47 protein-coding genes and 1 other annotated feature (2 of these 48 running past the window's edge) are annotated in these 57,671 nt (G+C 32.1%); of the genes, 7 read left to right on the top strand and 40 right to left on the bottom strand.

From position 1 onward, the window contains the following. Positions 1-234, top strand: the final stretch of a protein-coding gene (locus tag UF10_RS07800) for a ferritin (RefSeq protein WP_106777235.1). The gene continues 282 nt to the left of window position 1, outside the view; the window shows 234 of its 516 coding nt (coding positions 283-516); its start codon lies off the left edge, out of view; it ends in the stop codon at positions 232-234. Positions 235-367: 133 nt separating this feature from the next. Here UF10_RS07800 and UF10_RS07795 read toward each other — a convergent pair whose 3' ends face one another. Further along, complete coding sequence (locus UF10_RS07795; protein WP_106777234.1) at positions 368-1,828, bottom strand: hypothetical protein; 1,461 nt, start codon at positions 1,826-1,828, stop codon at positions 368-370. A gap of 286 nt (positions 1,829-2,114) precedes the next feature. Then, positions 2,115-2,684 carry a hydrolase gene (locus UF10_RS07790; RefSeq protein WP_106777233.1) on the bottom strand — a complete coding sequence of 190 codons (570 nt, stop codon included), beginning with the start codon at positions 2,682-2,684 and terminating at the stop codon, positions 2,115-2,117. Between the two features lie 693 nt (positions 2,685-3,377). Between UF10_RS07790 and cysK the strand changes: the two genes are divergently transcribed. Both cysK and cysE read left to right on the top strand, forming a co-directional pair. Then, entirely contained in the window at positions 3,378-4,265 is an 888-nt protein-coding gene (cysK, locus tag UF10_RS07785; RefSeq protein WP_106777232.1) for a cysteine synthase A, read from the top strand. Between the two features lie 21 nt (positions 4,266-4,286). Further along, on the top strand, positions 4,287-4,886 hold the full coding sequence (gene cysE / locus UF10_RS07780; RefSeq protein ID WP_106777231.1) for a serine O-acetyltransferase: 600 nt from the start codon (positions 4,287-4,289) through the stop codon (positions 4,884-4,886). A gap of 440 nt (positions 4,887-5,326) precedes the next feature. Here cysE and UF10_RS07775 read toward each other — a convergent pair whose 3' ends face one another. The 10 genes from UF10_RS07775 to UF10_RS07730 form a co-directional block, all read right to left on the bottom strand. Continuing rightward, the gene (locus UF10_RS07775) at positions 5,327-5,791 is read right to left on the bottom strand and encodes a pyridoxamine 5'-phosphate oxidase family protein (protein ID WP_106777230.1); all 465 of its coding nucleotides are present in this window, start codon (positions 5,789-5,791) and stop codon (positions 5,327-5,329) included. Between the two features lie 310 nt (positions 5,792-6,101). Continuing rightward, positions 6,102-9,317: a carbamoyl-phosphate synthase large subunit gene (gene carB, locus UF10_RS07770; RefSeq protein ID WP_106777229.1), complete on the bottom strand. Its 3,216-nt coding sequence runs from the start codon at positions 9,315-9,317 to the stop codon at positions 6,102-6,104. 53 nt (positions 9,318-9,370) lie between these two features. Further along, positions 9,371-10,420 (bottom strand): glutamine-hydrolyzing carbamoyl-phosphate synthase small subunit, encoded by a 1,050-nt coding sequence (carA, locus tag UF10_RS07765; RefSeq protein ID WP_106777228.1) that lies wholly within the window; start codon positions 10,418-10,420, stop codon positions 9,371-9,373. 44 nt (positions 10,421-10,464) lie between these two features. Continuing rightward, on the bottom strand, positions 10,465-11,187 hold the full coding sequence (gene pyrF / locus UF10_RS07760) for an orotidine-5'-phosphate decarboxylase (protein WP_106777227.1): 723 nt from the start codon (positions 11,185-11,187) through the stop codon (positions 10,465-10,467). A gap of 934 nt (positions 11,188-12,121) precedes the next feature. Further along, positions 12,122-13,342, bottom strand: coding sequence for an aspartate kinase (locus UF10_RS07755; protein WP_106777226.1), 1,221 nt, complete (start codon positions 13,340-13,342; stop codon positions 12,122-12,124). Between the two features lie 11 nt (positions 13,343-13,353). Then, positions 13,354-14,253, bottom strand: a complete 900-nt coding sequence (gene thrB, locus UF10_RS07750; RefSeq protein ID WP_106777225.1) for a homoserine kinase — start codon at positions 14,251-14,253, stop codon at positions 13,354-13,356. Positions 14,254-14,360: 107 nt separating this feature from the next. Beyond that, a complete protein-coding gene (gene thrC / locus UF10_RS07745; RefSeq protein ID WP_106777224.1) occupies positions 14,361-15,410 on the bottom strand; it encodes a threonine synthase in 1,050 nt (349 codons plus the stop codon). Between the two features lies 1 nt (position 15,411). Then, entirely contained in the window at positions 15,412-16,710 is a 1,299-nt protein-coding gene (locus UF10_RS07740) for a homoserine dehydrogenase (protein WP_106777223.1), read from the bottom strand. A 323-nt stretch (positions 16,711-17,033) separates the two neighbouring features. Then, positions 17,034-18,179 (bottom strand): Mbeg1-like protein, encoded by a 1,146-nt coding sequence (locus UF10_RS07735; protein ID WP_106777222.1) that lies wholly within the window; start codon positions 18,177-18,179, stop codon positions 17,034-17,036. Positions 18,180-18,329: 150 nt separating this feature from the next. Continuing rightward, positions 18,330-18,968 carry a hypothetical protein gene (locus tag UF10_RS07730; RefSeq protein ID WP_106777221.1) on the bottom strand — a complete coding sequence of 213 codons (639 nt, stop codon included), beginning with the start codon at positions 18,966-18,968 and terminating at the stop codon, positions 18,330-18,332. 346 nt (positions 18,969-19,314) lie between these two features. Between UF10_RS07730 and UF10_RS07725 the strand changes: the two genes are divergently transcribed. Continuing rightward, complete coding sequence (locus UF10_RS07725) at positions 19,315-20,064, top strand: rhodanese-like domain-containing protein (protein ID WP_106777220.1); 750 nt, start codon at positions 19,315-19,317, stop codon at positions 20,062-20,064. Between the two features lie 140 nt (positions 20,065-20,204). Here the strand turns inward: UF10_RS07725 and UF10_RS07720 are convergent, their stop codons facing one another. After that, positions 20,205-20,681: a GNAT family N-acetyltransferase gene (locus UF10_RS07720; RefSeq protein ID WP_106777219.1), complete on the bottom strand. Its 477-nt coding sequence runs from the start codon at positions 20,679-20,681 to the stop codon at positions 20,205-20,207. Positions 20,682-21,153: 472 nt separating this feature from the next. Next, the gene (locus UF10_RS09550; protein WP_408633962.1) at positions 21,154-21,264 is read right to left on the bottom strand and encodes a hypothetical protein; all 111 of its coding nucleotides are present in this window, start codon (positions 21,262-21,264) and stop codon (positions 21,154-21,156) included. 724 nt (positions 21,265-21,988) lie between these two features. Between UF10_RS09550 and UF10_RS07715 the strand changes: the two genes are divergently transcribed. Next, a complete protein-coding gene (locus UF10_RS07715) occupies positions 21,989-23,206 on the top strand; it encodes a cation:proton antiporter (RefSeq protein ID WP_106777218.1) in 1,218 nt (405 codons plus the stop codon). A 190-nt stretch (positions 23,207-23,396) separates the two neighbouring features. On the opposite strand, the gene rpoC is transcribed toward UF10_RS07715, so the two are convergent. The 6 genes from rpoC to UF10_RS07685 form a co-directional block, all read right to left on the bottom strand. Then, complete coding sequence (gene rpoC / locus UF10_RS07710; RefSeq protein WP_106777217.1) at positions 23,397-26,891, bottom strand: DNA-directed RNA polymerase subunit beta'; 3,495 nt, start codon at positions 26,889-26,891, stop codon at positions 23,397-23,399. 125 nt (positions 26,892-27,016) lie between these two features. Further along, positions 27,017-30,727 (bottom strand): DNA-directed RNA polymerase subunit beta, encoded by a 3,711-nt coding sequence (rpoB, locus tag UF10_RS07705; protein ID WP_106777262.1) that lies wholly within the window; start codon positions 30,725-30,727, stop codon positions 27,017-27,019. Positions 30,728-31,556: 829 nt separating this feature from the next. Continuing rightward, complete coding sequence (locus tag UF10_RS07700; RefSeq protein WP_106777216.1) at positions 31,557-33,272, bottom strand: DHHW family protein; 1,716 nt, start codon at positions 33,270-33,272, stop codon at positions 31,557-31,559. Positions 33,273-33,288: 16 nt separating this feature from the next. Beyond that, positions 33,289-34,704, bottom strand: coding sequence for an MBOAT family O-acyltransferase (locus UF10_RS07695; protein WP_278309095.1), 1,416 nt, complete (start codon positions 34,702-34,704; stop codon positions 33,289-33,291). Positions 34,705-34,710: 6 nt separating this feature from the next. Further along, entirely contained in the window at positions 34,711-35,373 is a 663-nt protein-coding gene (locus UF10_RS07690) for a DUF4358 domain-containing protein (protein WP_242969077.1), read from the bottom strand. A gap of 4 nt (positions 35,374-35,377) precedes the next feature. After that, positions 35,378-36,121, bottom strand: coding sequence for a GDSL-type esterase/lipase family protein (locus UF10_RS07685; RefSeq protein ID WP_106777213.1), 744 nt, complete (start codon positions 36,119-36,121; stop codon positions 35,378-35,380). Between the two features lie 421 nt (positions 36,122-36,542). Between UF10_RS07685 and UF10_RS07680 the strand changes: the two genes are divergently transcribed. Continuing rightward, positions 36,543-36,776: a hypothetical protein gene (locus UF10_RS07680; RefSeq protein ID WP_106777212.1), complete on the top strand. Its 234-nt coding sequence runs from the start codon at positions 36,543-36,545 to the stop codon at positions 36,774-36,776. Positions 36,777-36,851: 75 nt separating this feature from the next. Here UF10_RS07680 and UF10_RS07675 read toward each other — a convergent pair whose 3' ends face one another. The 13 genes from UF10_RS07675 to UF10_RS07615 all read right to left on the bottom strand — a co-directional run bounded on the left by UF10_RS07675 (position 36,852) and on the right by UF10_RS07615 (position 47,083). After that, positions 36,852-37,871: a lactonase family protein gene (locus UF10_RS07675; RefSeq protein ID WP_106777211.1), complete on the bottom strand. Its 1,020-nt coding sequence runs from the start codon at positions 37,869-37,871 to the stop codon at positions 36,852-36,854. A gap of 369 nt (positions 37,872-38,240) precedes the next feature. After that, complete coding sequence (locus tag UF10_RS07670; RefSeq protein ID WP_106777210.1) at positions 38,241-38,999, bottom strand: ABC transporter ATP-binding protein; 759 nt, start codon at positions 38,997-38,999, stop codon at positions 38,241-38,243. A 4-nt stretch (positions 39,000-39,003) separates the two neighbouring features. Then, positions 39,004-39,798, bottom strand: a complete 795-nt coding sequence (locus UF10_RS07665; protein WP_106777209.1) for an ABC transporter permease — start codon at positions 39,796-39,798, stop codon at positions 39,004-39,006. 11 nt (positions 39,799-39,809) lie between these two features. Next, positions 39,810-40,739: an ABC transporter substrate-binding protein gene (locus UF10_RS07660; RefSeq protein WP_106777208.1), complete on the bottom strand. Its 930-nt coding sequence runs from the start codon at positions 40,737-40,739 to the stop codon at positions 39,810-39,812. Positions 40,740-40,868: 129 nt separating this feature from the next. After that, on the bottom strand, positions 40,869-41,843 hold the full coding sequence (locus tag UF10_RS07655; protein WP_106777207.1) for a radical SAM protein: 975 nt from the start codon (positions 41,841-41,843) through the stop codon (positions 40,869-40,871). Positions 41,844-42,291: 448 nt separating this feature from the next. Further along, positions 42,292-42,657, bottom strand: coding sequence for a 50S ribosomal protein L7/L12 (rplL, locus tag UF10_RS07650; RefSeq protein ID WP_106777206.1), 366 nt, complete (start codon positions 42,655-42,657; stop codon positions 42,292-42,294). A 96-nt stretch (positions 42,658-42,753) separates the two neighbouring features. Further along, positions 42,754-43,272 carry a 50S ribosomal protein L10 gene (gene rplJ, locus UF10_RS07645; RefSeq protein WP_106777205.1) on the bottom strand — a complete coding sequence of 173 codons (519 nt, stop codon included), beginning with the start codon at positions 43,270-43,272 and terminating at the stop codon, positions 42,754-42,756. A 45-nt stretch (positions 43,273-43,317) separates the two neighbouring features. After that, positions 43,318-43,445: a sequence feature (ribosomal protein L10 leader region), on the bottom strand. 74 nt (positions 43,446-43,519) lie between these two features. Beyond that, complete coding sequence (gene rplA, locus UF10_RS07640; RefSeq protein WP_106777204.1) at positions 43,520-44,218, bottom strand: 50S ribosomal protein L1; 699 nt, start codon at positions 44,216-44,218, stop codon at positions 43,520-43,522. Positions 44,219-44,309: 91 nt separating this feature from the next. Next, positions 44,310-44,735: a 50S ribosomal protein L11 gene (gene rplK, locus UF10_RS07635; protein WP_106777203.1), complete on the bottom strand. Its 426-nt coding sequence runs from the start codon at positions 44,733-44,735 to the stop codon at positions 44,310-44,312. Positions 44,736-44,749: 14 nt separating this feature from the next. Then, positions 44,750-45,292 (bottom strand): transcription termination/antitermination protein NusG, encoded by a 543-nt coding sequence (gene nusG / locus UF10_RS07630; protein ID WP_106777202.1) that lies wholly within the window; start codon positions 45,290-45,292, stop codon positions 44,750-44,752. A 30-nt stretch (positions 45,293-45,322) separates the two neighbouring features. Next, positions 45,323-45,532 (bottom strand): preprotein translocase subunit SecE, encoded by a 210-nt coding sequence (secE, locus tag UF10_RS07625; protein WP_106777201.1) that lies wholly within the window; start codon positions 45,530-45,532, stop codon positions 45,323-45,325. A 48-nt stretch (positions 45,533-45,580) separates the two neighbouring features. Continuing rightward, on the bottom strand, positions 45,581-45,730 hold the full coding sequence (gene rpmG / locus UF10_RS07620; RefSeq protein ID WP_106777200.1) for a 50S ribosomal protein L33: 150 nt from the start codon (positions 45,728-45,730) through the stop codon (positions 45,581-45,583). Positions 45,731-46,000: 270 nt separating this feature from the next. After that, positions 46,001-47,083, bottom strand: a complete 1,083-nt coding sequence (locus UF10_RS07615) for a M24 family metallopeptidase (protein ID WP_106777199.1) — start codon at positions 47,081-47,083, stop codon at positions 46,001-46,003. A 346-nt stretch (positions 47,084-47,429) separates the two neighbouring features. Between UF10_RS07615 and pip the strand changes: the two genes are divergently transcribed. Further along, on the top strand, positions 47,430-48,389 hold the full coding sequence (pip, locus tag UF10_RS07610) for a prolyl aminopeptidase (RefSeq protein WP_106777198.1): 960 nt from the start codon (positions 47,430-47,432) through the stop codon (positions 48,387-48,389). Positions 48,390-48,894: 505 nt separating this feature from the next. Here pip and UF10_RS07605 read toward each other — a convergent pair. The 7 genes from UF10_RS07605 to UF10_RS07575 all read right to left on the bottom strand — a co-directional run. Continuing rightward, a complete protein-coding gene (locus UF10_RS07605) occupies positions 48,895-50,289 on the bottom strand; it encodes a peptide MFS transporter (protein ID WP_106777197.1) in 1,395 nt (464 codons plus the stop codon). A gap of 223 nt (positions 50,290-50,512) precedes the next feature. Further along, positions 50,513-52,339 carry a bifunctional homocysteine S-methyltransferase/methylenetetrahydrofolate reductase gene (locus tag UF10_RS07600; protein ID WP_106777196.1) on the bottom strand — a complete coding sequence of 609 codons (1,827 nt, stop codon included), beginning with the start codon at positions 52,337-52,339 and terminating at the stop codon, positions 50,513-50,515. Between the two features lie 10 nt (positions 52,340-52,349). Further along, entirely contained in the window at positions 52,350-54,773 is a 2,424-nt protein-coding gene (locus UF10_RS07595; RefSeq protein ID WP_106777195.1) for a homocysteine S-methyltransferase family protein, read from the bottom strand. 10 nt (positions 54,774-54,783) lie between these two features. After that, the gene (locus tag UF10_RS07590; RefSeq protein WP_106777194.1) at positions 54,784-55,473 is read right to left on the bottom strand and encodes a vitamin B12 dependent-methionine synthase activation domain-containing protein; all 690 of its coding nucleotides are present in this window, start codon (positions 55,471-55,473) and stop codon (positions 54,784-54,786) included. Between the two features lie 194 nt (positions 55,474-55,667). After that, positions 55,668-56,594 (bottom strand): homoserine O-succinyltransferase, encoded by a 927-nt coding sequence (locus tag UF10_RS07585; RefSeq protein ID WP_106777261.1) that lies wholly within the window; start codon positions 56,592-56,594, stop codon positions 55,668-55,670. A 241-nt stretch (positions 56,595-56,835) separates the two neighbouring features. Further along, a complete protein-coding gene (locus UF10_RS07580; protein WP_106777193.1) occupies positions 56,836-57,042 on the bottom strand; it encodes a pentapeptide repeat-containing protein in 207 nt (68 codons plus the stop codon). Positions 57,043-57,196: 154 nt separating this feature from the next. Then, positions 57,197-57,671: the final stretch of an O-acetylhomoserine aminocarboxypropyltransferase/cysteine synthase family protein gene (locus UF10_RS07575; protein WP_106777192.1), read on the bottom strand. Its footprint extends 803 nt past the window's final position; 475 of the gene's 1,278 nt are visible here — the last part of the coding sequence; its start codon lies beyond the right edge, outside the window — the gene reads right to left on this strand; it ends in the stop codon at positions 57,197-57,199.

Genomic DNA, 57,671 nt, shown 5'->3' with positions numbered 1-57,671 from the left:
CAAATGGTGACAAAGAGAATATATGAAATAGCTAATATCGCTCTTGATGAAAAAGAACATGCTACAATGAGCTTCCTAAGATGGTTCGTTGATGAACAGGTAGAAGAAGAAGAAAACTTCACTACTCTTGTAAAGAAAATTAAAAGATCTTGTAATGATCAGGCTAGTCTATATATGATTGATGATGAGTTGGCAAATAGAGTCTACGTACCATCAATTCCTAGCAATAACTAAACATAAAGTATTAATTTTGAAAAATAAAAGCCCTCTAGCAATTGCTAGAGGGCTTTTATTCATATATGAATCTTTTTTAACTTTTAATTGAGTATCTAGTTCAATAATATATATTAATTTTTATAAATTTAAATCATAAATTTCTAGAAAGTTCATTTAGATAATTTATTACAGATATTTTTTCTTTTCTTTTAGGAGGTACTTTTCTTATGCAGCGTTCAAAGGATATAGAGGCTGCATTGACCGTACTGACTTCATCGCTTATTCTAAGACCCTTTTTTCCCATCTGAACAATCCAAGTATTTTGTTTACACCAAAAATTCATATCAGGCATAGTAGGTAGAGCTATGTTATCTTTTTCAGAAAATAAAACTACCCTCATATTATCATTCAATTTAAGCTGATCTGTTAAGTGCTTCAAAGCTCTTGCAAACTGATCTTTACTCACTTTTATTTTCCTAGATGTAAGAATACTCAAACTACAACTTACAAACTCATCTTCTCTTAATCTTCTCTCCATCTGTTCTATTTGAAAAATCTCTACAATCCTCTCAGACACATCCTCTAGACCGTGAAGCTGAGTTTTTATCATGCTTTTCATTTTTTTATTAATATTTAAACACTCTAAAATAGTCTTGTCATCTACCTTGTTATCAAGTAATATCTCCTCTAGTAATTCTTCACTTGTAGAAATAAATGCTGGTGCTGGTAAATAAGAATATAAAGCTCCTCTTTTTCTTATTACACTTACAAAATCAACTACTTGCTCACACTCTTTTGCATCGAAATTTACAAATATCTTTTGGCAACTAGCAATCACTGATTCCGCCATTGACCAATGACTAATAATCGATGTACTATCATCAAATACCATAGTTGTAGAACTTCTTTTAGAAGCTGAAATACCAAGCAAGGATATGGATTTATCAACTATAAATTGGGAAAATCTAAAAACTCCTTCATCATAATATTCATAGTAATACCAGTCTATATTTTTATGAAATAAAAGCTCACTAAATAACTCAAAAAATTTCACAAAACTTTTCCTATAAGATGAAAAGTGTATCACAAATCTTGCCTTAAAGCCTCTTTCAAGCAACTTTAAAAACCTTTCCTTGAATGAAACAGCAAATAATTCATCTTCTAAAAGCCAGTCATACTCTTCAGAGTCTATAAATATTATATTACCTGGACTAGACATTGATTCAGCATATTTCAAAAGGTTCAAGATAGCTTTTCTTCTTCCCTTATTTTGCTCATAAGATCCCACCTTTATCGAATGTTGTAGATCATCATTTGCCAAAGCATTTTTATCAATATAGGATAGATCTTTGCTATCCAATAATCTTCTTATAAAAACTTCTGGATTATTTTGTTTTTTTATATTTTCGAGTGGATAAATCTGAGATAAAACATCATTCAATATTAAGTGTTCACTTTTTTCACTCTCTTCAAGAATAAAATCTACTATTTGATCAAAGTAAATTGAACTGCTGTTTATTTTTCTCGCCCCACTTTTCCACTTACTTACCAAGCTTGCATCCACGTGAAGCTCTCTTGCCAGAGAAGCAGACACTATATTTAAGCTTTCCATAGAGGAGAACTGATTGCAGAAAAAGGAAAGTTTGTTGGAAAAAGAGGAAAGGGTAAGTGGCAAAAATGCAAGCCTTATGCTCTTTGTTATGATTATTATAAAGAAAAAGCGCTGCCAAAGCACTAGCTTAAGCTTTAATTCACATAGCTTTAAGCACTCCCATTAAGAAGAAGAGACATCAAAGTGATGTCTCTTCTATTAGTTTTATTTATTTAGCTTTATTTATTTAGTTCTATTTGTTTAGTCTTATTTATTAAATTTATTAAAAAATATCTACTCTCTAGATTTATTTTATATATTGACTCTCTGTTGCTTTCATAGCGTCTAGTGTCATCTGAAGTAATTCATCTAAATCCCATCCAAGATTCTCTGCTCCTTGTCTTATTACATCTCTAGAACATCCTGCAGCAAACTTTTTGTCTTTGAATTTCTTTTTAACTGATTTTAATTCCATATCAGAAACACTTTTTGACGGCCTCATCAATGCAGCTGCTCCAATTATACCTGTTAGTTCATCACTTGCAAAAAGTACTTTCTCCATCATCTTTTCAGGCTTGGATACTGATCCTGTAAGTCCATATCCATGACTCGTAGTTGATACTATTATCGATTCATCTAAGCCCTCATCTTTCATTATATCCACTTGCTTTACACAGTGTTCTTCTGGATACATCTCAAAGTCTAGGTCGTGAAGAAGTCCTACAATCCTCCAAAATTCAACATTATCTGGATCATACTTTTCAGCAAACCATCCCATAACAGCTCCTACTGTCTCTCCATGTTGTATATGAAAATCTTCCTTATTGTACTTTTTTAATAATTCCAATCCCTCTTTATAACTAGGTATTTTCTCCATAATATCTACTCCTCCCATCTAAATAATAGAGTAATTATACAGTATAGAAATATAATTGTCCACACTTTTATAAATATTCTAAATATTTTTTTGAACTTGCATCAAATTTTGCATAAAGCTTCTCAGCTATTATACAACTATTAAAATCCTACAATTAAAAACTGTTTTTATAAGCTTATTTATGCCTTTATATTTTTTTAATATATATTTTCGCAATTATCAAAAATTTTTATCAAAAAAATCTCAATTAATATTGACAAATCAAGCTCTTTAATATATACTTTTTATTAATTCCTAGTAAATTAATCGGAATTAAAAATTTAAAGGAGATGTTAATATGAATGTTAGACAATTAAAGAAAATTATAACTACTGCATTTGGAGGAATCTCTTCTTGTTGTTGCTGTTGTAGCTAACTGCTTGCTGGGAAATTCTGGCAAACAGTATAAATTTTAATATTATTACACTTAAACTTTATTTGTATGATTTAGATCAATATAATATTTATGTGATTTTTACTATAAAGTATTTAGCGATTTATTAGAGCTTTTTTTAGCAAATACTCTTGAGTCTCAATTGAAAAATTTTGAGTTCATTTAATAATAAATATATAAATTCGCTAAGCAGAAATTTAATTCAAGACATAATAGCAGAATATACAACAATAACTTATAAATTAAAGGAGAAGAATAAAATGAAGAAGAATGTAATCGAATTGATTGGAAACACACCACTTGTTAATATCTCTAAGATAAATGAGAATATCTTTTTAAAGTTGGAGGGAAAGAATCCTGGAGGTTCTGTTAAAGATCGTGCTGTACTTGGTATGATTAACGGAATGGAAGAAAGAGGAGAACTAAAGCCTGGCGATAGAATAGTAGAGGCTACTAGCGGAAATACTGGTATCGCTCTTGCTATGATCGGTATGAACAAGGGTTACAAGGTAACTGTTATAATGCCAGAGTCTATGAGTCAGGAAAGAAGAAGTTTGATACGTGCATACGGTGCTGAGCTTATACTTACAGATGCAGCCAAGGGTATGCAGGGAACAATTGATAAGATGGATGAGCTTTTAAAGACAGAAAAGTATAAATCTTTAAAGCAGTTTGATAATCCAGATAATCCAAAATTCCACTATCAGACTACTGGTCCAGAAATATATTCAGAACTAAATGATGTTGATATATTTGTCGCAGGTATCGGTACTGGCGGTACTGTTACTGGTGTAGGTAGATACCTAAAAGAAATGAATCCAGATATTAAGATATTTGGTGTAGAACCTTCTGCATCACCACTAATTAACGATAAAAAGGCAGGCCCACATAAAATACAGGGTATTGGTGCCAACTTCATACCTAAAAACTATGACTCAAATGTTGTAGATGAAGTTTTAATGATTAGTGATGAAGAAGCTTTTGATATGGTAAGAGAACTAGGTCAAAAAGAAGGAATATTAGTAGGTATAACATCAGGTGCAAATGTACGTGCTGCTCAAATGCTAGCAGAAAGATTCCCTGGCAAGAAAATTGCCACAATTGCTCCAGACGGTGCAGACAAATACATGTCTATGAATATATTTTAATTAGAAAGAGGCTCGCATATTATGAAATTTATTAAAAATATTGATTATATATTGGAAAATGACCCTGCCTCTGGTAGAGGTGGCCTAAAATTCTTAGCTAGACTGAAGGTTTTTATTATATATCCTTCTGTGCATGCCTTGATTGGTCATAGCATATCACACGCTCTTAACAATGTTGGTTTGAAATTTCTAGCAAGATTGAACTCGCAAATATTTAGATTTTTCACTGGCATAGAAATTCACCCAGGTGCTACTATTGGCCACAGTATCATGATAGATCATGGTATGGGCGTTGTAATAGGCGAAACTGCAGAGGTTGGAAATAGAGTTACAATCTATCAAGGGGTTACTCTTGGTGGTACTGGCAATCATACTGGTAAAAGACACCCTACAGTTGGAAATGACGTTATAATTGGATCTGGTGCCAAGGTACTAGGACCTATCACTCTTGGTGATGAAGTCAAGGTTGGTGCAAATAGTGTCGTTTTAAATGATATTCCAGCAGGTGCTACAGTTGTTGGCATACCAGGTAAAATAGTAAAAATAAAAAACAAGAAATATAATTCTAAAATTATAGAGCTAAATGAAAGAAGATCTATGGACAACATGTATTATATATAATAATATACTATTTCTATAATTTGAGAGTTTTATAAATTTTAAAATAAATATATAGATAAAAAAAGTAAAAAATATGGATACGTAAGCAAAAATATTTTGTATTAGCCATTGGTATATCGATAAAAAAGCACCGACTCAAATGAGTTGGTGCTTTTTTGTGTACTTAATTTATAGATTAATTACAGTATAATTATGCCCTGTATGAGGAAGATATTTTTCTACTACCTCTTCTGTTTTTATTTTCATATATTGATAGTATTTAATTTATAGATAAATATATCTAATCTTTATAGTTTATTTTTTCTAGTTAGTTACTTGTTCTACTACTTACTTGCTTGCTTGTTTATTTACTTGCTTGTTTATTTACTTACTTGTTTATTTACTTACTTGTTTATTTACTTGCTTTACTACTCATTTGTTTTATTACTTAGGCACTTACTTTATCTTCTTGATTTTCCTGATAGATGTTTTATATCAATCTTAAGCACTGCTGTCTTAGATCCAAGGGTCTCAATATATTTTCCACCCTTTTCTATAAATTCAGGGGAGTACTTTTTTATTATCTCAAGTAACGCTTCTCCCTTTTCCAGTTCATATACTTCCTCTGCATCTCCAAAAGCTACTACACTTTCATAGTCTGTTGTAAACTGATCAGGCAAAACTTCTTCACTTCCCACTATAGAAAAAGATACTTTTGAGTTGTTTTTTATATTATCAATCTTGTGTCCTTCCTTTGCGCTATGAAAGTAGATATATCCATTATAAAATACATAATTTACAGGAACTCCATATGGGTATCCATTTTCTGACATAGTTGATAACACTCCATAGCAAGCCTTTGTCAAAATCTCTCTAGCATCATTGATAGATATTTCCCTGTCCTTTCTTCTCATTTCTCTAAACATATAATATTCTCCTTTTTAAATAAAATTTTTAATTTATTTTTTAAATTTACTTTCTTTTTGTTTTCATTTATTCTTATCTTTATTATTTATAGCTGATTTATCTACATTAAATATCAAAATACAAATCAGGAAATATTTTTCTCATACAGTTTCATCTAGATTTATTTGATACTCCAACTTCCATCTCACTATTTAAAATATTTTTAATTTTTTCAATAATAGTCCTTATCTAATAGATTACTTCTATTTTTATAATTAATCAAGTAAAATAAAAAGCACCTTCCTGTACAGGAAGGTGCTTTTATTATGTCTATTTATTTATTTCGTCAAGGCTATATACCTTCATTAATTCTGAGCTTACATGTTTTTTATTTACTGCTACCATTGCCTTTAGTGTATCTAGAGATGTCATTATCTCTGTCTGAAACTCTGTCGCAGTTCTTCTTATCTTAAATCCATCTCTTGTTGAGTCATTACCCTTTGTAGGAGTATTCACTACTAGGTCGACCTGCTTATTTCTTATTACATCAAGTATGTTTGGTCTAGGCTCTTCTACCCTATTGACTACCTCACACTCTACGCCAGCTTCCTTTAATGCTCTTGCTGTACCTTCTGTCGCTATAAACTTATACCCTAACTCATTCATATCTTTTGCTATTTCTATAAATTCATCTTTATCATTGTCATTTACTGTTGCTAGGACCATCTTATTGTCATCTGATACTCTTTGACCTGATGCTAAAAATCCTTTGTATAAAGCTTCTTCTAGTGTTTCTCCAACTCCTAGAACTTCTCCAGTTGACTTCATTTCTGGTCCAAGACTTATCTCTACTTTTGATAGCTTAGACATTGAGAATACTGGTACCTTTACACATATATGCTTAGAAGTCTTATATACTCCTGTTCCATATCCTAAGTTTTCTAGTTTTTCTCCTAGCATACACTTTGTTGCAAGGTCTACTATTGGTACTCCACTTACCTTTGATATATATGGTACCGTACGGCTGGCTCTTGGATTTACTTCTATTATATATAGGTCATCCTTGTATTCTATAAACTGTATATTCACCATTCCTAAAACATTTAGGTTTAGCGCCATCATTTTTGTGTACTCATATATCTTATCTTTTATCTTGTCTGAGATTCCTTGGCTAGGATACATTGTTATACTGTCTCCTGAGTGAACTCCTGCTCTTTCTAAGTGCTCCATAATTCCAGGTATTAGTATGTCTTTTCCATCACATATTGCATCTACTTCTATTTCTCTACCAGTTAGGTATTTGTCTATCAGGACTGGGTTGACTGCATCTCTTTCAAATGCATCTTCTAGGTATTGAACTAATCTTTTTTCATCGTAAGTTATCTCCATACCTTGTCCACCTAGTACATATGATGGCCTTACAAGTACTGGATATCCTAGTGAATTAGCTATCTCTATCCCTTCAGCAACTGACCAAACTCCTTTGCCCTTAGGTCTATTGATTGATAACTCTTCAAGCAATTCATCAAATTTTTCTCTATCCTCTGCTGCATCTATATCTTTGAATCCTGTTCCTAGTATTTTTACATTCTTCTCAGATAAAAACTTTGCTAATTTTATTGCTGTTTGCCCACCAAACTGTAATATTACTCCATCTGGTTTTTCTTTTTGTATTATATTATATACTTCTTCTTCTGTTAGAGGTTCAAAGTATAGCTTGTCTGATGTATCAAAATCAGTTGATACTGTTTCAGGGTTATTGTTTATTATTATTGTTTCTATTCCCATTTTTCTTAGAGATTTTACACAATGTACTGAACAATAATCAAACTCTATACCCTGCCCTATCCTTATAGGTCCAGATCCTAATACTATAATCTTTTTCTTGTCGCTTACTACTACCTCATCGTATTGTTCATATGTTGAGTAGTAATATGGTGACAAGGCCTCAAATTCTCCTCCACAAGTATCTACCATCTTGTATGAAGGCTTAATATTGTAGAGACTTCTAAGCTCTTGAATACTTTCAGAATCTATATTCATAAGATCGCTCATTCCCTTATCAGAGAATCCCTTTTTCTTTAGCTCCAAAAGATACTCTTTACTTAAATCTTCTATACTCATCACTTTTAGTTTTTCTTCTTGCTCTACTATCCATTTGAATTTATTTAAAAACCACTCGTCCATACCAGTGATTTGTGATATCATTTCTATTTTATATCCTCTTCTTATCATTTCTGCTAGGTCAAATATTCTCTCATCATCTGGAAGCACTATGCTCTTTTTAAGTTCTTGCATATTTTTTCTTTCAGATGCCTTATGAACTAGTGAATACTTTCCTGTTTCTAATGATCTTATTCCCTTTAAAAAGGCTGCTTCAAAATTAGATCCTATACTCATAATTTCGCCTGTAGCCATCATTTTTGTTCCAAGCTTTCTATTTGCATGCTTAAATTTATCAAATGCCCATTTTGGAATTTTTACTACTACATAGTCTAGAGTAGGTTCAAAGCAAGCATTAGTCTTTTTTGTTACCGCATTTTCTATTTCATCTAGTGTATATCCTAGAGCAATTTTAGCTGCTACCTTGGCTATAGGATATCCTGTTGCCTTAGATGCTAGTGCTGAAGATCTTGATACTCTTGGGTTTATTTCTATAATTGCATATTCAAAGCTCTTTGGATTTAGAGCTATCTGTACATTACATCCACCCTCAACTCCTACAGCATCTATTATCTTTAAAGATGCTGTTCTTAGCATCTGATACTCTGTATTTGAAAGTGTCTGGCTCGGTGCTACTACTATAGAGTCACCTGTATGCACTCCTACAGGGTCCACATTTTCCATATTACATACTGTGATACAGTTTCCGTTAGAGTCTCTCATTACTTCATATTCAATTTCTTTCCAACCCTTGATACTTTTTTCTATCAAGCACTGTGTTACTGGACTCAACTGAAGACCGTGAGTAAGTATTTCTCTAAACTCTTCTTCTGTCTCTGCTATACCTCCACCAGTTCCACCAAGAGTGTAGGCTGGTCTTACTACTACTGGATATCCCAACTTCTGTGCGTATGCAAGTCCACCTTCTAGAGTAGTTACTATATCACTTTCTATTACTGGTTGCCCTATTTCCTTCATTACATCTCTAAATAAATCTCTGTCTTCACCCTTTTTAATTGATTCAATAGAAGTTCCTATTAGTTTCACATTGTATTTATCTAATATTCCTGCTTCTTCCAATTCTACTGCAAGGTTTAGACCTGTTTGTCCACCCATTCCAGCTAATAGGCTATCTGGCTTTTCTTTTGCTATTATTTTTTCTATAAAGTCTAGAGTTAAAGGCTCTATATATATTTTATCTGCTATTTCTTGATCCGTCATTATTGTTGCTGGGTTTGAGTTTATTAGTACAACTTCAATTCCTTCTTCTTTAAGTGCTTGACAAGCCTGTGTTCCTGAGTAGTCAAACTCTGCTGCTTGCCCTATAATTATTGGTCCTGAACCCAATACTAATGTTTTCTTTATACTGTCTATTTTAGGCATAATTAACTCTCCTTCATATTATAATAATCTACTAATCTATCTTTTTTTCAATTTTACTTTGCTAGTTCTAAAAACTTGTCGAATATATACTCACTATCTAATGGTCCTGGACAAGCTTCTGGATGATACTGTACGCTATATATAGGAAGAGTCTTGTGTCTCATTCCTTCTACTGTATTATCATTTAAATTTATCTGAGTTACATCTATATCTTCTGGTACATCACTTACATAGTAACCGTGATTTTGGGATGTAATAAATATTTTTCCTTCTTCAAGATCTTTGACTGGATGATTTCCACCTCTATGTCCAAACTTCAGCTTGCTAGTGTCTCCACCTAAAGCTCTTGCCAAAATCTGGTGACCCAAACATATTCCTACAATTGGTCTTTTTCCTATCATTTCTTTCACATTTTCTACTATATCTTCCAAGTCAGCTGGATCTCCAGGTCCGTTTGATAAAAATATCAACTCAGGATCTATCGCCAAAATATCTTCCGCCTTTGTTTCTGCTGGAAAAATTGTAATCTCACAGTTTCTTTTAGCAAAATTTCTTATAATATTTTCTTTTACACCAAAATCCATCACTGCTACTCTCTTTCCTGATCCTGGTATAAAGTTTGTTTTCTTTCTACTCACTATTCTTACTGCTTTAGTATTGTCAAATTCCTCTATCTTAGAAGATACATCTCCAAGCTTTGTATGTTCTGTTGTGATTATGCCCTTCATAGTTCCTTTATTTCTAAGTAGCTTAGTCAAGGCTCTAGTATCTATTCCTTCTAATCCTATCACCTTACTTTGTTTTAAATATGTATCTAAATCCATCTCACACCTAAAGTTTGATGGCATATCGCACTTTTCTCTTACTATCAATCCACTTACCTTTATATCTTCTGACTCTTTATCCTCTAGATTTATTCCATAATTACCAACTAATGGATATGTAATTGTTACTATCTGACCGTAGTAAGATGGATCCGTCAAAAGTTCTTGGTATCCAGTCATAGAAGTATTAAATACTACTTCTCCTACACTATCTTTTGTATATCCAAATGCTTTTCCTTCAAATATTGTTCCATCTTCTAGTATTAATCTCGCCTTCATATACATCCTCCTAATAAAACTATCGCTCTATGCACATTTTAATTCTATCTATATATACTTTCTATCTCTTTTACAATTTCATCCGCTGATTTACTTGGATTTTCAGATTGAGTAATAGGTCTTCCCACTACTATTGTCTTTGCACCATTTTCTATCGCTTGACTTGGAGTTACTACTCTTTTTTGATCTCCCTTAGCTGCGTTTTTAGGTCTGATTCCTGGGCAGACTGTAAAGAAATCTTCTCCACATTCTTTTACTATATTTTGAACTTCTCTTGCAGAACATACTACACCGTCTAGTCCAGCTTTCTTTGCAAGTTTTGCTCTTTTAATAGCAGTTTGTGTTGTATCTTCTTTACATCCAATATCTGCTAAATCTTCATCACTAAGAGAAGTAAGTACTGTTACTCCTATTATTAGCGGTTTTTCTATATTTAATCTCTCTGATTCTTCTTTTGCGATTTGGGCACACTGTCTCATACCCTCTATATCCGATACGTGTATAGTCATCATCCATACACCATCTCTGATAGCTGCCTTTACAGCTGATTTCATTGTATTTGGAATATCATGAAACTTAAGATCCAAGAATATTTTCTTGTTCTTTGTCTTTAGATAGTCGATAGTTTTTCCTCTAGATGCTATATAATTTTCAAGTCCTACCTTATATATATCTACACTATCTTCTAGTGAATCTATTAGCTCTACTGCCTTTTCATAATTGTCTGTATCAATTGCTACGATTAATTTATCTTTTCCATTTACCATAATTTAGCTCCTTCTTCCGATTAAGCCTGTAGGTCTTTTTGAAAAAACACTTCTTCGATTGGTTTTATATATTTGATTTTAATACTTACACCATTTTTTCTAGGTAAGGGCATAAAAAAATCCCTATACCAGAGGCATAAGGATATGATAATCTATATATTGAGCTTGTCATACTTGTATGCCAAACTACATCAGTATATACTGATAACCTTGAGGTTATTATCCTTACCAGTCTCTCTGGACCAGCTTAAAAGACTTAATCTAATTTTAAAGATACTGCCGCATCTCTGTACGACCTACTCTTGTATCTTGTAAACTATGATAACACACTTTCTAATCTTTTACAACGATTTTTTATTCTCTATGATTTGTTATTTCAAAAACAGACTCTTCTTTTTTTTATTAATTTTTAAGTCTAATTTTTTATTAATTCTAACTAGATAAAAGCTCTGTTTTTCTAAGTATTTTGCTTTTATTTTATTATTTCAAAAACTTTTTATTAATTTTTAATTTATTTTTTATCAATTTAAATATTGCATAATTAGAAAAAAATCAATAATTATTGGAATATGAGCATTTTTTCGGTTATTCTTTTTAAAAATTCTTAATTTTATTTAATATTTAAATAAGTTATTATAAAATTTTTAAAATTATCTTTTAAAAATTCTAAAAGTATGTTATTATATTATTATAGAAGAAATACTTATTTAACAATCTTATCTTTGAGTTGTAAATATTTATTATTTCTTTTCTTTCTAAATTTTATATAATTTAAGAAAGAAATTTTTGTCAAATAATATACTAATTATTTGATTTATTACTAATTACCTTGGCTACAATAAATTTTTATGTTTAATTAAATAGAGTATAAAACTCCATAAGACCAAAAGACCTTCTATCACTCCATAGAAGGTCTTTTGCTGTGTATATATATTTATTTATATATTAAATCAAATTCATCTGCAAGTGCTTTAACTGCTAGCTTGCACTCTTCTAGACCTACTGTTACTGAAATTGTAATCTCTGATGTACTTATAAGATCTATATTTATATTATTTTCTCCAAGTGTATTAAACATTCTAGATGCAATATTTGAATGAGTCATCATACCTGCACCAACCACACTCACCTTAGCTATATCTTCATTTATTACAACCGCTTTAGCGCCTATATTATTGGCTATTTCCTGTAAAATAGAAGCCGCTTCTTTGGCATCTCCTGTTGAGCAAGTAAAGGCTATGTCATTTATATTTCCACTTTGTGCACTTTGCACTATCATCTGTATATTTATATTTGCATCTGCAAGTGCCTTTAAAATTTTGGCTGCAGTACCTGGTGTATCTGGAACCCCAAATATTACCACCTTTGCTACGTCAAAATCATGGGCAATCCCAGTAATCAATCCATCGTGTTCCATACTTGATACCTCCCCTTTTACAATTGTACCTATATTATGATTAAAACTAGACCTTACATGAATTTCAACATCATGTGTTTTTGCTACTTCCACAGCCCTAGACTGAAGAACTTTTGCACCTAATATTGATAATTCCAACATTTCATCATAACTCACAGCCTCTAATTTTTTCGCATTTTCTACAATTCTAGGATCACAAGAATATACTCCGTCAACATCTGTAAATATCTCACATAAATCAGCATCTAGGGCTGCTGCTATAGATACTGCTGATGTATCTGATCCTCCTCTTCCCAGTGTAGCTATATCATGAAACTCTGTTTCCCCTTGGAATCCTGCAACTATAATAATATTATCACCTTCTAATTCCTTTTGGAGACGGTTGGACATTACTCTCACTATCTTTGCCTTACTGTGGCTTGAATCTGTTATAATTCCAGCTTGTGGTCCTGTAAGTGATACGGCATTTTCCCCCAAGGATTGTATTGCCATAGCCAAAAGAGACATCGATATCTGCTCACCTGTAGATAAAAGCCTGTCCATTTCACGTTTCGGTGGATATTCTGTAATACCACTCGCCAATTCAATCAAGCTATCTGTAGTGTCACCCATTGCCGACACTATTGCCACTACTTTATTTCCTTCTTTTTTTGTGTCCACAATCCTATTGGCAACACGCATTATTTTTTCTACATCTGCCAGAGAGCTTCCACCATACTTCTGTACTATTACACCCATATTTTATCACCTCAACTTATTTCACATATAGCGCCATTAGTACAAGGCTTTAAAATCACTGCTTTTCCTTCTAAATTAGATTCATCAGCCACTCTTTGAAGAGATTTGCATACATTTTCACTATTTTCTTTTGAAACATATGCAATAATAGTAGATCCTGCTCCACTCAATGAAAATGCAAAGGCTCCAGAATTCAAGGCAGCTTCTTTAAAATCATCAAATTGCTTTATAAGTATTTTTCTATATGGCTCATGAATTTTATCATCCATAGTCTTGGCTATTAAATCCTTATTTCCATTGGCAAATCCCATCACTAAAAGTGCTAAATGAGAGCTGTTGTGAACGGCATCAGCCATAGATATTCTCTTAGGAAGAACTCCTCTTGAGTCACTTGTAGATACTTCATATTCTGGTATAAAAAGTACACATTCCAAGTCTTCAAAGGGTTTTATTGTCTGATATACAATCTCACCATCCTTTGTTTGAGTCGATACTATTAATTGACCCAAAAGAGCTGGTGCAACATTATCAGGATGCCCTTCTATTTCAGTTGCAAGTTTTAGTATATCTTCCTTTTCTAAGGGGAATCCCATCAAGGCATTTGCAGACATCAAACCTCCTACAATAGCTGCTGCACTAGACCCCATACCTCTTGCTAGAGGCACTCCATTTATAATTTTTAATCGATATCCTTTTGGATAATTACCTATATATTCAAACAGTCTATTCATACAATCTATCACTAAATTATTTTCAACTGTCAATTTATCTGCTTCTAAACCCTCTATTTCTATATTAATATCATCTGCAGCTTCACATTCAAATATTGAATACTGAGAAAGAGCCATTCCCAAAGAATCAAATCCTGGCCCCAAATTTGCAGTTGTTGCTGGAACAATTACTCTAATCATAAATACTCACCCGACTTTTCCTTTATATATTTTAAATATTCAATCTATTTTTTGAATAGGAGATAAAACTTTACCTCCCATCCATATATTTTTATTTATATTTAAGTCTAATCCTCTATCAATTCAAGAACAGCCTCCAAAGTACCTGGAATGGAAATAGGCTTTTGAGCTGATTCAAGACAAGTATCAGGATCTTTTAGACCGTTGCCTGTCAGTATAGCTACAACCTTTGAACCCTTTTCAATATCTCCATTTTTCACTGACTGAATTACACCTGCTAAAGATGCTGCTGAGGCTGGTTCTGCAAATATTCCTTCCCTATTTGAAAGAAGTCTATATGCATTTAGTATCTCTTCATCTGTTACAGCCTTTATTGAGCCCCCTGATTCATCCCTTGCCTTTAATGCCTTGTCCCAAGATGCCGGATTGCCTATTCTTATAGCTGTAGCAACTGTTTCAGGATTTTCAAATGCCTTACCTTCAACTATTGGAGACGATCCCTTTGCCTGATATCCCTTCATCTTTGGAAGCTTATCTATCTTTCCATCTTCTTTATACTCTTTGAATCCTTTCCAATATGCAGTTATATTTCCTGCATTTCCTACTGGTATAGCTAGATAATCTGGTGCTTCTCCCAAATCATCCACTATTTCAAATGCTCCTGTTTTTTGACCTTCTATTCTGTATGGATTCAATGAATTTACTAAAGTAATCGGGTGAGTACTTGTAATTTCTTTGACTAGATTGAGTGCATCATCAAAATTTCCTTCTATAGCAACTACCTGTGCCCCATACTGAAGTGCCTGAGCAAGCTTGCCCATAGCAACATATCCGTCTGGTATCAAGACTATTGTCTTTAGTCCATATCTTGCTCCATATGCTGCAGCCGAAGCTGAAGTGTTTCCTGTACTCGCACACATTATAGTCTTTGATCCTGATTCTATAGCCTTAGCTACTGCCATAAACATACCACGATCTTTGAATGACCCAGTAGGATTTAATCCTTCAAATTTAAAATATAAATCTATTTCCAACTCCTTACTCAAGTTTTCACTTTTAATTAAAGGAGTATTTCCCTCATACAAACTAACTTGCGGAGTATTTTCATTTATCGGTAAATATTTCTTATACTTATTCATTATTCCTTGCCACTTCATTTTACAACCCTCTTTCTATTCTTATTGCACTTGCCTTGTCTATAATATTTGGCAGTGCCTCTATTTCTTCTAGAGCCCTTGAGAAATCAAGCTCTCTACTTTTATTTGTAATAATTATATACTCATCATACTTATTTTCATCTTCCTCTTTATGCCATTGATTGATTGAATAAATAGGAATGTTGTAGTATTCAAGAGTCCTTATAATATTTGATACTGAATTTTTATTTGCCTCAACTTTTAATCTTACATAATACTGGAAATACTGCCTTTCAATGGCTATAATTTCTTTATCATCAAATAAATTATATGCATACTCTGCTTTTGAATCATCAATAATATTTTTACTGATTGAAATAATATCGTTGACAACAGCTGAACCTGTTGGTAGAGAACCTGCTCCTTTTCCATAAAACATTGTCTCACCTACCATATCGCCAATTACATATACAGCATTGAATTCATATTGAACGGAAGCCAATGGATGTTCAATCGGAATTAAAGCTGGGTGCACTCTGGCAACTATCCCATCTTCTGTATTTTCGGCAACTGCCAATAATTTAATTCTATAACCTAACGCTTCTGCGTACTCTATATCTTCTAATGATAAATTTTTGATACCTGATGTATATACTTGATTTGATGTTACAAGACTATTGAATCCAATACTTGCAAGTATTGCACATTTTCTAGCCGCATCTAAGCCATCTAAATCTGCGCTTGGATCTGTCTCTAAGTAACCTAATGATTTTGCATCTTCAATGATTGTTTCCAGTGATAATTTTTCGACTTGCATTCTAGTTAGAATGTAATTTGTTGAACCGTTGATAATTCCGCCTATCTTTTGAATATTGTTTCCTGTTAATGAAAATTGTAATGACCGTAGAATTGGAATTCCACCAGCGACCGCTGCTTCGTAAAAGAAATGACACTTATTTTTTCTGGCGAGTTCTGTTAGCTCCTTACCATAGAGGGCTATCAAATCTTTATTTGCCGAGACTACATGTTTTCCCTTTTTAAAAGCGGCTTCGATGATTTCCTTGGATTTATCTATTCCACCCATTACTTCAACCACAATATCTATCTCTGGATCCTGAAGTATGTCTTCTGTTTTGTTGGTTAGCGTACTGGAGCCTATCTTCGTGGTACGCTTTTTCTCCAAGTTTTTTACGCATATTGTCTTAATGGATATAGGTGTAGCTATTTTCTTTTCAATAATCTCCTTATTGTCCATCAAAATCTGCGTCGTTCCAGAACCTACTGTTCCGAATCCAATGATTCCTATTTGTATTGATTTCAAATTAAATCCTCCTTCACTCTAAAATTCCGCCTAAAAAGGTGGTCACCTCAATTGTCTTTCATTTCCGACAATTGAAACTATTGTATGTATTGTATCATTAAAAACAAATTCACACAATAGTATTTTTTAAATATATTTAATTTTTCTTTATTTCTTTATTTTGTAAATTTTTAAACTCTTTTTCTTAATAATATTTCTAAATATTTTATTATAATTTATTTTCAACACAAGAAAAAACTCCTTTCTATATTACTTTGAAAGAAGTTTTTAAATTAATTCTTTTTATCCTCGTTTATATTTTCTCTATAAAACTATCTTTTATCTTATAATTTACTTTTACTCAAAAATATCCTTTTAACTTTTTTTCTTTCCTTTTTCTCTTTCTTCACCTCAGATCCACTGTGTATTAGTCTCATTACTGTATCTTGCATCATATCCTTCTTTTCATTATCCATATTTGTCATTTTTCTAATAAAATTGTAAGTAGCACTCAATCTATTTTCAGAAATATCATTTAGGCAATTTGCGTTAGTAGATTTTTTTACTATTCTGTACAGCTCATCAACAAATGCTTCTCTTTGTTCTTTATTTAGACCTTCAAGCCAATATTTTACTGTTTTATCTACAAATTGACTCTTTTCAGTGATACTTTTTCTTTTTACAAATTCACTTCCCCTTACCTCCCAGTTCAGACCATCATGCTGTAAAATACCTGATGCTCCACTTGCATTTACAACAATATATTCTTCTTCATCATCCATAAGTATCCCCACGAAGGAGTCTTTTGGAAGGTATTTCTTTACTTTTTTAACCGTGTCTTTATAGCCATAAGAGTTTAATATTTTTTCAGTAAATCCAGGGCCGTCATTATTGTAAACTATAGATATTCTATCCCTTTCTTCCTGAGTAAGCCCACTCACAGCAAATACTGCAAAGTTGCCACCCTTAGAATGACCTCCAACTATTATATTTTTCTTATCATATTTATTCAAAATACCCCTTAGATAAGAAACAGAATCTATCTGACCAGGAACAGGTGCAGAAAAGGACATATTTAAATTTTCTTTAAAGCCTACTATAGTATCATCTGTTCCCCTAAAAGCAACATATATTGTATCTTCATCTATTATAAATGTCATAGCTGAAAATTGACTTTCATTTATCTCATCAAATTTATTTACAAAATCAGAAACTAATACATCCTTAAATCTATTACTTTTATATGCCTTCATAAACATTTTTTCTATTCTTGTTATAAGGCTTGTGATATAGGATGACTGTGTGATATTTCTGTTTTTTATTTCTTTTTCGTACCTTTGACCTAGCTCTTCAATGCTCATTTCACCCTTTATAACACCCAGATTTAAGTATGATATTTGTGAAAATATCATATTATCTACCTCATTAAATCCAGATTGTTTAAATGTTAAATCGCCTCTCCAATCAATATAATCAATAATATTATTCAAATTCCTCACACTTTCTTAAATGATAATAATCATAAATATTGCTTTAACTGAAATATTTTTGTTTATTTTTATAATTTAAATAGTAGTTTATTCTAAATATCAATATATAACTATTTGTATAAAGAATTTTAATTAAGCTAACATAAAAAACTATTTTTTATCATCTTTGTCATCATCAGTAATTTCAGAAAACTGTTCTTGAATACTTTCCTTATACTCTACAATTTTTTTCTTACGAGATTGGCTCTTTTCTTCCTTCATCTGCCTTTTTGCTTCTCTCAAAAGATTATCTCTCACATCTGTAGCATGTTCAGCTTCTTCTCTTATCTCTGCTGCATCCCATCTATAAATATTTATTGCGTCGTGTCCTATTGAACTATTTAATTCCATTTCATCTTCCTCTTGAACTATAGCAAGTATTGCTATATCTCCATTGTATATCCTAGAATACATCTGATATAACATATCTTCAGACTCACTTTGTTCACTAATATCAAATCCTGAACCTATCATAGCTCCCAATCCCGCAAGTACAAAGCCCGCCAGAGGTCCTATCAATACGCCAAGAACTACACCAACTACACCACCGATCATAGTCTTACCTAGCTCGTTAAACATCTCCATATGTTGATCCAAAATGCTTATTTTTCCATCTTCATTTTTCACTAGCACAACTTGGAGCACTTGATAATTCACATTCGAATCACTATTTGCTCTCTTCAATCTCTTATACATTTTTTTTGCACTATCCAAATTTTCAAAAGTAGCCATCACCATATTTTCAGTCATTTTTATCCCTCCTATTATAAATATTTAAATTTATTTCTAAGTGAACTATTTCTTTTTAATGAATGAACAAAGAATAAATATACTTTTAGTCTATTATATAATTATAACTCTTTTTTAATTGAAATTACAAGTTTTTGACATAAAATTCTAAATATTTAATTATTTTAAAAGCTTAACTATTTGAAAAATATACCTTTATTTAATAATCAAGATCTTTTATATAGTTTTTATCTATTTAAAAGTTATGTATAATTCTTTTTTTCAATAGCAAGTTTAAATATTTAAATTTACAAATATTTAATGTATAATTAAGAATAGAATAATATTATTTTAGGAGGTATTCCACGTGAAACTTAAAAAAACAAAATATGCTTTTATGGCCCTACTGATTGCTTCATCAATCGGTTTATCAGCGTGTGGACAAAACGAAGAAGCTAAGGACACAGCTAAAACAGAACAGTCTGAAACTAAGACTGCAGAAGTTCAGGCAATGAAGGGTGATGAACTAGCTAAGATCGAAGCTGACAAGAAGGAAAAAGAAAACTATCTTGTAATCGATGTTAGATCATCAGAAGAATACAATGAAGGACATATCAAGTTTGCTATCAATATGCCTATAGACACTTTTGAAAAAGAAATGTCTAAGATAGATAGCTTCAAGGACAAAGATGTTGTTTTATACTGTAACTCAGGTAAGAAGAGCGGACAGGTTGCTGATATCTTAGTAAAGAATGGATTCACTAAGGTATACAATGCTGATGGAGTTAAAGACTTTAAGTATGATCTAGTTACTTATGAAAGCAAGCTTGGACCAGACTTTGATAAGGATATAAAAGATGGAAAAGCTAAGTTAGTAATAGATGCTAGAAAGGCAGAGGACTTCAAGAAGGGTACTTTTGATAAGGCTATAAATATTATGCCTGATGATTTTGAAAGCAATAAGGATAAACTTCCAGAAGATAAGGAATCTACAATCTATGTATTCTGCTACACAGGAAATAAATCTTCTGAAGTAGCTCAGATGCTTACAAAAGAAGGATATAAAAATGTTGTAAATGCAATAGACGGAAGCAAGGAATACGATTACGGATTCTAAGATAAATAAAACTGAATATATCTAAATAAGATTTTTTAATATAAAAAGAGGCTTTACATATTTTGTGCAAGAGCCTCTTTTGTATTTATATATTTTTCATTTTAAAGCCTTTCAAATCTTATAAAGGCTTATATTATTTTTTATTTTTCTTCTGTTTGGTCAGTAAGAAGAGTATATCTATTCAGTATCATCTGATTATAATCTAATCTTCTAAAGCCCATTGCATCGTAAAGTTTGATTGCCTTGACATTACTTGGTGATACTTCTAATCTAAATCTTACAGCTTCTGGATGACTTTCCATTACATGCTTAAAGTATTCCTTTGCAATTCCTCTACTTCTATACTCTTCCTGTATAAATAAGTCTTCAAGCTGAACAGTTGTGCCTGCAACCTCTGAAGTATAGTATGTTGTCACAACTCCAAATCCTACTAGCTTATCGTTGTAATAAGCCTCAATACCCTTGATTGGATGTTCTCCTGAAAGTATATCTTCTAAAAGTCTTACCACAATCTCTTTTTCTATTGGATGATCTACCGCATCTGAAGAATAAAAATCAAGCATCATCTCTAAAAGAATATCATAATGTTCTTCCTCAAAATATTTAAATACAATCATAAAAGCCTCCTATTAAACTTTAGTAATATAATATTATCTTCTATGCAATTCTAGTAATTATATGAAAGACCATTGTAATTACTCTATATAAAAAATTGATTTCTTAGCTTCTATCACCCCTTTAAAAAGTTTTATAAGCTCTAGAAAATATTTCCTATACTTTATCAATAAGCTTTTTAAAAACCTTAAAATTTTCAATAAAACTCATTCCTACTGTAATAGCTAGAGATAAGAAAGAATCAATATTTTATATACAATTGCAAAATTTTATAGTTCTAGATTCATTAGTAGTCTAGTTCTAAAATCTATATACTGTATAAATCTACACTATACAACTATTTTATATCATATCATAATCTAGGCTTTAAATCCACATTATAGACCTCTATTAAAAATATCAAGTATTTTAAAATTTTTAATTGTACATCTAGATAGATTGTTTACATTATCTAGCATGAAAAATAGTTAATTTCTACTTTCTACAATATCTATCTAGAGTCATTTCTTCAGAAAATCCTGCTATTCTATAATTACTTGTATGAACCTTCATCAATACCTTTGTATTTAAGTAACAATAAAAAATTGATTATCCTATACATTATATGTCTGTATCTATATATTTACTACCATTGATTTAACTTTTAATATAACACTTTTATTTGATGAAAAATATAGTAATTTTTACTCCTTTTTTCAATATATATAAGTCGTTTTTTTTATTAATAAAGTCGTTTTTTAACCTTTTTTCAACCTTTTTTAAAATTATCGTTTATATTAATCTCTGTATTTTTTTCCTTTTTATTTTTTTAGTTATTTTTTTGTCTTTTTAATTTTAAATCTAAATTATATATTTTTTTGTATTTTGAAATATTTTATATTATCTTTTTCTATACTTTTTATAATATTTATATAATATTTTTATGTATTTTTTTAAAAAACATAATTTTTTTCTATAATCTATAATTTATAGAACTTCCTATTATATATTATTAAGTTTGATTAAATAGCCGTTATATTTCAGAATATTAGATTTAAGTCTATTTTTCTTAATAATCTCACTAATTTCCTGATTTTCCTATTATTTTCTCTATATCCCAGATATATACTTATTTATTTTTTCACGTTTTAAATAAATTATTATTAAAAAGTTCGAAAATAAATTATTATATTATATGACAAAGCGTTTTTTCTATGGTATAATTATTGTTTGTAATAGGAAATAATCTCTAAATTTGAATTAAGAAATATTGTAGGGGAAGTTAGTTTTAATTAAGAGATTAATAAAAGTTTATAGGAGGAAGGTTGATATGTTAGATTATAGCTATTTATTAAGTATTGCTATTATTCTCTTGTCTACAAAGATTTTAGGTGAACTCACTGAAAAAATCAACTTACCACAAGTGGTAGGAGCACTTATTGCAGGGGTAATAATAGGACCATCTATGCTTAATATCGTGAGCAATACTACATTCTTGGATGAAGTAGCTCAGATAGGTGTTATTATTTTAATGTTTATGGCTGGACTAGATACAGATCTAGGGGAAATCAAAAGAAAGGGTGCTTCCTATCTTGTGATTGCTCTCTTTGGTGTGCTAATACCTCTATTAGGAGGATTTTTATCATACATGTGGTATTTCCAAATAAATCCAGGAGTTGAACATGATCTTTTAAAGGCTTTATTTGTTGGAGTAGTATTAACAGCTACGTCAGTAAGTATAACGATAGAAGCGCTCAGGGAGCTTGGTTATGCAAATAGCAGAATCGGTAATGCAATCTTGGGAGCAGCTATTATTGATGATGTTATAGGTATTATTATCTTAACAGTTATTACTAGCTTTAGAGATACAAATATAAGTATTTCATCAGTACTTATAAAGATTGCTCTTTACTTTGTTTGTATGGCTATTTTAGGTATAGTAACGGTCTTTGGAGCAAGGTTCTTAGATGTAAAAACGGATAGAAGAAGAATTACCATCTATGTTTTTGCAGCTGTCTTAATTGTTGCATATATTTCAGAAGTATATGTTGGAATTGCAGATATAACAGGTGCATATTTAATGGGTATGATATTCAGTAGATTTAGTATACGAAACTATATTGTCAAAAAGGTGAATATACTTTCGTATTTGTTCTTCGCGCCAATATTCTTTGCGAGCATAGGACTTAAAACAAAATTTGATAGCTTTACCAGTGAAATGGCAATATTTGCTGCGATTTTAATAGTAGTAGCGATACTAACCAAAGTGTTAGGAGCTGGATTAGGTGCAAGGCTTTGCAAGTTTGATAGACATGAATCTCTAAACATAGGTATCGGTATGGTATCTAGAGGAGAGGTTGCACTAATTGTTGCACAGAAGGGATACAAACTTGGATTAATTGATGCAGATATGTTCTCACCAATTATTCTAATGGTTGTGGTAACTACTATATTTACACCAATACTACTTAAGAGAACTCTAGCTAAGAAAACTGAAACTAGTGAAAATAAGGAAGCTATTAGTGGAGAGGTTGCTGCTGAAAATTAATACAATATTTAATTAAAACCATATATATTTATTAAAAAGTGACAAATACTTTTAGCATAAAATTTTGTCACTTTTTTATTTTGTATTTTTTTATTTTTGCTTTAATTAAACCTACATATTGTAAATCTATCATATATAATAAAAAAATGGTTGATAAGGAGTCCCTTATCAACCATTTTAAATTGGCAAATTATTCTTCTATGCCTTCTTTTTCTATAGCTATATTTCTATATTTTCTCATACCTGTACCTGCTGGTATCAGCTTACCAAGTATTACATTTTCTTTTAGTCCTATTAAGTGGTCTTCTTTACCCTTTATAGCTGCATCAGTTAAGACTCTAGTAGTCTCCTGGAATGATGCTGCTGATAAGAATGAATCAGTGGCAAGAGATGCCTTTGTGATACCAAGAAGAACTCTCTTAGCAACTGCTGGTCTAAGTCCCTTTGAAATCACTTCTTCATTGCACTTATTGTAGTTAAGAACGTCTTCATATCCACCTGGTATTAGGTCTGTATCTCCTGGATCCTCAACCTTTACCTTAGAAAGCATCTGTCTTACTATTACCTCGATGTGCTTATCATTGATATCAACACCCTGTAATCTGTAGACTCTCTGTACTTCCTTAACTATATAGTCCTGAACTCCGCCTATACCATTTACTCTTACAATATCATGAGGGTTTATAGAACCCTGAGTCAATGGTTCACCTGCTCTTACAAATGCACCATTTTTAACTCTAAGTCTTGATCCATAAGGTATCTGATAAGCTTCAGATTCACCTTCACTAGGAGTTATAATAACTTCTTTTCTCTTTCCAGTCTCGTCAAGTTCAACGTGACCTTCAATCTCAGTTATCACTGCAAGACCCTTTGGCTTACGAGCTTCGAAAAGCTCCTCAACTCTTGGAAGACCCTGTGTGATATCTCCACCCGCAACTCCACCTGTATGGAATGTACGCATTGTAAGCTGAGTACCCGGCTCACCGATTGACTGAGCGGCTATTATACCTACAGATTCACCTATATTTACTGACTTACCAGTAGCAAGGTTTCTTCCGTAACACTTAGCACAAACACCATGTTCAGTCTTACAATTAAGAACTGTTCTGATATAAATAGTTTCTATACCTGCTGCAACAATCTTGTCTGCATCAGCTTCAAGAATCATCTGATCAGCTCCTACTATTTCTTCACCTGTATTAGGATCAACAATAGGATCTATTGTATATCTACCTATGATTCTATCTTCTATTTCTTCTATTACTTCATTTCCATCCTTGATCGCAAATATTTCTGTAGTCTCTGTAGTTCCACAGTCTATATCCCTTACAATAACGTCCTGGCTGACATCAACTAGTCTTCTAGTCAAGTAACCTGAATCGGCTGTACGTAGGGCTGTATCTGCTAGTCCCTTTCTGGCACCATGTGAAGATGTAAAGTATTCCATTACTGATAGACCTTCACGGAAGTTTGATTTAACCGGAATTTCCACAGTCTGTCCAGATGCATTGGCCATCAGACCACGCATACCTGCAAGCTGTCTTATCTGGTTTTTTGAACCTCTGGCTCCTGAATGGGCCATTATATAAATATTATTCATTCTATCAAGGCCTTCCATTAGAGCATCTGTTACCTTTTCAGTAGTTTCTGTCCAAGTTTCTATAACTTTTTCATATCTTTCTTCATCAGATATAAGACCTCTTCTATATGCCTTTTCATACTTATCTACTAATCCTTCAGCTTCTTTTAGGTATTCATACTTAGCTTCTGGTATATCCATATCAGATACTGCAACTGTAATACCGCCTACTGTAGAATATCTATATCCTATAGACTTTATATAGTCAAGTAATTCTGCTGTCTTAGTATTTCCGTGTTTTCTAAAACACTTATCTATTATCTTTCCAAGTGACTTTTTGTCAGCTAGGAAGTCAGCTTCTAATCCAAATGGATCTTCTTCCCTATCTACAAATCCTAAATCCTGAGGTATACCTTCATTAAATATGAATCTACCTACAGTACTTTCAACTAGAGAATGTCTTCCATCTTCAAGAGTTACTTTCATCTTTACTAAAGCATGAAGTTCAACTTTTCTGTTGTAATATGCTAGAGTAAGTTCATTATAATCCTTAAATACTGTACCTGTACCCTTAGCACCTTCCTGTGCTTCTATAGTCAAGTAGTATGATCCAAGAACCATATCCTGTGAAGGAGTAGTAATTGGAGAACCATCCTTAGGTGCAAGTATATTGTTTACTGATAGCATTAAGTATCTTGCTTCAGCCTGTGCTTCTACTGATAGTGGAACATGGACAGCCATCTGGTCACCATCAAAGTCGGCATTATATGCTGTACAAACAAGTGGATGAAGCTTGATAGCCTTACCTTCCACTAGTACTGGTTCAAATGCCTGTATACCTAGTCTATGTAGAGTCGGTGCACGATTAAGAAGAACTGGATGACTCTTGATTACTTCTTCCAATACATCCCAAACTTCTGGCTTTACCTTCTCAACAATAGTCTTTGCACTCTTAATATTGTGTGCAAATCCTTGACTTACTAGCTTATCCATTACAAATGGCTTGAATAGTTCTAGTGCCATCTTCTTTGGAAGACCACACTGATAGAATTTAAGCTCTGGGCCAACTACGATAACAGAACGACCAGAATAGTCAACTCTCTTACCAAGCAAGTTCTGTCTGAAACGTCCCTGCTTACCCTTTAGCATATCTGATAAAGACTTAAGTGGTCTATTACCAGGACCAGTTACTGGTCTACCTCTTCTACCATTATCTATTAGAGCATCAACTGCTTCTTGAAGCATTCTTTTTTCATTTCTTACTATGATTTCTGGAGCCCCTAATTCTAGAAGTCTCTTCAATCTATTATTTCTATTTATAACTCTTCTGTACAAGTCATTTAGATCTGACGTAGCAAATCTACCACCATCTAGCTGAACCATCGGTCTTAAATCTGGTGGTATAACTGGGATAGCTTCTAAAATCATCCAAGAAGGCTTATTTCCAGATTTTTTGAAGGCTTCTACAACTTCTAGTCTTCTAATAGTTCTTACTCTCTTCTGACCAGTAGCATCTCTTAGAGCTTCTCTAAGTTCTAGTGACTGAGCATCTAGATCAATATTTTCAAGTAATCTTCTTACTGCTTCTGCACCCATTCCAACTTCAAAATTACCATATCCATATTTTTCAATAGCATTTCTGTATTCTCTTTCTGTAAGAACTTGCTTATATGCTAGACCAGTATCACCCTGATCAACTACTACATATGAAGCAAAATATAATACTTTTTCAAGAGATCTTGGAGACATATCTAATAAAAGACCCATTCTTGATGGAATTCCCTTAAAGTACCAGATATGTGACATAGGAGCTGCTAGTTCTATATGACCCATTCTTTCTCTTCTTACCTTGGCTTTAGTTACTTCGACACCACATCTGTCGCAAACTACACCTTTATATCTTACACGTCTATACTTTCCACAATGACACTCCCAGTCCTTAGTAGGTCCAAATATTCTTTCACAGAATAATCCGTCCTTCTCTGGCTTTAGTGTTCTATAATTAATTGTTTCTGGCTTTTTTACTTCTCCTCTAGACCATTGTCTTATCTTCTCTGGAGAAGCTAAACCTATCTTTATCGACTCAAAATTGTTTAATTCAAACAAGGAGTTCTCTCCCTTCTTTTCGATACTTATATATAATCAACTGTCCCTTAGGTTCCCGATATGAGAACCTAATGACAAGTCCCTCTACCCTAATTAGCTGCTTTGCGAATTTATTTCACGCAATATTACTCTTCTTCTTCAAAGTCTTCTTCATCAAAATCTGATTCTTCATCTTCATCTTCATCGACAAAGTTTTCATCAAATTCTTCCTCTTCTTCATACTCATCTTTTTCTTCTTCTACTTCTTCAATTACATGAGTATCTTCTATATCATCTGGAACAATGCTTTCTATTTTGAAATCATCATGGTTTTCTTCGTCAACAGATTCCTTTATATCAATTGGACTTCCTTCAGCATCTAAAGCATTTACATCTAGGCATAATGACTGAAGCTCCTTCATCAATACTCTGAATGATTCTGGCATACCTGGCTCTGGTATGTTTTCGCCCTTAACTATTGCTTCGTAAGTTTCTACTCTACCCTTAACGTCATCCGATTTTACTGTCAATATTTCCTGAAGTATATGAGATGCACCATAAGCCTCTAGTGCCCAAACTTCCATCTCTCCAAATCTCTGTCCACCAAACTGTGCCTTACCACCTAGTGGCTGCTGAGTTACTAGTGAGTATGGTCCTGTACTTCTTGCATGTAGCTTATCATCAACCAAGTGATGTAGCTTTAGATAGTACATATAACCTACTGTTATATTGTTTTCAAATGCATCACCAGTACGTCCATCAAATAGTTCTAGCTTACCATTTCTTGGATATCCTGCTTCTTCAAGAGCGTCCATAATATCATACTCATTCGCTCCATCAAATACTGAAGTAGCAACATGCCATCCAAGCTTTTTAGCTGCTAGTCCTAGATGAACCTCTAGTACCTGACCGATGTTCATACGAGAAGGTATACCCTGTGGATTAAGTACTATATCCATTGGAGTACCATCTTCCATGTATGGCATATCTTCTTCTGGTAATACTCTAGAGATAACACCCTTATTACCATGACGTCCGGCCATCTTATCGCCGACTTTTATCTTTCTCTTCTTAGCAATATAGCATCTAACAAGTTCATTTACACCTGGTGACAAATCATCTCCATTTTCTCTTGTAAATATCTTAATATCAACTATAATTCCTGATTCACCGTGTGGAACCTTAAGTGAAGTATCTCTTACTTCTCTTGCCTTTTCTCCAAAGATAGCTCTTAGAAGTCTTTCTTCTGGAGTCAGTTCAGTTTCACCCTTTGGTGTAACCTTACCTACTAGTATGTCGCCTGAGTTTACTTCAGCACCTATTCTTATTATACCTCTATCATCTAGGTTCTTGATTGCATTTTCACCTACATTTGGTATATCTCTAGTTATTTCTTCAGGTCCTAACTTTGTATCTCTAGCTTCACATTCATATTCTTCTATATGAATAGTAGATAATCTATCTTCTTTAACTAATTTTTCATTTATTAAAACGGCATCCTCGTAGTTATAACCTTCCCAAGTCATAAATGCTATCAAGCAGTTTCTACCAAGTGCTATTTCTCCAAGATCAGTAGCTGGACCGTCTGCTATAACGTCTCCTGCTTCTACTACTTCACCCTTGCTTACTATTGGAGTCTGGTTTACACAAGTACCAGAGTTTGATCTCTTAAACTTAAGTAACTTATACTTATCCTTATCTCCGTTTTCTTTCTTTATAAGTATTTCATCAGCAGATACTCTATCTACAATACCGCTATTTTTAGCTACAACCACTGCACCAGAGTCTTTTGCTGCTCTATACTCGATACCTGTACCGATAATAGGAGCTTCTCTTCTTACTAGTGGAACTGCCTGACGCTGCATGTTTGATCCCATAAGCGCTCTATTGGCATCGTCGTTTTCCAAGAAAGGAATCATAGCTGTCGCAACAGAAACAACCTGCTTAGGAGATATATCCATGTAGTCAACTCTATCTTCTGGAACCAATTCAACTGCACCATGTACAGTTCTACAGATTACTCTGTTATTTACGAAGTGTCCATCATCATCTAGAGGCTCATTGGCCTGAGCTCTTACATATAAATCTTCCTCATCAGCTGTTAAGTAATGTATTTCATCTGTAACAACCTTATTTTCCTTGTCATATCTTCTGTATGGAGATTCAATAAATCCATACTCATTTATCTTTGCATAAGTTGAAAGAGAGTTTATAAGACCGATATTTGGTCCTTCTGGAGTCTCTATTGGACATATTCTACCATAGTGTGAATGGTGAACGTCACGAACTTCGAACCCTGCTCTTTCTCTTGAAAGTCCACCTGGTCCTAGAGCTGATAATCTTCTCTTATGAGTTAGCTCTGATAGTGGATTTGTCTGGTCCATGAACTGTGACAACTGAGAACTACCAAAGAATTCCTTTATTGCCGCAGATACTGGTCTGATATTTACAAGAGCCTGAGGAGTGATAGTTTCCATATCTTGAACTGTCATTCTTTCCTTTATAACTCTTTCCATTCTAGAGAAACCTATACGAACCTGATTCTGAAGAAGCTCTCCAACACATCTTATTCTTCTGTTTCCTAAATGGTCTATATCATCGACATTACCAACTCTGTATTTTCCTTCTATTATATAAAATAGACCGAATTCATAGCTTATAGACGCAATAATATCATCAAGCAGAATGTGCTTTGGTACTAGTGCCTTCATATTAGCCTTTATTACTTCCTTAATTTCATTTTCATCATCATACTTTTCTAGTATTTCCTTTAAAGTAGGATAATGAACATCTTCTTTAATTTCTAAATCTGATATATCAAAGTCTACATGAGATTGAATATCTACGAAATTATTTCCAATTACCTTAATTTCCTTTTCGCTTTCAACAGCTACCCAAACCTGATTAATACCTGAGTTTTGGATTTTCTTTGCTACATCAAGCTCTATCTTTTCGCCAGCGTTTACAAACACTTCTCCAGTTTCTTCATTTACTATATCTCTTGAAGCTACCTTATCCATTATTCTATAACAAAGAGCTAGTTTCTTATTGAACTTATATCTACCAACTTTGGCTAAATCATATCTCTTTGGATCAAAGAATAATGAGTTAAGAAGTGATGAAGCACTCTCTACTGTAGGAGGCTCACCTGGTCTTAATTTCTTATAAATTTCTACAAGTCCCTCTTCAACATTAGTCGTATTATCCTTTTCTAATGTGGCTCTTAATCTCTCGTCATCACCTAATAGGTCTAATATTTCCATATCTGTACCTATTCCTAGAGCTCTTAGAAGTACTGTTACTGGTTGCTTTCTAGTTCTATCAACTCTAACTGATATAATGCCTGAAGAATCTGTTTCATATTCTAACCAAGCACCTCTGTTAGGTATTACAGTAGAAGAAATTAATCTGCTACCTGTCTTATCTCTCTCTTCAGCGTAATAAACACCTGGAGATCTAACTAATTGTGATACGATAACTCTTTCTGCACCATTTATGATAAAAGTACCTCTGTCTGTCATTAGAGGGAAATCTCCCATAAATACTTCCTGTTCCTTTATTTCTCCAGTTTCCTTATTTATAAGTCTAACCTTCACCTTTAAAGGGGCGCAGTAAGTGCTGTCTCTTTCCTTACACTCTTCAATATCGTACTTTGGCTTTTCATCTAGAGAATAATCCACAAACTCCAATATAAGATTTCCTGTATAATCTTCTATTGGTGATATGTCTGTAAATACCTCTTTTAAGCCTTCTCTTAAGAACCAATCATATGAGTCTGCTTGAATCTCAATTAGATTTGGAACGTCAGCTATTTCCTTAATCTTGGAAAAGCTCATTCTTTCTCTTTTTCCAATCATCACTGGATGTGGTACCACAATTTTCACCTCACTAAATTAAATTTTATTGCATTTGTTAATTTATGAGTCCACGCTTATAAATCCACCTCGCTCTAGTAATTAAATGCAAAAGAAATTTACCTCTACGAGCCCACTTTATAAATCGCAATTATCTAATAAAATAATGCTTATCGCAATAAATGCGCTAACAAAATAATACTACGTCATTAACAAAAACGAGTACTATTTCACAGCATAAGCAGTATATTATTTTATCATATCTAGTCAATTTTTTCAAGGTCTTTTAATAAATAAATCATATATATTTTTATACTTTTCGATTAAGCGATTATTGATTTAGCTTTTTTTATTTCTGTTTTTACAATTATCGCTTACTTAATATTTTTGTAAATCTCTCTATAAACCATATAATTACAAATAAAAAGACAGTATGCACCATATTTCCATAGTTATACTGTCTTAATTTCATAGAGCCCTTTTTATTTTATACTATTCGACTCTTTTACAATTATATGTTTTATCTTCTATTATTATGCTCTTTATGTTTTTCTTTTTTGCTAGATTTTTTTTTCTATTGCTGTTAATTTTTTACTCTATTTCTTAGACTTTCCCTACTTTTAATACTTTTTCTACCTCTATCTTTTCAGGCATTGAGCAAAGCAACTGAGTAAGTATATTTAGAGTCAATTTCAACGTCCAAATTTTTAAGAAATAAAAAATGCGAGCTGTTAGCTCGCATTTTCTAATCTAAATATCAATTTTTTAATCCAATAAATATTTTCAAATTTTAAAACAATATAATCTTTCCTTAAAATTTTTATACTTCATACTAACTTCTTTTTGGCTTATTGTTTATACTCAAAATTGATGAATCAGTATTGAAAGTATTGACATTATAAAGTATCAATACATCTGTAATATCATTATTATTTATTACCTCTTCTACAGTTCCTGTGTAATACCTCAAATCTATAACATTTATTTCAGAATAGTTATTTACCAAGAAAGGTAACATTGCATTTGCATAAGAATCTTTTATAACTAATAGTTTCTTATCAGTTTTTACATTAGTTCTTATTTTAATCTGAGTATGATTTCCTCCCGTGAATACCTCATATGGATCTCTTCCATCTAACTTAGAATAATCATAAAGAGTTGGTAACTTTGCCTTAGTATCAAAGTATTTTGTTATTAAAGGCTTATTATCCTCTTGAATATACAAATATAACTTATCTGGAGAACCTATCTGAGCACCATTTTTATAATACAGACTTCCGTAGAATTTATCCTTTGCTAAAGCTTTTGTAAATGTGCTTTCACTAGCAGGATCCATTCCCGAATTTTTACAATAAGTCAAGTAGGCTTTGTATGCCCCATCACTAGTCCAGTGGTGATCCGTCCTAAAGTAAAGTTGTTCTGCATTTTTAACTTTATTAAAATCTTCTATTAAGTTTATAAATTTGATTTTATTATCAGCCATGGAGCTTAACTCTTTTAAATATTCTGCTTGAGGATCTACTGGAGCATTTGCAGGCAATAAATTATTATAAATCTCCACTTTATTTGGAACTATCATCATCCTTGTTTTTAGTTTTGAATTATCATTAACAAATTTATTTATTGCATCCATTTTTTCTTTAGTTGTTTCTTTGTCTGATTTTTTAAAGCCTTCCATCAGATATCCATCTTTACAAACATAAACTCCATTTATTTCCTTCTTGCCAAACATCATATCCATCTTAGCCTTTGTTTTGATAAAACTGCTTCTCTTAGGGAACTGATCAGACATGTACTTTGCATAATCTTTGGAATAACTTCCATTGATAAACTTCGCCATAGAAAACTTTGGTTTCATTTGTAACTCTCTGTTCTCTGCCACTGAAAGTTTTTGACTAGGAGTTGCCATTACTGCTATAGTCATTACGGTTACTAACAACATAGCTCCTATAGTTAGGTTTCTATAGAATTTATAATCTAATACTCTTCTTCTCTCTTCTTTTATATATTTTTTCTTATCTCCACCTCTAAATATAAAGTTAAAGAAAATTACGATAGAGTATACAATTATCTGCAAGAAATTAGCTCTTTTTCTTGGTTTTTTCTTTTTTTGAACTTTTTTCTTTGCTATCTGCTTTCTCTGTGCATTTTCTATCTTATTTTTTTGTATTCTTTGAGTTTGTTCTGCTCTAGAAGCGTACGGCTTTTGTTTACTAGAGCTTGGTCTTGCTTGACTCGGTCTTGCTTGACTTGGCCTTGCTTGACTCGATCTTGCTTGACTTGGTCTTGCTTGACTCGGTCTTTTTGAAGACTTCGGTCTTGCAGCACTAGTCTGCTTCTTTTTTGTTCTAGGAGAAGAAGGCCCCTGGTTTTTTGAACCTTGCTTTTTTTTAGAGCCAGTATTTTTATTTGGTCTTTTGCCTTTACCTGCAGGCTTTTTGCTAGTTGTTCTAATATACGTTGGATCATGTTCTACATCCAAATCCAATAACTTTTTAAGGCTGTCAGGCATCTCAGGTTCTACATATCTTTTTCTTTTTTTACTCATCCTGCATCACCTCCAGCTAAAAATTAAAGTATAGGAATGGACTATAACTCTCACCTATCAAAGAAGATACTGCTAACATAAATATTACAAAATAGAATATTGATATAGCTATGTATCCAGCTTTTCCAAACCTAGATTTTATATTATCTATTACACTCTTTACAAGAGTTGTTGAACCAATCATTGCTATTACTATAATCTTCCAAGAAGTAGTAAATAAGTACTTAGCAGATGGATCTATTATTCCACTTGCTCCAACTACAAACATATTGCTATAGAACTTCATAATCTGTGAAATTCCTTGAAGATCAAACATTACCCAACCCAACACTACTATCAACAAGCAGTATAGCGTTTGAAGCTTACTGTTTCTATTTTCAAGGAATCCTAGTATCTTTACTTTCTCTAAATATATAATAATTCCAAAATATAGACCCCATATTACAAAATTCCAGCTAGCACCATGCCATAGTCCAGTAACCATCCATACTATGAATATATTCCTTATATGCTGTCTCTTACTTCCTCTATTTCCACCTAATGGAAAGTAGATATATGTCTTAAACCAATTTCCAAGAGATATATGCCATCTTCTCCAAAATTCCGTCGCACTCTTAGATATGTAAGGATAATTAAAGTTTTCTGCCCACTTAAATCCAAGCATATACCCTAGACCTATTGCCATATCAGAGTATCCACTAAAGTCAAAATAAATCTGTAAAGTAAAGGCGATTATTCCTATCCAAGCACTTGCAGCTGACATTTCCAGCCCAGGCATATCTTTTACCTGTGCCCATATCAAAGCCAGATTATTTGCAATCAAAACTTTTTTAGCAAAACCTATTACAAATTTTTCAAGACCCTTTCCAAACTTATCAGTTGTACATCTTCTATTTTGAAGTTCTTTTTCCATCTCATTGTACTGAACTATTGGTCCTGCACCAATTTGAGGGAATATACTGATATATAGTGCAAAGTCTGATAAACTTGCTTGTGGCCTTGTTCTTCCAGTATAGACATCTACTATATAAGAAATTATCTTGAAGGTATAAAATGAAATACCAAATGGCAGCGGTAAATCCACTATTCTAAGATTCATTCTTGTTATAAGATTGAAATTATCTATAAGGAATCCATAGTACTTAAAAAATGCTAGTATAGCCACATTGACTACAATCAAGCAAACCATATAAAACTTTGCTTCTTCACGTCTTTTTCTAATATCATACATCATCCTAACGCCAAACCACGTTACTAAGATTGATACTATCATTAATATTAGATATCTCGGTTCTCCCCAGCTATAGAAAAATAAACTTAAAGCTAGAAGAACTTTATTTTTTATTTTTCCCGGAACTACTGTATAAATTATCATCGCTATCGGGAAGAACAAGAATAAAAATGTTAAACTAGTAAAACTCAAAACTCTCACCTTCCCTTATTTATAACTTTTTTTTATAATATTATCTACAGCATTTACATCCTTTGCCGATACAAAATATATATAATCTCCCTTTTTCTTTAGCTCACTAGAAGAAATTATTTTATATTGATCTGGGGCATAGTTTTTAAAACTGTTAGACTGTGAATCTACTCTTCCTTGTACTTTTTTCATCACTATGTCCGAGTATTCTGAATTGCATTTTACTACTAAAATCTCATTGGCATCCATATTGCTCTTAGGTGCGAATGAGACATAGTTTTCAATTTCATTTTGATTAATTCCATATAATTTTCTTAAGTCCTGTTCATTTCCAATATATAGTTCACTTGTATCTATATTTTTTGAAATATTAGACCTAAGTGCAGCAAAATCAACATCTTTAACTTTTATAAACTGATATGCTAATATAAATACTGCACATACTATAACTGCTAAAAGAGTATATTTTTTCCTATATATGCTGCTCATCTTCATAGGTTTTCTACTCGCTGTCACACTTGCGTCCTCTTTAATAGATTTTTTTTCTTTCAAATCATTCACTCTAGGTTTCTTGCCATCTTTTTGTTCTTTCACATCTTTCACTATTCTCAACCTTGCAGTATGTTCATAGTTTACAGGTGGTTTTTTCTTGTCCTCTTCATTATTCAAATAGCACACCTCCCTAAATATTTTCACTTAAGAAAAATAACCAGTTTTTATAAAAAGCATACTTGAAATGTATTCCATCTTGCTCATATAAATCACTTGATGTAACTAATCCATCAGACGATAAGAAATTAACTCCTGTTACACTAGCTACTTCCTTTACTTTATCTGAAAACATTTTTATATTATCATTATTTATTCTCATATCCTTCTTAGAAGCAACGATTTCATTAACTGGAAGAGGTGCTTGTAAATAAATCTTTACACCTGGATCTACCTTTTTAATAGATTTTACCAGCTTGATATATTCTTCTTTATATTTTTCTGGAGAATAAGCATTTATATCATTGGCACCATATAAAATAACTATTTGTTTTGGTTTTAGATTTTTTATTTCCTTCAAATGCTTACTTGCTTGATTTATATGTTCACCTTTCATAGCCAAAACACTGGCTTCATCCAATATATTGCCTTCTTTTAAGTATTCCGTGATTGAATCCCCTAAAAAAACAACATCTTCAAATCTACCTTTAGCAGAATCCATATTAAAGTTTGTAATGGCAGTGTCTTTGTTTACCTTATTTATTTCTGCCTCTACATCATCTAAATTTTGTTTTTGCTGTCTTTTAAGAAAATTAATTGTCCACTCTGTATTTTCCTTGATTTTTATAGGCGAGTTTGCCGCAAAAATCTTACTTCCCATCATAATAGATCCCGATATTAAAATAGCAGTCATCGTTAAAGCTTTACTTTTTTTCATATCCAACATCCCATCTAAAATTTTTTAATCTTACTTATAAATAAGTTATTGCTCTATATTCACAACAAAACATATCTTCAATAATAAAAGACTATATTTTCTATGTGTTTTTCTTTTATTTTGCCAGCCTAAATATCCATCTTTAAAAATATCTATTTCTCATATAGTTTTTTTATTTTTCACATTAAATCTTATTTTTTGCTTGGTAATTTATATTTAAAATAATAACTTTTAAACATTTACTCAATAAAATATGCATCTAAATTTATTTTATAAATTGATATAAAAACGGCATTCTATTCATATTATAGCATAAAGGACTTGGTAAAATCTTGTTTTTTTCAAAAAAAGCTATACTTCTTATTAAGCTTTCTATAGTATAATATTTTCTATAGATGAAAGAATAATTGGAGGTGAAAGTTTGATAGCTACAAATCCAGCAGCCATAAAAATTTTTTTCTGTACTTTTCTTGCAATGGCTATAAATACCCTTTATCCAACAGTAATGTTTATTAGGGCAAAAAATAATTCGAAAAATAAAAAGACTTTCTTTAGGAAATTAGTTTTTACAGTAATAATCCCTGAAATTTTAATATTAATTTCCAGTGTATATATTATATATACAGTTGTAATGAGAAGTTTGTCTTTAAACTAAAAAAGATAGGTGCATATATGCACCTATCTTTTTTACTTCTATATTATTCCATTTAAATGGATATTTTACTTGAAATTAGCTCAAAACACATACTATTTCTTCTATATTTAAGCACTTGCCATCCATATGTTTAATCATTCCTGTTTCTTTATCTCTCTCAAACAAATGTATCAAACCATCTTGGTGACCCACTAGTATCATTTCCTCATCTTTTATAAAGTTGAAATCCCTAGGTGTCTCACCCTTTGTTTTCTCTATTTGAATAAGCTCCAACTTACCTTTTTCGACTATCTTATACACAGCTATACTATTATGTCCTCTATTTGATGCATATAAAAACTTATCATCCTTTGAAATCTTAATCGCAGAAGCTGTATTTTTACCCTTATAATCATCTGGCAAAGTAGATATATTACTTACAAACTTAAATACTCCCGTCTTTTTATTATATTTTACTACATCAATCGAGGAGTCTAATTCCCCTATTATATAAGCATATTCACCTTCTCTATCAAATACCAAGTGCCTCGGTCCCATTCCCGCCTTGCTATTATACATAGCTACTAGTTTATAGCTTCCATCTTCAAACATCTTGTAAGAATATATACAATCTGCCCCTAAGTTCACCACTATAAGATATTCGTCACCTCTATCTTTAATTGCCATATGACATTTTGAAGAATCCTGATCTGGGCTTACTATGCTGTTGGCAAAATAATTTATAGTATTTATTATTTTCATTTCCAAATTATCATCTACCTTTATTATATCAAGCCTTCCCAAATGATAATTACTCGCATATATAATGCTTTGTTTTTCATCAAAATAAATATGACATGGTGATTTTCCCATATATCCAATAGTATCTACAAGGTTATATCTGCCATTTTCTAACTTATAAGAGGCCACTCCACCTTCTTCCCTTGTAGTTATTGAAAATAATTTTTTTCTATCTCTACTCAAGGCCAAAAAAGTAGCCCCTTCTTCCTTTATAAATTCTACTTCATTTATTTTATTACTATTTTTATCTATTTTTAAAATATGAATCCCTTTATTTTTCTTTCTTGTATACCCACCTAAATATATCCTCTTCATAATTTTACCTCCAAAGCTTCTTTATCTAACTATATAATTTAACAATCCTACACTATTATTATAATACCCATTTAGAGGCTATATGAACAATACTATTTTTATTCTTATTATTTTTTATATTTTTTAAAATATATAATAAGTATTTTTTAACTTAACTTTAGTTTTTCAAATATTTTTTTCTTTTACTTAGCCATATTAGATTATCACTTTACTTCAATAAGCGTCTATATTTCTTAAATATCTATATAAAAAACACCCTACATATAAAATATATGCCACTAACACATACAATTTTACATATAGGGTCTTATTCTTATTACAATATTTTTTCTTTTTTCTATCTTATCAAGATGAGTAGGCATTTAGATGCTAAAAAATAAGCATTTTTAAAAGTTTCTTTTTTATATTTACAAACTCAATATCACTTATTAAATCAATCTTTCTAGGTCTTTTAAATTTAATGTCTATTATTTCTATTATTCTACCTGGATTCTTGCTCATTACCATCACCTTATCTGATAGAAGTATTGCTTCTTCTATGTCATGAGTCACAAATACAATCGAAGGTTTATAATTTTCCCAAAGCCTCATAGTTAAGCCCTGCATCTCTATTCTAGTTTGATAGTCTAGAGCTGAAAATGGCTCATCCATAAGAAGTAGCTCAGGATTCATTATTAGGCTCCTAGCAAGAGACACTCTTTGCTTCATTCCACCGGAAAGTTTATTTGGATAATAATCTTCATATCCTTCTAAGTCTATCTCTTTGATATATTCACTTGTTAGCTTTTTTATTTCATCTTTTGAAATTTTTTTAAGCCTCAATCCATATCCAATATTTTCTTCTACAGTTAACCAATCAAAAAGAGCTGCTTCCTGAAATATATAACCTCTATTTGAAGAAGGGCCCTTTATTTTTTGTCCATTGAATATGATGCTACCTTCATAGTTATTGTTTATTCCACCAATAGCTCCAAGTAACGTGGACTTTCCGCAACCACTTGGTCCTATTATACTTACAATTTCACCATTTTTTATATCAAAACTTATGTCTTTTAATACTTCTTTTTCTTTTTCACCATTTTTATAGCTTAAATTTACATTATCTATTTTTAGAATTTTCTCTTCCATATCTCTACCTCAATTCTGAAGGTCTAAGCAGCTTAAAAATACCAAGCAAGATTAGATCAAAAATTCTACCAAGAAATGCTATCGATATCATACACACTATTATCATATCAACATTACCAAGCATCCTAGAATCCATCATCACAGCTCCTAGCCCCTCATTAACTCCTGTGAGCTCTCCTAGTACCAAGTATGCCCAGCATACACCCATTCCTAGCCTGAGACCAGAAAAGATACCTGAAAGTGAAGCAGGAAGTATTATTGTCTTCATAATACTACTTTGACTTGCACCTAGTATTTTACCTACATTAATAAGATTTTTATCAACATCACTCACAGCCCTCAAAGTATTTACATATATTGGGAAAAATGCCGCCAATGCAACTAAAAATATTGTCGTTTTATTTCCAACTCCAAACCAAACCATAGCAATTGGAAACCAACCTATACCTGGAATCATTCTAATTATATGGATAAAGGGATCAAATAATCTCTTTATATATACATAGTAGCCGGATAAAATTCCCATAAGAACACCGAGCACTCCAGCTATTAAAAATCCTACTATTACTCTATATGTACTCGCCAAGGCATTGCTAAAAAAGCTCCCTGAGTAAGTACTCAATTCATAACTCCCAAAAATAAAGTCTATAAAACCCTTTGCTACTGTAGAAAGAGAGGGTATAAGATATTTGGGAGTGTCTAGTAGAGTCGGCAAAATCATCCAAGCCGCTAAAAATATAATCGGTACAATAAAATTAAGAAAATCAATCCTACTATTTTTATTTATACTTTTTTTCATTTTACTCACCACTATTTAATTTCTTCTTTTGCCTTCTCCAAGAAAGTAAGGTCAAACATTTTATCGATATCAGGAACATTGTCTATTATCTTTTGTTCCTTCATTCTTTCAGCAAGGTTTTTTACCTGCTTTATAGTTTGATCTGTAATATCATATGTTAGATCTATATTTTCAGTAGATTTAGAAATATACTTTTTATCTGTACCAAATTCTACAGCCTTGTCAATCCATTCTTCCTTGTGATTCATAAGATACTTTGTAGACTCAACGTGCATATTTACCATTTCCTGAACTTTTTCTGGATTTTCCTTGATTTCATTTTCAGTAGTAATCATCGCTGCATTAATATAACCTATACTATCATCATAATAAGGGTATACCAATACCTTTCCATATCCATCTGTCATAGCTATTGATGGGTATGGCTCTCCACTACAAAAGGCATCAATTGATCCTGATGCAAGTGCCTGTCCCATATCAAAGAAATCTATTTTCTTTAAAGTTACATCACTATTTGGATCAATACCTGCCTTATCTAGCACTTCTAATAATAAAATATGATGCATTGTTCCTGGAACATAAGCAATTGTCTTTCCCTTTAAATCTTTTATATCATTTATATTGCTGTCTTTTCCAACAACTAAGGCAGAACATTTCTCTGTCATACTAGCTACAACTTTAATTGGCTCTTCTTTTGATGCCGCCATAATAGCAGTTACCCAAGTAGTTCCCGTAAAGTCTAGATCACCTGATAATAGAGCTGTCTTCATATCTCCTGGATTTGTGAAAGGCTTTACCTCCAACTTATCTTTGTCATCTTTGAACTCGTCATAGATAAATGGCTGTATTGTCTGAGCCATTTTCCAAGTCCCCACATTCATATCAATTTTTTCATTCGCAGCTTTGGCTGTTTCTTTATTTGACGTCTTGTTACATCCCATCACAGAAACAGAAATAACTAGAGCCTACATCAACAATAGTGCTTTTTTCTTCATTGATTCCTCCTATATTATCCTAATTTAATATTTATATATTTATATATTTAAATAAAATATATATATCCCTTCAACTTACTGAACATAGTAGCCACTATCTACCAAAAGCATCTTCGCTTTTTCAGCATCTATAGAATCCCACTCTTTTAATTCTATTTTAGGAGATCTTGGTATTGCACCAATATCTACAACTATTGCATTTGCTCCACAATCCAGTGCTTTTTTACTATATGGATGTATTATAATATCCTCTATATGACCCCTAGTCGCTATTCTCATAACAGCTACTATATGAGCAAGTCTATCTTCATCCAAATCTCCAAATTCAAACTTCGGTGTACCTTCTATAGATACTCTCTTCATAACACCAGCGACAGTCGTCTTTTCTTCAACTATAGCAAGTATCCTCTCTGCAATTTCTTCAGATGTATGTTCTGGTCCTATTGGTTCTAGATACTGAGATAAGATCATGCCTGAGTCTGTTATTTTTCCCAAAGTTTCTTTTCTATCATCTATAGAAAAGTCAGTATCCACACCTTCTCTTAGTCTGATTGTTTGATATACCATATCAAAACCTGCATCCTTCAACTCTTTTGATCTTCTAGAGTTATCATCTCCAGTATTTACAGTAAATACTACATCTTCTGGCAATATATTTTTTATTTTGCGGGCATAATAAATGAGCTTATCAAAATCATAAAACTCAGTAGTTCTAATGACAAGCCAATTAACACCATTTTCTATAAAAGCTTCTGTAATTTTCATTACTTCATCTTCTTCTAACTCATAATATTTTCTTGTAGAATTCCATTCTTCTCCCAAGGAGCAAAAGCTACAATTCATCTTACAACTTGCATAATCTAGCCCTATGGCAGCCCAAATCTTGCCTCTATTATCTGCAACACTCTTACTAATACTTCTGGCTAAAGCTCCCAATAACTTTACCTCTTGGGACTGTGAAGGTAGTTCTAAAAGGTTTACAATATCTTGTTTATCAAGAAGCTTACCATCCATAGCTTTCATTATGGAACTTTCAACCTTGTTTTTCATAATCCCTCCTAAATATACAATGTATCTTTAGTTAAAGACACATACTTTCTTAGTTTATCATTTATAATATTTATTATCAATTCTATCTCAATCTTATATATTTTTACTATATTTAGTTATATCAATATTCATATTTTCTATATGCTTTATATTTTATATTATTAGCAGATAATATTTTAATAATCTATTTACTTTTTATCATTTTTAATTTCTTATTTTCGATAATACTCCAAACATATTTATAATATCATTATAAATTCTTCTTTAATTATCTACTAGCTTTTTGTTTTCTTAATTATTTTTCTCATTTTTTATTTTTTATTCTATTCTAATATTATAATTTGCTTATTAAAATATTTTCTTATAAATTTGCGCAAAAAAAGAGTCGCCCGATCATTACGATACAGACAACCCCCTGATAGCAATTTTTTCTAAATTAAAAGTTAAATTACTTTACTTCTACTGATGCACCAGCAGCTTCTAACTTTTCCTTTATTTCGTTAGCTTCTTCCTTAGATGCGCCTTCCTTAACTGGCTTTGGAGCTCCGTCAACTAATTCCTTAGCATCCTTTAGTCCTAATCCTGTTATAGCTCTAACTTCCTTTATAACACCTATCTTTGAAGATCCAGCTGAAGTTAATATTACGTCAAATTCAGTCTTTTCTTCAGCAGCAGCACCGCCTGCAGCAGCTCCACCAACCATTACTGGAGCAGAAGCTGATACGCCGAATTTTTCTTCAGCAGCCTCAACTAATTCATTTAATTCTAAAACTTTCATGTTTTCTATAGCTTCTAAAATCTGTTCTATTGTCATTTTATTGCACCTCCGTGTATTATTTATCTTTTGTTTTGTCTTGATTTCATTTTAACTGTTTGGCATTTTAGCCTACCAGACTAGCTGGTATAAAACTTACGCTTCTGTAGCTTCGTCTTGCTTCTTTATTATTGCATCCAATAAGTATACGAAGTTTGACATTGGAGCCTTTAGGCTGCCAAGAAGCTTTGCAATAAGTACTTCTCTTGATGGTATTGATGCAAGAGCAACAATCTTTGATTCGTTGTAGAATTCACCTTCAACAACACCCATCTTTAGAGTTATCTTTTCTGGATTCTTATCCATAAAGCTCTTAAGTATTCTAGCTGGAGCAACTGGATCGTCATAACCAAAAGCTATTGCGTTTGGTCCTACTAACTGTTCTTCGTTGAAGTTTGCAAAAGCATCTCCACCAACTTGGCTAGCAGCTCTTCTTACAAGTGTATTCTTGTATACCTTGTATTCAACACCAGCTTCTCTCATCTGACTTCTTAGTTCTGTTACTTGCTCAACTGTTAGTCCCTTGTAATCAAGAACTATAACAGAAGCAGCTTTTTCTAGCTTTTCTGCTATCTCAGCAACAACAGCTGATTTAGTTTCCATAGCATTATTCATAATCTTAGTGCACCTCCTTCACAAAAATAAAGTTTAGCACTCACCGTAAAATATAAAAAACCCCTGCAACTAATTTATAGACTGCAAGGGTACAAGTATCACGTATATCGCAACCTCGGTGGGAAATTAAGCTATATCGCACCCACTGTCTACGGTAAATCTATTCTTTTTCAACATTGACAATAATATCATATATGTCAACCTGTGTCAACAGTATTTCAAATATTTATTTTTTATTTGAAATTTATTAGTCAGTTACCTTTGCAGGATTTATTTTAACACCAGGTCCCATTGACGCAGCAACTGTAACACTCTTCATATACTGCCCCTTAGTAGCAGATGGTCTAGCCTTTATTATAGCATCCATAAGTACCTTAAAGTTATCAAATACCTTTTCAGCACCGAATGAAGCCTTACCAACTGGAACGTGTATTATATTAGACTTATCTAGTCTATATTCTACCTTACCAGCCTTGATTTCTTCTACAGCCTTAGTAACATCAAAAGTAACTGTTCCAGACTTAGGATTTGGCATTAATCCCTTAGGTCCCAATACTCTACCTAGTCTACCAACTACACCCATCATATCTGGAGTAGCAACAACTATATCAAAATCAAACCAGTTTTCACCCTGAATCTTCTGAACTAAGTCTTCAGCTCCTACAAAATCTGCTCCTGCTTCTTCTGCTTCCTTAGCCTTTTCTCCCTTAGCGAAAACTAAAACCTTCTTAGTCTTACCTGTACCGTGTGGTAGTACTATAGCTCCTCTAACCTGCTGATCAGCATGTCTAGAGTCAACGCCTAGTCTTACATGTACTTCTATTGTTTCATCAAACTTTGCATTTGCAGTATCTACTGCTAGCTTTATCGCTTCTGAAGCATCATAGTATTCATTTCTATCTACTTTAGCGATTACTTCTTCGTATCTTTTACCTTTTCTTCCCATTTTAAATTCCTCCTTGTGGTATATACGGTATTTTTACCTCCCACTAATAAGGTATTTTACCTTACATAGCGAAATAAATTAGTTGATCTTATTAGTCAACTACTTCAACACCCATACTTCTAGCAGTTCCTGCGATCATTTTCATTGCAGATTCAACTGAAGCAGCGTTTAAATCCTTCATCTTAAGTTCAGCTATTTCCTGAACCTGAGCCTTAGTTATCTTACCAACCTTGTTCTTATTTGGTTCACCTGAACCTGACTTTAGGTTGATAGCCTTCTTGATAAGTACAGCAGCTGGTGGAGTCTTAGTTATGAAACTGAAAGATCTATCCTGATATACTGTTATAACAACTGGTATAAGCATTCCTGCCTGATCTGCTGTCTTAGCGTTGAATTCCTTTGTGAACGCCATAATATTAACACCGTGCTGTCCTAGTGCTGGTCCAACTGGTGGAGCTGGAGTTGCCTTTCCTGCAGGTATCTGTAATTTAATTTGTCCTATAATTTTCTTAGCCATTGTGTTGCACCTCCTTAAACTTTCTCTATATTTTCAAGCCCTAGTGTTACCAAGGCCTTCCTACCAAATGCATTAACATAGACTTTTACTTCTCTTTTTTCGATGTTTATGTCTTCTACTTCTCCAATATTATCAACAAAAGCACCACTTATTACTCTTACTGCATCTCCTGGGTTCAGATCAACATCACCAGAGACAATTTTGTCAGATGGAAGTTCAATTCCCATATTAAACACTTCGTCTTCTGTTAGAGGAACTGGCTTTGAGCCAGGTCCAACGAATCCTGTAACACCCTTAGTATTTCTAACAATATACCAAGATTCATCAGTCATTTCCATCTTCACTATTACGTAACTTGGAAATATCTTTCTTTGACTAATTTTTTCCTTACCAGTCTTCGTAGTTGTTACTACATCTTCTGTTGGAACTACTACCAATTCGATAATATCTTCCATTCCCCTGTTTTTAACAGTATTTTCAATTGTAGTTTTTACTTTGTTTTCATGACCAGAATAAGTATGAACGACATACCATCTCTTACTTCTTTCTTCTGACATAAAAAATCATCCTTTCAATATGGATTACTACTATCTACCAATTAGCATACTTAAAAGCTTTGATAAGCCAGTGTCTACTAACCAAACAAATAGAGTAGCTATTACTACTACTGCCAAGACTACTGAAGTCTTACTAGCTAGCTCTCCCTTAGTTGGCCATGTTACTTGTTTAAGTTCATTTATTGTTCCCTTAAAAAAGCCAACTTTTTTCTCTGAAACTTCTACATTTTCCTTAGCCATCTAATCACATCCTTTACGCTAAACACTTAGTTTCCTGATGTGTCTCAATTACTTAGTTTCTTTATGAGTAGTATGCTTCTTACAGAATTTACAGTACTTCTGTAATTCTATTCTGTCAGGATTATTCTTCTTATTCTTTGTTGTATGGTAATTTCTCTGACCACAGTCCTTACATGCTAAAGTTACTTTAACTCTCATCATTACACCTCCATGATTAATTTTATATATGATGATATAGCTTCCTGAAAAAAATCAAGTAACTATTACCTTCCGTAATTTTTACAACTCAAACTGACGCCTATAGAAAAGCCGTCTAAAATAAAATACCACAAATTTATTGCTATGTCAATTCATTTGCGGTATTTTAATCTGTTTTATTTAATTTTTATTTTTTATTTTTTAAAGCTTTAAAAATGCTTTATATTTGAATTAAATTCTATACTAAACTAGATAGTATATAATTATTTATTAATCGTTTCCTATTACCTGAAGATCCTTAGTATATGAGTTTAGCACTTCGCATCCATCTTCTGTAATAAGAACTAAGTCTTCTATTCTAACACCGAAATCACCTGGTAGGTAAATTCCTGGTTCTATTGAGAATATCATTCCTGGTTCGGCTACATCTGTATTAACAGATGATACATCTCCATAGTCATGATCTTCTAGACCTATATGGTGTCCTGTTCTATGAGTGAAGTATTCTCCATATCCCTTTTCAGTTATATAGTCTCTACAAGCTGCATCTATATCACAGAATCTTGCACCTGGCTTAGAAGCTTCTATACCTCTTCTATTAGCTTCTACTACTATATCATAGACTTCCTTGCCCTTTTCACTTACTTCTTTCCAGAATACTGTTCTAGTCATATCAGAGCAGTACATATCCTTCTTGCATCCGATATCTACAATTATAGCATCTCCTGGCTGAGCATATCTATCTCCTGGTTCACCATGTGGGTTTGCACCGTTAGCAGCCATTCCTATAATAGGGTCAAATGAAAGACCTTCAGCTCCCATTTCCTTGTATAAGTTTATTAGTTCATCTGCTATTTGCTTTTCTGTCTTATCTCCTGTGATTCTGCCTATGATTTCTTCACAAGCCTTATCATTCATTATAGAAACATTTCTCATAAGTTGCTTTTCTTCATCATCTTTATACATTCTTGATGTGTCTACTATAAATGAAGAATTTACAAACTTACTGTCTGGGCATAAATCCATTAAAGCAAGTACAAATCTTGCTGGCCAGTTCTTATCGACACCGATAGTTTGTCCCTTTTCCATATACTTAGCTACAACTGCTACTGAGTCATCTGTATCTGAGAATATAACCTTTTCTACACCTAGATCTTCTTCTATGGGGAATAGAGCGTTCACAAATAACTTATGATCTCCATTTTCCTTTAAGCATAGTGCATATAATCTTTCTCCTGGATTTAGTAAAAATCCTGTAAGATAGAATATTGAAAGTGGATCACTTACTATCATCTGAGGAATATTATTTTCCTTCATCTTCTTTAAAACTTTACTTACTCTGTTGTCTTTCATAATTAGGCCTCCACAAAAAAATATTATGAACCTCGATTTATTTTTTAGAATATTTTCTATTTAATAATAAAATCAAAATTCATTTATAATTATAACACTTAATCGCAATAAATAAAACGTTTTTACGAAAAACATTATATTTATTATTTACTAATTCCAGATATTTGTTATTTCATTGTCTTTTGCTAGAATTCTACTATTGTGTGTGCTATAATTTTGATTAGAGTAGTATTTATAAGCTTTATATTATACTATTTTTATCGTCTTTAAACAAATAAAAATTGAATAATATTTGGATTAACTAGTAAAATACTACAAAAAATATTTTTTTCAAAGGAGTAGTAATATGAGCGAATTAAGAACACTTTATCCATCAATTGAAGCTAACTTTACTGATTTTATCAAGGTAGATGATGTTCATAATATTTATTATGAAGAATCAGGTAACCCAAACGGAAAGCCAGTCGTATTCTTACATGGAGGTCCAGGATGCGGTACTGCACCATCTTGTAGACAGTTCTTCGATCCAGAATTTTACAGAATAATACTATTTGACCAGAGAGGTAGTGGTAAGAGTACACCACACGCCAATCTTACTAACAATGATACTGATAGTATCATTTCAGATATGGAAAAGATCAGAGAAAAATTAGGAATAGAAAAGTGGCTAGTATTTGGTGGTAGCTGGGGATCAACTCTTGCTCTAAGCTATGCTATCAAGCATCCTGAAAAGGTTGTCGGACTAGTACTTAGAGGTATATTCCTAGGTAGACAAGAAGATATAGACTGGATATATCAAGAAGGTGGAGCGTCTAATATATTCCCTGACAAGTGGGAAGACTATGTAAGCGTTATACCAGAAGCTGAAAGAGATGATATAATTACAGCTTACTACAAGAGACTTACAAGTGATGATAGAGCTACTAGAGTAGAAGCTGCTAGAGCTTGGAGTATGTGGGAAGGAAGCATTGTTACTTTACTTCCAAATGAAGATGTAGTAAATGATTTTGGTGATGAAGATTATGCTATTTCTATGGCTACAATTGAATGCCATTTCTGGATGAACAATATGTTTAGAGAAAACAGAAACTATATTCTAGATGAGGCTGATATTATCAAGGATATACCTACTACTATTGTTCACGGAAGATATGATATGGACTGTAGATTTATAGGTGCTTGGCTGCTTAGTAAGAAGCTAAATAATTGCGACCTAAATATTACTATCTCAGGCCACTCTTCTGGAGAACCAGAAATAATAGATAGATTAGTAAAAGCAACTGATAATTACAAGAAATTATTTTAAAAATCAGAATAGAAGTAAGAAGTAAATTATTATCTTTTAGCATTAATATACTAAATAATCAGAATCTACTATAAAAAAGAGAGCTTTTTTGCTCTCTTTTTATTTGCCCAAATTCAATTGAAAAATAACTCATTTAATTACCTGAATTTCTTATCTACTCTTCCTAACTAAATTACTATATATCTTCTCTATCTATATATTCTCTATCTTCTCTATCTATAATATTCATAAAGGACTTTCTTAAAATCTTTATTGACCATATTTCTTCTAGTTTTTTATAAATCATCAGCTAGCATTCTCATATATAGTTATCAGTAGTTTATTTTTAGGTTTTGTTTGACTTTATAGTCTTCTAAACTCATTAATTAAACTATAAGCTATCTCTATAAATCCATATAAAATTGGAGTCTGTATATAACTATATAAATCCATATAAAATAAAAAGACTGCTACATATGCAGCAGTCTTTTTTATAAAAATGTTATTATTTATAAGTTTTATTTAATTAAGCTTCATCATCTTCTACTAACTTATTAAGTGGCTTAGTTAATAAGAACATTATAACTGCAACAACAAATGATACTATTGCAAATGTTACGAATATATTGTAGATACCAAGTTTTTCAACGAATCCCTGGATATATCCATTTAACTTAGATGCCGCAAATGTTGCGAATGTCCAAACACCCATTAGTAATGAGAAGTACTTCTTTGGAGCAAACTTACTTACAAATGAGTTTCCAAGTGGAGAGAAACAAATCTCACCTATTGTCAACAATAGTCCAAATAGGAATAACCATAATACAGTTACCTGATGGCTTGCATCAGCACCTACACCTCTTGATAATTCCATAGCTATAAGCACAACATATGCAACACCTAGGAATATAAATGATATAGTAACCTTCTGGAACATTGACAAGTCACCTTGAGGTCTCTGAGATAGTTTGAACCATAACTTAGATGCAGCTAAACTTAAGAATATACATAATAGACCATTCCAAGTAGTAGATAAATGCTGAGGAGCAAATGTAAATCCACCTAATGTCATGTTAACATACTTGTCCATGTATATAGTTAGTGCTATATCTTGCTGATAGTAGAATAACCAGAATATAATAGATACAAATGATACAAATACTATCGCAGCAACTCTCTTCTTTTCGTTCTTAGTAAGAGGTTCACTAGCTTCTTTCTTAGCTTCTTCTTTAGTTTCTTCTTCATCAGCTTCACCAACAATGTTACCATCTACGTCAGTTCTGTACTTGAATGGCTTTTTACCCTGTCCCTGAAGTGTTCCATATCCTAATGTAAAGAATATACCACCTAACAGTACTAAAATACCACAAACCAAGAATACTGGTCTAAATCCAAATACGTCTCCCTGCTTAAATGTACTCATATAAAGAACACCAGTGATTGCAGAACCTAGCATTGCACCAACGTTAACAAATGAATACTGAACTGAGAATGCAGAGTCAAGTAAATCTTCATCATCAAATAGACGACCAATAATTGCTGCAAGGTTACCCTTGAATAAACCAGTACCTATTGATACTATAGCAATCATTAATAAGATTGAATTTACTCCAGTTGCCTTCCAACCAAACATATAACCAATGGCCATAAGTACACAACCTATTGATACTGCATATCTAGCTCCTAACCAACGGTCACAAATAAATCCACCAATAACTGGTGCGATATAAGTCCAAGCAGTAAAGTCTGCAGCTATAATAGCTGCCTCTTTAGTATCAATTCCTAAACCACCCTGTGATACAGCTGTGATTAAGAAAAGGATAAGTAGTGGCTTGCTACCATAGAAAGCAAATCTTTCGAATGTGTAAGTTAAACTTGACACATAAAAGCCCTTTGGGTATTTTGCTTTAATTTCTCCCATAAACCTAAACCCTCCTTAAGATTAAATTAATAATATAAAATTTTACGTTATCATATGAGACTACAATAACGTTATCAGAGGGATATTAATATCCCTCAATCAACAGTTTATATTCTAATTAAGATTTAGTCAAGGTATTTACAAAAATAAAAAAATAATATTTTTATATTTTAAAAATTTAGTGAATATTCAAAACTATGAATGTGTTTATCATCAAATATTCTTACTTATTCATATATTTTTTAAGTATTTCTTCAATAATATCTACTCTACTAAATGGTGTTATTAGGTAAAAACCGTCCACTTTATCTTCAATCCTCTTCATAAACTCTAGACTTATTTCTACGGCTAATTTATCCGACTTTTCTTTGGATTTTCCCTTATATTTTTCAATTATTTCATTCTCAATGCTTATCCCTGATATTTCCTCATTCATAAAAATAGCGTTTCTATAACTAATAATAGGAATTATTCCTCCCATAATTTTTGATTTCAATTCTTTCTTTGCCCAAATCAAATTTTTTATAGCTCTTTCAGATGCTATTACTTGAGTAAAAAACACCTCTACTCCAGCAAGCTCTTTATTCTTTGCTTTTTCTAATTCAATTGCAAAATTTCTTGCATTTACATTCAATCCGCTTGATATCATCATACTGTTTGTAAATAGCTTTTCGTTAAGATCTTTTATATACTGTGCCAGTATCCTTGAATTGAAATTGAAAACAGGCTTTATTTCATTTTTTTCAGCATTCGGAATAGGGTCACCTGTCACTATAATCAGATTTCTTATATTTTCAATATTTAAACCTAATAAAAGTGCCTTACTTGCATTTAGATTTCTATCTCTGCAAGTTAGATGAACTATAGGCTCTATATCCAACTCATTTTTTAGCTTATATGCCATAAGAGAGCTGTCTATCCTTGCCCTAGCCACTGGACAATCTGCAATCGTAATAGCGTCCACACCCGCCTTTTTCAAGCTATGTGCATTTTCCATATATTTTTCTATATTGATATCAGCTGGAGGATCCAGTTCAACTGCAATAACCTTCTTTGAAGAAAGCAGCTTATCATAAAATATATTGGGCTTTTCCTTTGTATTTATTTTATGTGAAGCCTTTCTATTATCATTTGATATCTGTCTTTTAATATTTTTAGAGACTTTTTTATCAGCTAAAAGCCTATTCATTTTACCTATATGTTTAGGTGTCGTACCACAACAAGCACCAATAATTTCTACTCCATAATCAAGAAAGTCCATCATAGTATTGGCGAAATAGTTGCTATTATCTGAATAATACACCCTATTATTTATAATTGTTGGATAAGATGCATTCGGCATTATAGAAATAATTTTTCCATCTAGATTGATTTTTTCTATAGTATTCAATAAATATCCTGGTCCAGAAATACAATTAAATCCTACTGAATCAATAAAATTACTTTTTGAGACATTCTCAATTAGTTTTTCTCCATAATATCCTTTTCTTGTATATCCGTCTGGATTTATAGCAAAGGAAACTATAATGAAAGAATCCTCCTCTTTATTTTTTATATATTCACATAGATCCAATAAAAATATATCCTCATCTAAAGTTTCAAATATGAAATTTTTTGCTCCAAGCTCTAAAAATTTATCCACAATATCCACATATTCTTCCAGAAATTCTTTATAATTATATGGCTCTGACGGATGGGCAATTGGCCCAATATCTGCAAATACAAATCTATCATCTATATTAATTTTATTATCTGCACAATAATCTGCTACAGCTTCATTGGCCAAATTATAGCTAGACTCTATAATAGTAGCTAGTACATTCTCTGAGCAGTTCAAAGCTCTTTTATTAGCTCCAAAGCTATTAGTCTTAATCGCTATTGCACCTGCCTCTAGATATTCTTTATGTATATTTAAAATGGACTCTCTATCAAAGATATTTGCCATCTCACATTCTGGAAGAGGGCTTTTAATACTGTCTCTGTAATAAGTTCCCATCGCACCATCAAATAATAGAGGTAATTTACTTTTTATTCTATCCACATTATCCATAGCTTATCCCCTATCCAAATACTATTTGAGCACACTCAACACTTTTTTTAGCATCTTTACAATAATAATCCGCATCAATTTTAAGAGCATACTCCTCGGTAAGAACTGCACCTCCAACCATAATTTTACAAGCTGGTGCTACTTTTCTCACCCTTTCAATCGTTTTTTCCATACTTTTTAGGGTAGTTGTCATAAGTGCACTCAAGCCCAAGAGCTTTATATCATATTTAACTACTGCATCTACTACCTTTTCTATATCCACATCTCTTCCCAGATCTATTACATTGTATCCATAATTCTCTAAAATTACTTTCACTATATTTTTCCCTATATCATGAATGTCTCCCTTGACTGTAGCCATCACTATATCACCTTTTGATACACTAGCCTTTCCCTGAGATGACACTCTTTCTTTTATTAGATCAAAGGCTTCTTGAGATGCTTCGGCAGATTTGATTAGTTGAGGCAAAAATATTTCTCCCTTTTCATAGTTATCTCCAACTCTATCCAAAGCAGGTATCAGTTTATTATTTATTATTTCAAGTTCAGAATGACTTTTTAATAAATTTTTTGTAATCTCTTTAGTCTCTTCTTTAAGACCTTTTTCTATAGCCTCTTCTATGCTGATTCCTTCTTTGTTTCCCGAGCTTTTATTTTTTTTTCTATAAATCTTACTTTTATTTATATCTTTTTCATCATCTTCTTGAAAATCAGCAAATTTTTCTATATATTCTTGTGAATCCTTATCTATACTATTTAATAACTTAAATGCTGAGATATTATCCATTATCTGATCTGATGCTGGATTTACAATAGCTAAATCTAATCCATTTTCCATAGCCATAGTCAAAAACGTAGAATTTATAAGATCTCTATTCGGAAGTCCAAAAGAAATATTAGATACTCCTAAGATCGTTTTTAAACCCAGATTTTCCTTTACTAGCTTTATAGCTTTTAATGTCTCTTTGGCTGAATCTTGCTCAGCCGATACAGTAAGTGCTAAACAATCTATATATATGTCTTCTTTTTTTATAGCATATTTCTCACATTCTCTATATATTCTCTGAGCTATTTCAAATCTTTTTTCTGCTGTTTTTGGAATTCCCTTTTCATCTAAAGTCAAAGCAATTACTCCTGCACCATATTTTTTTGCTAGAGGCAAAATATTATCCATAGACTTTTGCTCACCATTTACAGAATTTAGTAAGGGCTTTCCATTATATACCCTAAGACCTGCTTCCAAGGCTTCATAGTTTGAGCTATCTATCTGAAGTGGTATATCTGTTACAGATTGAATCGCCTTTATTACTTTGCTCATCATCTTAGGCTCATCTATCTCAGGAAGACCTATATTTATATCTAATATATCCGCACCCTCGTCTAGCTGCTCTATTGCCTGAGTCAATATATAGTCCATATCCTCATTTATTAGAGCGTCTTTAAATCTTTCCTTACCAGTTGGGTTGATCCTCTCCCCCACAACTTTTATACTATCTATCTCCAAAGATGAACTCTGAGTGCAGACTATAGATTTTCTTTTGTTGTTAATTTTGTCTTCTATATTATTTTTCTCTTTTATATATAGTGTATCTAAAGCCTTCTTTATTTTTGATATATACTCTGGAGTTGTACCACAGCAGCCACCTATATATTTTACTCCTAGCTTGGCTATCTCTACTATATATCTACAATATTTATCTGCATCTAAATCATATCCGCCCGTTTCAAGATTTGGAAGACCTGCATTTGCCTTTACTATTATATCTATGTTTGAAAGTTTTCTTATTCTTTTGGCTATTGGATATATCTCGTCTGGACCTAGAGAACAGTTGATTCCCAAAGCATCTACTCCCAAACCTTCTGCAGTTGCTACAAAGGACTCCACACTACAACCTGTAAAAGTCCTTCCATTTTTTTCAAATGTCATACTTGTAAATACAGGAAGAGATGTATTTTCCTTGGCTGCAAGAATAGCTGCCTTTAACTCATACAAATCTGTCATTGTCTCTATTACAATCAAATCAACTCCACTTTTTTGTCCAATTAGCATCTGCTCCTTAAAAATATCATAAGCTTGCTCAAATGAAAGACTTCCATTTGGCTCCAATAACTCTCCTATAGGACCAACATCTAGGGCGACACATACATCTTGGCATCCACTTCTTGCAGCCAAAACAGCATTTGAAATAACACTTTCAATATCCAAACCCGTCCCTTCTAACTTATGTCTGTTTGCTCCAAAAGTATTTGTATAAACTATCTCAGAGCCACTCTTTTCATATAGGGAGTGTATCTCAGATATAACACTTGTATTTGTAATATTAAATTCTTCAGGTCTCTCTCCCAAGCTAAGACCTGACTTTTGAAGCATAGTCCCCATTGCACCATCTAAAATTACAAAGCCATCTCTTTTCATTAGTTCATCTATCTTCATACACACCCTCCTAAAAAACTTTCTTACAAAAATTCCCAAACTTTCTATATTCGCAATCCATAAACATATTGCAGTTTTCACAGCCAGTAAATCTCTTTTTTTCCATTTTTTCTGATATTCCTATTATTGCAGTTACCGATTTTCTAGGTATCATAATTCCACTACTACTAAGATTAATCCCTATCTTTCTTCTAGCATCAAGTACTTCTATAAAATCTTTTTGAATTTCTATAGGTAAATCTCCATATCCAGGACTGAATCTATCTGTAGTATATTTTCCTTTTTTTTCAATGCTAGATCTTATATTTTCAGTAATTTGATTACATATAGATTCAACTGCACTACTTGCACAGCTATCCATAATAATTGATTTTGCTAGATTTCTTATCTGCAAAGTTCTAATTACTTGCTCTATCCTTATCCCCAAAGTTGCCGCTAGCAGTATACAGCTACTGGAGTTTTCTAAAAGTTGTTTAATATCCCCACCTTGAAGTTCAAAATTGCTATTTTCTAAAAATACTTTGTCTTCTCTTCTATCTATATTGAATATCTGGTAAATATATTTAGGATTTGAAATCTCTATGACTTCCTTTATACACTCGTCTATTAAATTATTTATTTCTATTGGAATTTCACTCCCTCTATATGATAAATACTTTAATACTTCCTGTCTGTTAATCTTTTCAATTTCAATATCCATAATACTCCACCCCTTTTTCTTTATTAGTAGTATTATACATACTTTTAAGCTTTTTAGTCAAAATCAACATTTTTACTCTTATCTTTAAAAACTTATAACTCTCATTTTTTTGTACTTTTAACACTTTTTACTTAGAGTTTAATTTTTTTTAATTATAGTTTTTAATTTGCTTTATCTGTATAATATTTTATTTGCTATACTGCTCTTTCTACAATTTTTTCTATATTATAATCAGTTCTTTGATATACACAGTAATTCAACCAGTTTGAAAAAAGCAGATTACTGTGAGCCTTCCACTTTACAGATATCTCTGAGTTTGGATCATTATTTCTATAATAGTTTATAGGTACTTCTATATCTAGACCCAAATTTTTATCCCTCAGATACTCTTGTTCAAGCGTATCTTCATCATATTCACCATGTCCTGTTAGGAAAATAAATCTTTCATCTTTTGTAGAGGCAATATTTAAGCCTACATCTTGAGAGGAGGAAAGAACTATCAAATCCTCAACATTTTTCACTTCTTCTAAACTTGAATAAGTATGTCTTGAATGGGGTACAAAAAACTCATCATCAAATCCATTTGTAATTATTGAATCTTTCTCTAAATTACACTTATATACACCAAACAATTTTTTATCCAATTTTTTCTTTCCAATTCCATAGTAGTGATACAGTGCAGCTTGAGATGCCCAACATATAAACATAGTTGAATAAACATTTTTCTTTGCAAACTCAAGAATTTCCAGCATTTCATCCCAATAATCTACCTCTTCAAACTCCAAGTTTTCTATAGGTGCACCTGTAACTATCATTGCATCATATTTTTTATTTTTAATATCATCTAGTGTTACATAGAAATTTTCTAAATGCTCTTTGGAAGTATTTTTACTTTCGTGACTTTTAGTCTTTACAAAATCTATCTTTACCTGCAGCGCTGTGTTTGATATTCTTCTTAAAATCTGGGTCTCAGTTTTTACTTTTGTAGGCATCAAATTTACTATTGCCAGCTCTAAAGGTCTAATATCTTGTCTATTAGCTCTTTCCTTATCCATAACAAATATATTTTCATCTATCAAAGTCTGATAAGCTGGTAAATCTCTAGGTATAATTATCGGCATTTTAATATTCCTTTCCTTTAATATTGGGGACTGGCTCTTTTTTAGTAAACTAAAAGACAATCCCCCCTATTAGTTTTTCTCTTAAATTTATTTTAAACTCCCATAAGAAATAACATAAGTCTATAAAAATATACACTAAATACCCTAGTCAGCATACCGTAGTTTATAATGTCTTATTTTTATAATTTTAGATAAATCTCTTGGTCATTTTAATAATATTATTGTCTAATAAATTATTTATTTAAATACTCACAGTTTTCATCTCTTTAATTTCTTTGTTATTTAGTTCTGTGTTATTTAATTCTATGCTATTTAATTCTGTGCTATTTAATTCTGTGTTATTTAATTCTATGTTATTTAGTTCTGTGTTATTTAATTCTATGTTATTTAGTTCTGTCTTATTTAGTTCTGTGTTATTTGATTCTGTAATCTCTATTCTTTTAGACAAAGCTAATACTGTATTTTATAACTTATCTCCTTATTAAAAGTAATAACGGATTTCTATAGTCTATCTATTTTATTAAAGTTAATAATAATATTTACAACTTCGCTATTCATATTCATTTGATATTAAATAGATAGGGCTTATCCCTTGATCAAAGCTATATTTGAGAAAGTGCATTTTCTATGTCATCTATCAAGTCTTCTACATCCTCAATTCCAACAGAGAGTCTGATTAAGTTCTCTGTAATTCCACCTTTTTCTAGCTGTTTTTTACTTAGCTGTCTGTGAGTTGTGCTCGCTGGATGAATTACACAGCTCTTTGTATCTGCAACATGAGTAACCAAAGATATTATCTCCAAACTATCTATAAACTTCTTGGCTGCATCTACTCCACCTTTGACTCCAAAGGCAATTATTCCACTACTTCCTCCCTTTAGATACTTTTGAGATAGTTCATAGCTTGGACTGCTTTTTAGACCTGGATATTTTACCCATTCTATTACGTCCTTAGCTTCTAAGTATTTTGCAATCTTTAGGGCATTTTCGCTATGTCTTTCTATTCTTATAGAAAGTGTTTCTATTCCCTGTGTAGTCAAAAATGCATTGAAAGGAGCCATTATAAATCCTATATCT

Origin of the sequence: Peptostreptococcus russellii, assembly GCF_003012055.1 — a bacterium.
Taxonomy (GTDB): domain Bacteria; phylum Bacillota; class Clostridia; order Peptostreptococcales; family Peptostreptococcaceae; genus Peptostreptococcus; species Peptostreptococcus russellii.
Note: the sequence above shows the minus strand (reverse complement) of the source record. Positions and strands in the feature narration are given on the sequence as shown.

What these genes read in the sequence shown, in the direction of transcription:
- UF10_RS07700 (WP_106777216.1), bottom strand. Translation starts at nt 33,272, where the DNA reads ATGAGTAAAAAAAGAAAAAGATATGTAGAACCTGAGATGCCTGACAGC.
- secE (WP_106777201.1), bottom strand. Translation starts at nt 45,532, where the DNA reads ATGGCTAAGGAAAATGTAGAAGTTTCAGAGAAAAAAGTTGGCTTTTTT.
- cysK (WP_106777232.1), top strand. Translation starts at nt 3,378, where the DNA reads ATGAAGAAGAATGTAATCGAATTGATTGGAAACACACCACTTGTTAAT.
- UF10_RS07720 (WP_106777219.1), bottom strand. Translation starts at nt 20,681, where the DNA reads ATGATTGTATTTAAATATTTTGAGGAAGAACATTATGATATTCTTTTA.
- pyrF (WP_106777227.1), bottom strand. Translation starts at nt 11,187, where the DNA reads ATGGTAAATGGAAAAGATAAATTAATCGTAGCAATTGATACAGACAAT.
- rplK (WP_106777203.1), bottom strand. Translation starts at nt 44,735, where the DNA reads ATGGCTAAGAAAATTATAGGACAAATTAAATTACAGATACCTGCAGGA.
- UF10_RS07660 (WP_106777208.1), bottom strand. Translation starts at nt 40,739, where the DNA reads ATGGGATGTAACAAGACGTCAAATAAAGAAACAGCCAAAGCTGCGAAT.
- rplA (WP_106777204.1), bottom strand. Translation starts at nt 44,218, where the DNA reads ATGGGAAGAAAAGGTAAAAGATACGAAGAAGTAATCGCTAAAGTAGAT.
- UF10_RS07730 (WP_106777221.1), bottom strand. Translation starts at nt 18,968, where the DNA reads ATGACTGAAAATATGGTGATGGCTACTTTTGAAAATTTGGATAGTGCA.
- UF10_RS07755 (WP_106777226.1), bottom strand. Translation starts at nt 13,342, where the DNA reads ATGGGTGTAATAGTACAGAAGTATGGTGGAAGCTCTCTGGCAGATGTA.
- UF10_RS07605 (WP_106777197.1), bottom strand. Translation starts at nt 50,289, where the DNA reads ATGGGAGAAATTAAAGCAAAATACCCAAAGGGCTTTTATGTGTCAAGT.
- UF10_RS07675 (WP_106777211.1), bottom strand. Translation starts at nt 37,871, where the DNA reads ATGAAGAGGATATATTTAGGTGGGTATACAAGAAAGAAAAATAAAGGG.
- UF10_RS07715 (WP_106777218.1), top strand. Translation starts at nt 21,989, where the DNA reads ATGTTAGATTATAGCTATTTATTAAGTATTGCTATTATTCTCTTGTCT.
- rplJ (WP_106777205.1), bottom strand. Translation starts at nt 43,272, where the DNA reads ATGAATAATGCTATGGAAACTAAATCAGCTGTTGTTGCTGAGATAGCA.
- UF10_RS07595 (WP_106777195.1), bottom strand. Translation starts at nt 54,773, where the DNA reads ATGAAGATAGATGAACTAATGAAAAGAGATGGCTTTGTAATTTTAGAT.
- UF10_RS07775 (WP_106777230.1), bottom strand. Translation starts at nt 5,791, where the DNA reads ATGTTTAGAGAAATGAGAAGAAAGGACAGGGAAATATCTATCAATGAT.
- UF10_RS07685 (WP_106777213.1), bottom strand. Translation starts at nt 36,121, where the DNA reads ATGAAAAAAAGTAAAGCTTTAACGATGACTGCTATTTTAATATCGGGA.
- rplL (WP_106777206.1), bottom strand. Translation starts at nt 42,657, where the DNA reads ATGACAATAGAACAGATTTTAGAAGCTATAGAAAACATGAAAGTTTTA.
- UF10_RS07795 (WP_106777234.1), bottom strand. Translation starts at nt 1,828, where the DNA reads ATGGAAAGCTTAAATATAGTGTCTGCTTCTCTGGCAAGAGAGCTTCAC.
- rpoB (WP_106777262.1), bottom strand. Translation starts at nt 30,727, where the DNA reads ATGATTGGAAAAAGAGAAAGAATGAGCTTTTCCAAGATTAAGGAAATA.
- nusG (WP_106777202.1), bottom strand. Translation starts at nt 45,292, where the DNA reads ATGTCAGAAGAAAGAAGTAAGAGATGGTATGTCGTTCATACTTATTCT.
- UF10_RS07615 (WP_106777199.1), bottom strand. Translation starts at nt 47,083, where the DNA reads ATGAAAGACAACAGAGTAAGTAAAGTTTTAAAGAAGATGAAGGAAAAT.
- carA (WP_106777228.1), bottom strand. Translation starts at nt 10,420, where the DNA reads ATGAAGGCGAGATTAATACTAGAAGATGGAACAATATTTGAAGGAAAA.
- UF10_RS07790 (WP_106777233.1), bottom strand. Translation starts at nt 2,684, where the DNA reads ATGGAGAAAATACCTAGTTATAAAGAGGGATTGGAATTATTAAAAAAG.
- UF10_RS07590 (WP_106777194.1), bottom strand. Translation starts at nt 55,473, where the DNA reads ATGGATATTGAAATTGAAAAGATTAACAGACAGGAAGTATTAAAGTAT.
- pip (WP_106777198.1), top strand. Translation starts at nt 47,430, where the DNA reads ATGAGCGAATTAAGAACACTTTATCCATCAATTGAAGCTAACTTTACT.
- UF10_RS07665 (WP_106777209.1), bottom strand. Translation starts at nt 39,798, where the DNA reads ATGAAAAAAAGTATAAATAAAAATAGTAGGATTGATTTTCTTAATTTT.
- carB (WP_106777229.1), bottom strand. Translation starts at nt 9,317, where the DNA reads ATGCCTAAAATAGACAGTATAAAGAAAACATTAGTATTGGGTTCAGGA.
- thrB (WP_106777225.1), bottom strand. Translation starts at nt 14,253, where the DNA reads ATGATTAGAGTAATTGTTCCAGCAACAACTGCAAATTTGGGGCCAGGA.
- UF10_RS07670 (WP_106777210.1), bottom strand. Translation starts at nt 38,999, where the DNA reads ATGGAAGAGAAAATTCTAAAAATAGATAATGTAAATTTAAGCTATAAA.
- rpmG (WP_106777200.1), bottom strand. Translation starts at nt 45,730, where the DNA reads ATGAGAGTTAAAGTAACTTTAGCATGTAAGGACTGTGGTCAGAGAAAT.
- UF10_RS07585 (WP_106777261.1), bottom strand. Translation starts at nt 56,594, where the DNA reads ATGCCGATAATTATACCTAGAGATTTACCAGCTTATCAGACTTTGATA.
- UF10_RS07655 (WP_106777207.1), bottom strand. Translation starts at nt 41,843, where the DNA reads ATGAAAAACAAGGTTGAAAGTTCCATAATGAAAGCTATGGATGGTAAG.
- UF10_RS07600 (WP_106777196.1), bottom strand. Translation starts at nt 52,339, where the DNA reads ATGGATAATGTGGATAGAATAAAAAGTAAATTACCTCTATTATTTGAT.
- cysE (WP_106777231.1), top strand. Translation starts at nt 4,287, where the DNA reads ATGAAATTTATTAAAAATATTGATTATATATTGGAAAATGACCCTGCC.
- thrC (WP_106777224.1), bottom strand. Translation starts at nt 15,410, where the DNA reads ATGAAGTGGCAAGGAATAATGAATAAGTATAAGAAATATTTACCGATA.